General features: G+C 66.3%; 55 protein-coding genes, 1 tRNA gene and 1 riboswitch (2 of these 57 only partly in view). Of the genes, 40 read left to right on the top strand and 16 right to left on the bottom strand.

The genetic code is table 11. The annotated features are described in order from the left end of the window. Both F7O44_RS31780 and F7O44_RS11930 read right to left on the bottom strand, forming a co-directional pair. Positions 1–3: the 5' portion of a heme/hemin ABC transporter substrate-binding protein gene (locus F7O44_RS31780; protein WP_222851295.1), read on the bottom strand. 1,248 nt of this gene lie to the left of the window's left edge; 3 of the gene's 1,251 nt are visible here — the first part of the coding sequence; it begins with the start codon at positions 1–3; the stop codon falls past the left edge of the window. Between the two features lie 24 nt (positions 4–27). Then, the gene (locus F7O44_RS11930) at positions 28–696 is read right to left on the bottom strand and encodes a biliverdin-producing heme oxygenase (protein WP_162450439.1); all 669 of its coding nucleotides are present in this window, start codon (positions 694–696) and stop codon (positions 28–30) included. Between the two features lie 101 nt (positions 697–797). Between F7O44_RS11930 and F7O44_RS11935 the strand changes: the two genes are divergently transcribed. The 5 genes from F7O44_RS11935 (at position 798) to F7O44_RS11955 (ending at position 7,636) form a co-directional block, all read left to right on the top strand. Further along, positions 798–1,640 (top strand): hypothetical protein, encoded by an 843-nt coding sequence (locus F7O44_RS11935; protein ID WP_187361249.1) that lies wholly within the window; start codon positions 798–800, stop codon positions 1,638–1,640. 67 nt (positions 1,641–1,707) lie between these two features. Next, the gene (locus F7O44_RS11940; protein WP_162450440.1) at positions 1,708–4,926 is read left to right on the top strand and encodes an HtaA domain-containing protein; all 3,219 of its coding nucleotides are present in this window, start codon (positions 1,708–1,710) and stop codon (positions 4,924–4,926) included. 247 nt (positions 4,927–5,173) lie between these two features. Beyond that, on the top strand, positions 5,174–5,539 hold the full coding sequence (locus F7O44_RS11945; RefSeq protein WP_162450441.1) for a VOC family protein: 366 nt from the start codon (positions 5,174–5,176) through the stop codon (positions 5,537–5,539). Between the two features lie 62 nt (positions 5,540–5,601). Next, positions 5,602–6,171 carry a class I SAM-dependent methyltransferase gene (locus F7O44_RS11950; protein WP_162450554.1) on the top strand — a complete coding sequence of 190 codons (570 nt, stop codon included), beginning with the start codon at positions 5,602–5,604 and terminating at the stop codon, positions 6,169–6,171. Positions 6,172–6,211: 40 nt separating this feature from the next. Beyond that, entirely contained in the window at positions 6,212–7,636 is a 1,425-nt protein-coding gene (locus tag F7O44_RS11955; RefSeq protein WP_162450442.1) for an outer membrane protein assembly factor BamB family protein, read from the top strand. An 8-nt stretch (positions 7,637–7,644) separates the two neighbouring features. Here F7O44_RS11955 and F7O44_RS11960 read toward each other — a convergent pair whose 3' ends face one another. Then, complete coding sequence (locus F7O44_RS11960) at positions 7,645–8,373, bottom strand: SDR family NAD(P)-dependent oxidoreductase (RefSeq protein WP_162450443.1); 729 nt, start codon at positions 8,371–8,373, stop codon at positions 7,645–7,647. A 51-nt stretch (positions 8,374–8,424) separates the two neighbouring features. Between F7O44_RS11960 and F7O44_RS11965 the strand changes: the two genes are divergently transcribed. The 4 genes from F7O44_RS11965 (at position 8,425) to F7O44_RS11980 (ending at position 10,760) form a co-directional block, all read left to right on the top strand. Then, positions 8,425–8,958 carry a MarR family winged helix-turn-helix transcriptional regulator gene (locus tag F7O44_RS11965; RefSeq protein ID WP_162450444.1) on the top strand — a complete coding sequence of 178 codons (534 nt, stop codon included), beginning with the start codon at positions 8,425–8,427 and terminating at the stop codon, positions 8,956–8,958. A gap of 10 nt (positions 8,959–8,968) precedes the next feature. Next, entirely contained in the window at positions 8,969–9,628 is a 660-nt protein-coding gene (locus tag F7O44_RS11970) for a nucleoside/nucleotide kinase family protein (RefSeq protein WP_162450445.1), read from the top strand. Between the two features lie 40 nt (positions 9,629–9,668). Further along, complete coding sequence (locus tag F7O44_RS11975; protein WP_162450446.1) at positions 9,669–10,157, top strand: NUDIX domain-containing protein; 489 nt, start codon at positions 9,669–9,671, stop codon at positions 10,155–10,157. A 144-nt stretch (positions 10,158–10,301) separates the two neighbouring features. Beyond that, positions 10,302–10,760 (top strand): YbhB/YbcL family Raf kinase inhibitor-like protein, encoded by a 459-nt coding sequence (locus F7O44_RS11980; RefSeq protein WP_162450447.1) that lies wholly within the window; start codon positions 10,302–10,304, stop codon positions 10,758–10,760. A 59-nt stretch (positions 10,761–10,819) separates the two neighbouring features. On the opposite strand, the gene F7O44_RS11985 is transcribed toward F7O44_RS11980, so the two are convergent. Then, positions 10,820–11,635 carry an alpha/beta fold hydrolase gene (locus F7O44_RS11985; protein ID WP_174255898.1) on the bottom strand — a complete coding sequence of 272 codons (816 nt, stop codon included), beginning with the start codon at positions 11,633–11,635 and terminating at the stop codon, positions 10,820–10,822. 45 nt (positions 11,636–11,680) lie between these two features. On the opposite strand from F7O44_RS11985, the gene F7O44_RS11990 reads away from it, so the two are divergent. Beyond that, complete coding sequence (locus F7O44_RS11990) at positions 11,681–12,814, top strand: FAD-dependent oxidoreductase (RefSeq protein WP_162450449.1); 1,134 nt, start codon at positions 11,681–11,683, stop codon at positions 12,812–12,814. Between the two features lie 23 nt (positions 12,815–12,837). Here the strand turns inward: F7O44_RS11990 and F7O44_RS11995 are convergent, their stop codons facing one another. Continuing rightward, a complete protein-coding gene (locus tag F7O44_RS11995; protein WP_162450450.1) occupies positions 12,838–13,152 on the bottom strand; it encodes a DUF2470 domain-containing protein in 315 nt (104 codons plus the stop codon). A 17-nt stretch (positions 13,153–13,169) separates the two neighbouring features. Between F7O44_RS11995 and F7O44_RS12000 the strand changes: the two genes are divergently transcribed. Together F7O44_RS12000 and F7O44_RS12005 are read left to right on the top strand one after the other, a co-directional pair. Beyond that, positions 13,170–14,654, top strand: coding sequence for a DUF7059 domain-containing protein (locus F7O44_RS12000; protein WP_222851297.1), 1,485 nt, complete (start codon positions 13,170–13,172; stop codon positions 14,652–14,654). A 90-nt stretch (positions 14,655–14,744) separates the two neighbouring features. After that, a riboswitch (SAM riboswitch) is annotated at positions 14,745–14,859 on the top strand. A 37-nt stretch (positions 14,860–14,896) separates the two neighbouring features. Next, positions 14,897–16,246: an aminotransferase class V-fold PLP-dependent enzyme gene (locus F7O44_RS12005; protein WP_162450451.1), complete on the top strand. Its 1,350-nt coding sequence runs from the start codon at positions 14,897–14,899 to the stop codon at positions 16,244–16,246. Between the two features lie 21 nt (positions 16,247–16,267). Here F7O44_RS12005 and F7O44_RS12010 read toward each other — a convergent pair whose 3' ends face one another. Beyond that, on the bottom strand, positions 16,268–17,227 hold the full coding sequence (locus F7O44_RS12010; RefSeq protein ID WP_162450452.1) for a helix-turn-helix domain-containing protein: 960 nt from the start codon (positions 17,225–17,227) through the stop codon (positions 16,268–16,270). A 169-nt stretch (positions 17,228–17,396) separates the two neighbouring features. Between F7O44_RS12010 and F7O44_RS12015 the strand changes: the two genes are divergently transcribed. Further along, the gene (locus tag F7O44_RS12015) at positions 17,397–18,530 is read left to right on the top strand and encodes an MFS transporter (RefSeq protein ID WP_174255905.1); all 1,134 of its coding nucleotides are present in this window, start codon (positions 17,397–17,399) and stop codon (positions 18,528–18,530) included. Positions 18,531–18,540: 10 nt separating this feature from the next. On the opposite strand, the gene F7O44_RS12020 is transcribed toward F7O44_RS12015, so the two are convergent. Further along, complete coding sequence (locus F7O44_RS12020; protein ID WP_343073864.1) at positions 18,541–19,734, bottom strand: thiolase family protein; 1,194 nt, start codon at positions 19,732–19,734, stop codon at positions 18,541–18,543. 344 nt (positions 19,735–20,078) lie between these two features. Here F7O44_RS12020 and F7O44_RS12025 point away from each other — a divergent pair, with 344 nt between their 5' ends. Genes F7O44_RS12025 through F7O44_RS12035 form a run of 3 tightly spaced genes read left to right on the top strand, consistent with a single transcriptional unit; the run spans position 20,079 to position 22,318 of the window. Continuing rightward, on the top strand, positions 20,079–20,837 hold the full coding sequence (locus tag F7O44_RS12025) for a CAP domain-containing protein (RefSeq protein ID WP_162450453.1): 759 nt from the start codon (positions 20,079–20,081) through the stop codon (positions 20,835–20,837). 49 nt (positions 20,838–20,886) lie between these two features. Then, entirely contained in the window at positions 20,887–21,297 is a 411-nt protein-coding gene (locus F7O44_RS12030) for a MerR family transcriptional regulator (protein WP_162450454.1), read from the top strand. Between the two features lie 31 nt (positions 21,298–21,328). Further along, positions 21,329–22,318, top strand: coding sequence for an aldo/keto reductase (locus F7O44_RS12035; protein ID WP_174255912.1), 990 nt, complete (start codon positions 21,329–21,331; stop codon positions 22,316–22,318). Between the two features lie 105 nt (positions 22,319–22,423). Here F7O44_RS12035 and F7O44_RS12040 read toward each other — a convergent pair whose 3' ends face one another. Beyond that, positions 22,424–23,281 carry a YndJ family transporter gene (locus F7O44_RS12040; RefSeq protein WP_162450456.1) on the bottom strand — a complete coding sequence of 286 codons (858 nt, stop codon included), beginning with the start codon at positions 23,279–23,281 and terminating at the stop codon, positions 22,424–22,426. Between the two features lie 179 nt (positions 23,282–23,460). Here F7O44_RS12040 and F7O44_RS12045 point away from each other — a divergent pair, with 179 nt between their 5' ends. The 3 genes from F7O44_RS12045 to F7O44_RS12055 all read left to right on the top strand — a co-directional run bounded on the left by F7O44_RS12045 (position 23,461) and on the right by F7O44_RS12055 (position 27,840). Further along, positions 23,461–24,165 (top strand): YggS family pyridoxal phosphate-dependent enzyme, encoded by a 705-nt coding sequence (locus F7O44_RS12045; protein WP_162450457.1) that lies wholly within the window; start codon positions 23,461–23,463, stop codon positions 24,163–24,165. Positions 24,166–24,414: 249 nt separating this feature from the next. After that, entirely contained in the window at positions 24,415–27,030 is a 2,616-nt protein-coding gene (gene topA, locus F7O44_RS12050) for a type I DNA topoisomerase (protein WP_162450458.1), read from the top strand. A 141-nt stretch (positions 27,031–27,171) separates the two neighbouring features. Continuing rightward, a complete protein-coding gene (locus F7O44_RS12055) occupies positions 27,172–27,840 on the top strand; it encodes a VTT domain-containing protein (RefSeq protein ID WP_162450459.1) in 669 nt (222 codons plus the stop codon). Here the strand turns inward: F7O44_RS12055 and F7O44_RS12060 are convergent. Beyond that, complete coding sequence (locus F7O44_RS12060) at positions 27,816–28,139, bottom strand: BON domain-containing protein (RefSeq protein ID WP_187361250.1); 324 nt, start codon at positions 28,137–28,139, stop codon at positions 27,816–27,818. The genes F7O44_RS12055 and F7O44_RS12060 overlap by 25 nt on opposite strands. A gap of 66 nt (positions 28,140–28,205) precedes the next feature. After that, the gene (locus F7O44_RS12065; RefSeq protein ID WP_162450460.1) at positions 28,206–29,357 is read right to left on the bottom strand and encodes a serpin family protein; all 1,152 of its coding nucleotides are present in this window, start codon (positions 29,355–29,357) and stop codon (positions 28,206–28,208) included. A 178-nt stretch (positions 29,358–29,535) separates the two neighbouring features. Here F7O44_RS12065 and tmk point away from each other — a divergent pair, with 178 nt between their 5' ends. Together tmk and F7O44_RS12075 are read left to right on the top strand one after the other, a co-directional pair. Continuing rightward, positions 29,536–30,174: a dTMP kinase gene (gene tmk, locus F7O44_RS12070; RefSeq protein ID WP_222851298.1), complete on the top strand. Its 639-nt coding sequence runs from the start codon at positions 29,536–29,538 to the stop codon at positions 30,172–30,174. Continuing rightward, on the top strand, positions 30,171–31,328 hold the full coding sequence (locus F7O44_RS12075; protein WP_162450461.1) for a DNA polymerase III subunit delta': 1,158 nt from the start codon (positions 30,171–30,173) through the stop codon (positions 31,326–31,328). The genes tmk and F7O44_RS12075 overlap by 4 nt, the downstream gene beginning before the upstream one ends. A 191-nt stretch (positions 31,329–31,519) precedes the next feature. Here the strand turns inward: F7O44_RS12075 and F7O44_RS12080 are convergent, their stop codons facing one another. Then, on the bottom strand, positions 31,520–32,425 hold the full coding sequence (locus tag F7O44_RS12080; RefSeq protein ID WP_162450462.1) for an FkbM family methyltransferase: 906 nt from the start codon (positions 32,423–32,425) through the stop codon (positions 31,520–31,522). Between the two features lie 348 nt (positions 32,426–32,773). On the opposite strand from F7O44_RS12080, the gene F7O44_RS12085 reads away from it, so the two are divergent. The 4 genes from F7O44_RS12085 to F7O44_RS12100 all read left to right on the top strand — a co-directional run bounded on the left by F7O44_RS12085 (position 32,774) and on the right by F7O44_RS12100 (position 36,657). Then, entirely contained in the window at positions 32,774–33,676 is a 903-nt protein-coding gene (locus tag F7O44_RS12085; protein WP_174255913.1) for a PSP1 domain-containing protein, read from the top strand. Further along, on the top strand, positions 33,673–35,232 hold the full coding sequence (locus F7O44_RS12090; protein WP_162450464.1) for an alpha/beta fold hydrolase: 1,560 nt from the start codon (positions 33,673–33,675) through the stop codon (positions 35,230–35,232). Before F7O44_RS12085 ends, F7O44_RS12090 begins: the two co-directional genes overlap by 4 nt. A 30-nt stretch (positions 35,233–35,262) precedes the next feature. After that, positions 35,263–36,450 (top strand): L,D-transpeptidase, encoded by a 1,188-nt coding sequence (locus tag F7O44_RS12095; protein WP_162450465.1) that lies wholly within the window; start codon positions 35,263–35,265, stop codon positions 36,448–36,450. Positions 36,451–36,581: 131 nt separating this feature from the next. Continuing rightward, positions 36,582–36,657 (top strand) — tRNA-Thr (locus tag F7O44_RS12100). A gap of 98 nt (positions 36,658–36,755) precedes the next feature. Here F7O44_RS12100 and F7O44_RS12105 read toward each other — a convergent pair. Continuing rightward, on the bottom strand, positions 36,756–36,968 hold the full coding sequence (locus tag F7O44_RS12105) for a hypothetical protein (RefSeq protein WP_162450466.1): 213 nt from the start codon (positions 36,966–36,968) through the stop codon (positions 36,756–36,758). A 658-nt stretch (positions 36,969–37,626) separates the two neighbouring features. Between F7O44_RS12105 and F7O44_RS12110 the strand changes: the two genes are divergently transcribed. The 4 genes from F7O44_RS12110 to F7O44_RS12125 all read left to right on the top strand — a co-directional run bounded on the left by F7O44_RS12110 (position 37,627) and on the right by F7O44_RS12125 (position 40,075). Continuing rightward, a complete protein-coding gene (locus F7O44_RS12110) occupies positions 37,627–37,812 on the top strand; it encodes a hypothetical protein (RefSeq protein ID WP_162450467.1) in 186 nt (61 codons plus the stop codon). Positions 37,813–38,066: 254 nt separating this feature from the next. Further along, on the top strand, positions 38,067–38,744 hold the full coding sequence (locus F7O44_RS12115) for a hypothetical protein (RefSeq protein WP_162450468.1): 678 nt from the start codon (positions 38,067–38,069) through the stop codon (positions 38,742–38,744). Positions 38,745–38,948: 204 nt separating this feature from the next. Continuing rightward, positions 38,949–39,635, top strand: a complete 687-nt coding sequence (locus tag F7O44_RS31785; RefSeq protein ID WP_162450469.1) for a DUF433 domain-containing protein — start codon at positions 38,949–38,951, stop codon at positions 39,633–39,635. 11 nt (positions 39,636–39,646) lie between these two features. Beyond that, positions 39,647–40,075, top strand: coding sequence for a PIN-like domain-containing protein (locus F7O44_RS12125; RefSeq protein WP_162450470.1), 429 nt, complete (start codon positions 39,647–39,649; stop codon positions 40,073–40,075). 157 nt (positions 40,076–40,232) lie between these two features. Here the strand turns inward: F7O44_RS12125 and F7O44_RS12130 are convergent, their stop codons facing one another. Next, on the bottom strand, positions 40,233–40,397 hold the full coding sequence (locus tag F7O44_RS12130; RefSeq protein WP_162450471.1) for a hypothetical protein: 165 nt from the start codon (positions 40,395–40,397) through the stop codon (positions 40,233–40,235). Positions 40,398–40,534: 137 nt separating this feature from the next. Continuing rightward, complete coding sequence (locus F7O44_RS31100) at positions 40,535–40,663, bottom strand: hypothetical protein (protein ID WP_281353515.1); 129 nt, start codon at positions 40,661–40,663, stop codon at positions 40,535–40,537. Between the two features lie 662 nt (positions 40,664–41,325). On the opposite strand from F7O44_RS31100, the gene F7O44_RS12135 reads away from it, so the two are divergent. Beyond that, positions 41,326–42,132: an MBL fold metallo-hydrolase gene (locus tag F7O44_RS12135; RefSeq protein WP_162450472.1), complete on the top strand. Its 807-nt coding sequence runs from the start codon at positions 41,326–41,328 to the stop codon at positions 42,130–42,132. Here the strand turns inward: F7O44_RS12135 and F7O44_RS12140 are convergent, their stop codons facing one another. Beyond that, the gene (locus tag F7O44_RS12140; protein WP_162450473.1) at positions 42,133–45,315 is read right to left on the bottom strand and encodes a UvrD-helicase domain-containing protein; all 3,183 of its coding nucleotides are present in this window, start codon (positions 45,313–45,315) and stop codon (positions 42,133–42,135) included. A gap of 218 nt (positions 45,316–45,533) precedes the next feature. Between F7O44_RS12140 and F7O44_RS12145 the strand changes: the two genes are divergently transcribed. The 6 genes from F7O44_RS12145 (at position 45,534) to F7O44_RS12170 (ending at position 51,900) form a co-directional block, all read left to right on the top strand. Next, a complete protein-coding gene (locus tag F7O44_RS12145; protein ID WP_162450474.1) occupies positions 45,534–46,220 on the top strand; it encodes a FadR/GntR family transcriptional regulator in 687 nt (228 codons plus the stop codon). A 223-nt stretch (positions 46,221–46,443) separates the two neighbouring features. Continuing rightward, positions 46,444–48,564, top strand: a complete 2,121-nt coding sequence (locus F7O44_RS12150) for a Xaa-Pro dipeptidyl-peptidase (protein WP_222851299.1) — start codon at positions 46,444–46,446, stop codon at positions 48,562–48,564. Between the two features lie 204 nt (positions 48,565–48,768). Then, complete coding sequence (locus F7O44_RS12155) at positions 48,769–49,194, top strand: hypothetical protein (RefSeq protein ID WP_162450475.1); 426 nt, start codon at positions 48,769–48,771, stop codon at positions 49,192–49,194. 135 nt (positions 49,195–49,329) lie between these two features. Further along, a complete protein-coding gene (locus tag F7O44_RS12160; protein ID WP_162450476.1) occupies positions 49,330–50,025 on the top strand; it encodes a thiamine pyrophosphate-dependent enzyme in 696 nt (231 codons plus the stop codon). Positions 50,026–50,027: 2 nt separating this feature from the next. Next, positions 50,028–50,933, top strand: a complete 906-nt coding sequence (locus F7O44_RS12165) for a transketolase family protein (RefSeq protein WP_162450477.1) — start codon at positions 50,028–50,030, stop codon at positions 50,931–50,933. 76 nt (positions 50,934–51,009) lie between these two features. Then, positions 51,010–51,900, top strand: a complete 891-nt coding sequence (locus tag F7O44_RS12170) for a methyltransferase domain-containing protein (RefSeq protein WP_162450478.1) — start codon at positions 51,010–51,012, stop codon at positions 51,898–51,900. Positions 51,901–51,978: 78 nt separating this feature from the next. On the opposite strand, the gene F7O44_RS12175 is transcribed toward F7O44_RS12170, so the two are convergent. Beyond that, positions 51,979–52,827 carry an alpha/beta hydrolase family protein gene (locus F7O44_RS12175; RefSeq protein ID WP_162450479.1) on the bottom strand — a complete coding sequence of 283 codons (849 nt, stop codon included), beginning with the start codon at positions 52,825–52,827 and terminating at the stop codon, positions 51,979–51,981. A 60-nt stretch (positions 52,828–52,887) separates the two neighbouring features. Here F7O44_RS12175 and F7O44_RS12180 point away from each other — a divergent pair, with 60 nt between their 5' ends. From F7O44_RS12180 to pdxA, 4 genes are all read left to right on the top strand, one after another. Beyond that, positions 52,888–53,523, top strand: coding sequence for a TetR/AcrR family transcriptional regulator (locus F7O44_RS12180; protein ID WP_162450480.1), 636 nt, complete (start codon positions 52,888–52,890; stop codon positions 53,521–53,523). 211 nt (positions 53,524–53,734) lie between these two features. Beyond that, entirely contained in the window at positions 53,735–55,264 is a 1,530-nt protein-coding gene (locus F7O44_RS12185; protein ID WP_174255906.1) for a GntT/GntP/DsdX family permease, read from the top strand. Positions 55,265–55,278: 14 nt separating this feature from the next. Further along, positions 55,279–56,637 carry a four-carbon acid sugar kinase family protein gene (locus F7O44_RS12190; RefSeq protein ID WP_162450481.1) on the top strand — a complete coding sequence of 453 codons (1,359 nt, stop codon included), beginning with the start codon at positions 55,279–55,281 and terminating at the stop codon, positions 56,635–56,637. After that, positions 56,634–57,671 carry the 5' portion of a 4-hydroxythreonine-4-phosphate dehydrogenase PdxA gene (pdxA, locus tag F7O44_RS12195; protein ID WP_162450482.1) on the top strand. It continues 3 nt past the right edge of the window, so only the first 1,038 of its 1,041 coding nucleotides appear in the window; its start codon is at positions 56,634–56,636; the stop codon falls past the right edge of the window. The genes F7O44_RS12190 and pdxA overlap by 4 nt, the downstream gene beginning before the upstream one ends.

Genomic DNA, 57,671 nt, shown 5'->3' on the forward strand with positions numbered 1-57,671 from the left:
CACACTCGATGGCACCCTGACCGCCTCTCAGAGCCCGGTGCCGAGCTCGACGGCGCGGCTCAATTCGACGAACACGTCGGTGTTGAGCCGGTAGGCAGTCAACACCTCCTGAATGACGCGCTCCTGCTCGTCCGGGTCCAACGCGAGTGCGTCCAGCTTGTCCCGGTAGGCGTCCTTGAACAGCTTGGGACGCGGAATCCGGTCGAACCGATAGAAGCTGATCCCGGCGCCCTCGATGCCGTAGACGCGGCCGACCACCTGACCGATAGCCAGTCCACCGGAGAGATCGCCTAGGTAGCGGGTGTAATGATGCGCAACGAACCCAGCCGGCCATCCAGCCATGTCGCGGATGCGGGCGGCGTAGCGCCGAGTGGCCGGCAGCGGCGTGATTCGCTCACGCCATCCCGGCTCGAGCAGAGCGTCGAGATCCTCTCGCAGGTGCGGCACACGCACCAGGTCGTCTGTGACGAACGCCCCGGCACAAGGGTTGTTACGTAGCTCACGCCCCACCGCTTCGAGTGCCTCGTAGATGAAGAGGTGCTGGATAACCATCTGGGCGTATCCGCCGCGGTCGATCTCCCCGTTCATCAGCGCTTTCATGAAGCTGGCCCCTTCGGCCCGCTGGTGCACGCCCCTGCTGCGATCCCGCAGCAATTGGGCAAAGGACGGTCGTCGATCCGTGGTCGTCGCAGTCACAAGCACTCCTCAAGCCGACAAATTAAGGTTAGCCTACCCGAAACGAGGTAAGCCTTACCTAGTTGACCTATGGTCCAATTCGCATACATCAGAGGTGGAAGATGAAAACACCGCCCGCACGGCCCTCGCGGTCGCGTGCTCGGCACCGAGCACCACTCGTGGTCGCTCTCGGGCTTGCGCTAACGCTCGGAGTGACCTTTGCCGCTACGACGGCCGGGGCGGCTACGGGCACCGGCCCGGACGGCCAGGACGTCACCGTGTCCAAGACCAGCGGACTCGACCCCGAAGGCGAAACGATCACGGTGTCGGGTTCCGGATTCGATCTGAGCAAGGGCATCTACGTGGCGTTGTGCGTGGACAACGGTGCAGGGCAAGCACCGACGCCGTGTCTGGGCGGGGTAGACATGGAAGGCTCCAGCGGCTCATCGGCCTGGATCTCGTCGAACCCGCCTAGCTACGGGGAAGGACTTGCCGAGCCGTTCGACGAAGTCGGCGGCCAAGGCTCGTTCAGCGTCCAGTTGACAGTCGCGGCCAGTGACGAGTTCACCGATTGCCTCGACCCGTCCGTCGCGCCGAACGGCTGCGTCGTCGGCACCCGGGCCGATCACACTCGCACCGGAGATCGCAGTGCGGATGTACGCATCCCGGTGACGTTCGGCGGTTCCGGATCCGGTTCCGGATCCGGATCCGGCGAGGACGAGGCCGGGTCCGGTGGGCAGCCCGGAAACGGCACGGGGGCGCCAGCCACCCAGACCCCGACGCCGTCGGCCACCGGCGCCACGAACGGCGCCACACCAGGTGCGGAGGCCACGACGGCCGGGGCCGGCGACGACCTCGCCCGTACTGGAGCCGCGCCGGCCTTGGCTATCGGCGCTGCCGTCTTCGGTCTCATCGCGGGCACCGCACTCATGGCTGTTCGCCGGCGCACCGGCGCGCCGCTATGAGCAGGTGGTTTCAGACGTCAACCCATCTGGCAGAGGCCAATCGAGCACGCTTCACAAGGAGATATCCGTGACAAGACACGATTACCGGCGCCGGGCGTTCCGGCGACCGGCCGTGGCTGCCTTATCAGCGGCCCTCACCCTCGGCGGTCTCACCGCTGCCGGCGCACAAACAACTGCGATCCCGCTGAGCGCCGGGCATAGCGGCGCCGTGGCCAGGGGCGTTTCCGGCGGCGATCTCGAATGGGGGCTGCGCACGTCGTACCGCAACTACATCGCCGGTCCGATCGCCCACGGCGAGATCATCACCAGCGACTCGGCGGTATGGCTCGATGGTCCCGGCAACGCGCGTGGACCGTTCTCGTTCCCGAACGCGACCGGCTCGCTCGACACCGACACCGGGATCGGCCACCTCGCCTTCGACGGCCAGGTGTACACCGGCGGCCACGACTACGGCGACGGTCCGATCCTCGAACTGACCATCAGCAACATCCGCCTGGACGTCGACGACGACCACGGCACGCTCATCGTCGACGCCGAGTACCGGCCGTTCGTAGGCGCGAATCCCAACATCGAGCCCCCTGCCGTGGAAACCGCCGCCGATATGGCCTTCGGTCAGGTGGACCTCAGCGGCGCTGATCTCACGCCCGACGATGCCGGCGTCGTCACCGTGGCGGGTGCTCCCGTCACCGGTGTACGCGAGGCGATGGAAGCCATCGGCTGGGACCTCTTCTACTCCGGCGAGCTACCGGACATCCAGCTCGATCCACTGAGTTTCACCGTCACGGTGGAAGACGTCAGCGCCCCCGATCCGGACGACCCGGGCGACCCTGACGACCCAGGCGACCCTGACGATCCCAACGACCCGGAACCGCCTGTATGGGAGCCCGCTGTCGAGGTGTTCGCCGCCGACGGTGAGACACCACTGGCCGACACCGAGGTGACGCCGGGCGACGACGTGGTGGTCCGCGGTTCCGGCTTCGATCCCGACGCGAACGAGTCGACCCGCCCGCCGGTACCGACCGGCCTCCCCGCTGGGGTGTACGTGGTCTTCGGCAAGTTCGCCGACGTATGGCAGCCGTCGGAAGGCGTACCGTCCAGCTCCCGCCACGTGATCGACCAGCGCTGGGCCATGACACAGGGCACACTCGATGCCGTCCCGGATCGTTTCAAGGACTCCATCCTGGAGCAGCACGTCGCCCTGACACCCGAGGGCACCTTCGAAGCCACCTTGACTGTCGACGCGGCGGATGACATCGAAGGTGGCTACGGCGTCTACACCTACGCCGCCGGTGGGGCCGCGGCCAATCCGGAACACGAGATCGCCATCGCGGTCTCGGTCGGCACCGGCGAGGGCCCCACTGAGCCGGACCCGGATCCGGACCCGACCGTCAGCCTGTCCAAGACCGCCAACCTGGACCCGTACGCCGACCTCGTGACCGTGACCGGCGCCGGTTTCCTTCCCGGACCGCTGGCGGATGGATTGCAGGTGGGGGTCGGGCCGGTGACCGACGACGGCACGGTGCCGGACCTCGACCCCGTGACGACGCTCCTACCCGGAGACGACGAGATCAAAGCCGACGGCTCGTTCGAGGTGGATCTACGCACCGAGCAGGTGGAGCCTGGCGACACCCTCGCCGTGTACACAGCACCGGTCGACGCGTCGGCCCCGGAGAGTTACCGGACCAGCACCGAAATCTCGTTCGCCCCAGCACGTAAGCCCGAGCTGAGCGTCGAGCCGACCGACAACCTCGAGGTGGACGACGAGGTCCGGATCACCGGCAGCGGGTTCGCCCCCAACCGCAAGATCTCGATCGCGATAACGGCCAACACCGCCACTCATGAAACCTACGGGTGGCCGACGGGCTGGCTGGGCCACGGCGTGGTGCAGGCCGATGCTGACGGCAACCTCGAGCGCACACTCACCGTGACCGGAACCGTCACCGGTTCCGGGGAAGACTGCAGCGACCTCGACTGTTACGTCGCCAGCTTCAGCTCTGCTCAGGCCGGCGATGCGACGCCGGTGGACTATCGTGCTGACCGCAGTCAGGACGTCTTCGTGCCGATCAGCTTCGCCACCGGGGGCACCGCCCCGGACCCGGACCCGGATCCTCGGGATCCCGCCCTGACCATCTCGCCCGACACAGTGGAGCGCGGACAGTCCGTGACCTTCGCCGGGGCGGACCTGGCACCGGGTGAGACCGCGAGTGTCGTCGTCACCACCGAGGCAGACGCGGCGACGGACGCCACGCTCGACTGGGGTGTGCGGCAGTCGTTCCGCAACTACATCGAGGGCAACATCGCACACGGATCCATCGATGTACGCGCGCCCGCCAGCCGCAACGACGACGGCACATTCCGATTCACCGATGGCCACGGGACCGCGACGGCGGAGACCGCCGACCTGGTGTTCAGTGGCGAGGTGCGATTCGCCGGGCATGACTACGGCGACGGGCCACTGCTGCAGATGACCATCTCCGAACCGCGTGTGATCGCTGAGGGTGACGCCGGCGTTCTCGTCGCCGACGTGGCCAGCAAGAGCCTCGACAGCGGTGAGATCGTCGACTATCCGGCGGTCGAGTTCGCCGAGCTCGACTTCAGTGACGCACCGCTGACGATCACCGGCGATGTCGTCTCGGCCTCCGGCGTCACCGCAACACTGACCGAAGACGGTGTACCGGCATTCGCCGACTTCTACGAGGCCGGTACCGTGCTCGATCCGATCGGCTTCACCGCCACACTGGCTGGCGGCTCCGAGACCGAGGCCGGCAGCGGCATCGTCGATGAGAACGGCGCAGTCGATGTGAGCTGGACGGTCCCGGACAACTTCCCCGTCGGTACGGCCACCGCGACCATGACGGCCGGCGACGACCAGTTGAGCGGCCAGTTCACCGTCGAACCCGCAAGCGGCGGAGGCGACGAGAACGGTGACGACGAAGGCGGAGACGCCGACGGCACGGACGACGGAGACGCCGGCGGAACCGACAGTGGTGACACCGGCGGCGCCGATGAAGCCGGCACTGGCGACGCCGACGGAAGCGACACCGGTGACGCTGACGGCACGGATGACGGCAGTGCGGTGGGTGACGCTGACGGCACGGCACACGGCAGCGCAAGCGGCGACGGCCAGGAGTCCGGAACCGACGACGGCACGGATGCGAGCCTGCCGGACACGGGCTCCGCGACCGGGGTGTTCCTGTGGGCTGCAGGCCTGCTGTTGCTGGGCGGCGTCGGCATCGCCGCCGTGAGCCGCCGCCGCGGTTGGCAGAGCCCACCCATCTCCCGATGATCGTCAGTACGTTGCGGTCTTCCTCAGGGTCGTTATGTCACGATTAGTCCCCGCAGGAACGACCACAGAGCACTGACGATCACCAGGGTTTGCCGCTCAATCCTTTCGGTGATCGTTGGCGAGATTCGGTTGCTACCCGTGGCGATATGCCCCGATCGTCACCTCAAGGAACAGCCACAGATCGCCAACGATCATCGAAGGTTTGGGGGCTGGAGGGCGCGACGCTCGCCGGGCCGTAGGGTGGAGTATGCCCCGGATTGACTACGTGATCTGGTTCGTGCAGTCGCTCGAGCGGTCGGTGGCGTTCTATCGCGACCTGATCGGCCTCGACGTCCGGCTCGAAGGTGACGGGTACGTGGAGTTCACCATGGAGAACACCAAGTTCGCGCTGTTCGAGCGAGCAAAGTTGCCCGAACTGATCGGCCGGACGGGCGGCCAGGCTCCGTGTGGCGAGATCGCGTTCGTCGTCAACGATGTCGATTCCGAAGCCGTTCGGCTGCGAGCAGCCGGAGCAGACATCCTCACCGGCCCGACCGACCGGCCGTGGCGGCAACGCACGTTGCATGTTGCCGATCCGGACGGGAACGTCGTCGAGTTCGCGCAGAACCTGTGACCGCCTCGGCGGAGTGTGGCCCTGCCGGACGCCCGGAGCGGGCCGACGTCGTTCCTGATGCCCTGCGGCAACACCCGGACCGGGTCAGATGGAACACCCGCTACCAGCAGTCTCCACCCGATTTCGAACCACATCCACTCGTCGGCGCGGCCCTGGCCGCGGAGCTTCCCGACGGCCCCGTATTGGAGCTTGCCTGCGGGAGGTCGGGTAGCGCGCTGGCGCTGGCAGCCGAAGGCCGCCAGGTGGTCGCCGTCGACATCTCAGATCTCGCGCTCAGCCAGCTTGCCGGAGAGGCCCGGCGTCGCGGTCTGAACGACCGCATCAAGATCGTTCTGACCGACGTATCGTCATATCAGCCGGAGGCGAACACCTTCGCCCTGGTCATGGCTGCGTTCTTCTGGGATGCCACGGCGTTCCGGGCTGGGTGCGGGGCCGTGCAGCCTGGCGGACTGATCGGCTGGGAGGCGCTGGCCACCACACCCGGCCATGACGGCAGGGCCAGCCGCTCGCGAGTCCCGCACGGCGAGTTGAGCGCGAGGTTACCTGCCTGGTTCGAGGTACTCATCGAAGAACACCACACAACTGATCAACGTCAATCTACTATGGTCCTGGCCCGACGGTCGCGAATCTAGTGCCCAGCGACCACCCCAGTCCTCGATCTCGAATAGGCGGGTGCCAGTGCGCCGGCGCAAATGGTTCGTTCCCGCCGCAGCGGCTCTCCTCGTCGTTGGTGGCATCGCCGGTTTCGCCGGTTGGCAGGCGTCACAACACAGCTGCACCGACGCCATCCCTGATGCCGACCTCCCCGACGTCACGGTCATGACGACGCCAGACGAGCTCGACGAGGCCATAGACCGACAGATCACGGAGCAGTTCGGCCAGTCCCTGGACGACCAGTCGATCATCACCGACCGAATCACCGAGGCATACGATCCGGCGCCGCCGTTCGGGCAGCCCAGGTTGACGATGATCGATCACCCGCGGGACACGGATCTGGCGGGCAACGGCATCGTGCTCCAATCACACGGCCGGAATCTCGCTGTCACTGACAGCTCTACTGGCCAGACAACGTGGGCTCGCGATCAACGGGGCATCTCGTACGGCACGTTGTCTTTCGGCGACCGGCTGGCCATGGCGCAAGTACCGGAGAATCAAGCGCTCACCGTGGCAACTGTCGACGTCACCGACGGTGAAGTCCTCGCCTGCGCGCAGATTGGTGAAGCCGTGGAGAATCCCGGCTACCGGGTTCGCCAGGCGGCCGGCGCGGCAGTCGGCGATGACTCCGTCGCTCTGATTCAACGACAGCCTGGCGACCAATTCGGGCTGTTCATGGTGGACGTGCGGGAGGGGGAAATCCGCTGGCAGCGGACAGTAGAGCTGGACACCATGCCGGAGCTGGTTGACGGGGCTGGTGACGCGCTGGTCGCCAGTCAGGTGCCACCGGGCTCGACCGAGGCGTGGTCCTTCACTGTCGATCGCCGGGACAACTACCCGCCGGAGATGCTGCGCCTGCATGCCTTCTCTCTCGCCGACGGCACGCCGATCTGGGACTTCGGCCTCGACCACGACGCCGGAGAACAGCATTTCGTACACCAGGTCATCGGCACCACCAGCGAACGCGTTGTCGTCCGCGCGTCCCGGTTCGACGAGTCGAGCGAAACCATCGAGAACCATGTGATCGGGCTCGACGCGACGACTGGAGAACCTCGGTGGTCACATCAGCTGCCGCCCTCGCCTTTCGACTCCTACAGCGAGGGGAGGGTATTCGGCGACGTCGTGATCGTCGCCGAAACCGACGACGACCCAGACTCGCTGTACGGCTCGCTGGTCGGATACCACGCCAGCACCGGCGACCAGCTCTGGCAGACCGAGAATGTCACGTCGAGCCTGGAAAGAGGCGCGCTGCTGGACGACACGGCCGTCCTCCCCGGCCTCTCACGTCGTGGCATTCTCACGATCGACCTGCAGTCCGGCGACACCAGTACCGCGTTCGACGGCCTCGACGTGTCAGAGATCATTGTCGACGACACGACGCTCGGCGTCACGTTCTTCTTCCACGGCGATCCCACTCTAATTCTGTACGACCGGGCAGGCTGATTCGCACGTCAAAGTCCCGAGTATGCACCACCGTCGACGTGCACCACCTGCGACGTCACGTGCCGTGCGGCGGGTGAGGCCAGGAAGCCCACGACGGCCGCAACGTCCTCCGGCGTGCCGGCGCGCCCGGTGCGGGTAGCCGCGACGAGCCTGTCTCGACGCTCCTGACTCAGGCGGCCCCGGAAGAACTCGGTTTCGACGATCAAGCCGGGCGCGACCACGTTGGCGGTGATGCCCCGGGCGCCGAACTCCGCCGCGATGGTCACGTTCCAGGCTTCGATGGCGGCTTTGGCCGCGCCATAGGAACCCGCTCCGGTTCGCGCCGCGATCGAGCCGATGGTGATCACCCTGCCGTCGTCCTGGAGACGCTTCTCCAGCGCCGACGTGGCGAGCACCGCGGTCAGCACGTTGGCGTCGAAATTGTCCCGCCAGCCCTGCGCGATTTGAGCCAGCGGCGTGAGATCGTCGTGGGCGTCGAGCTGAGGGACGTTCGCGTTGCCCCCGGCGTTGTTCACCAGGACGTCGATCCGCTCGGGAAGCTGTTCGAGCGCGGACTCGATCTGCTGCGGTGCGGACAGGTCGCAGACGACGGCCGTCGCGCCGATCTCGTCGGCCGTCCGCTTCAGGACGTCTGCTCGCCGCCCGAGGATGGTGACGTCGTCGCCATGATCGGCGAACCAGGCCCCGACTGCGCGCCCAATGCCGGTGCCGCCTCCCGTCACGATGACGTGCCTCATCCAATCTCCTTTAGGCCTAAACTATTTTGATTTAGGCCTAAACTACCAGACATGAGTACGCTGCGCGACGACGTCGACGACATCCAGGACGCCTGGCAACGCGAACGGCCCGACATCCCCGCCGGGTCCATCGGGGTGATCACTCGGATCTGGCGGGTCGGAAAGCTCCTGGAGGAAGACCGTCGACGCACCATGAGGCGGCTGGGAATCGATGTCGCGACCCGTGACCTGCTCAGCACGCTCCGGCGCTCAGGGCCGCCATACGCGCTACCACCCAGGGAGCTCGCCCAACGATGCGCGGTGAGCCCTGGGGCGATCTCTCAACGAGTGAGCCGCGCGGAGGCCGACGAGTTGGTCCGGCGGCACAAAGACACGACGGATGGGCGGGGTGTGATCGTCGAGCTCACCGCCAAAGGCCACGATCTGATCGAACGATCCGTAGATGAGCTGCTACGCCACGAGGAAGACCTGCTGTCCGGCCTCAGCTCGTCCGAGCGCACCGCACTCAGCGACCTGTTACGCACCCTGCTCTCCGATCTCCGGCAGCGCTCAGCGGCTCCGTTGAGTCCTCCTCCGCACCACTAGGCTGCGCGGCATGGTCAGTTGCAGCAACCGACGCGAGGCTGTGCTTCAGTCGATCGCCGCCACCCTGGCTCGGCTCGTTCCCGACCCCTACCTGCTGGTTGCCGTGGACGGAGTCGACGGCGCCGGCAAGACCGTCTTCGCGGACGAGCTTGCGCCCTACCTGATAGCCCGCGGTCGGCCCGTCATCCGAGCAACCGTCGACCGATTCCACAACCCGAAGCACGTACGCTACCGCCGTGGCCGAGACTCGCCCGAGGGATTTTACCGAGACTCGTACAACTACCCGCAGCTCAAGGAGTACCTCCTCGACCCGCTCCGCCCAAGCGGGTCTGGCCTGATTCGCCGCGCGGCGTTCGACCATGAACACGACGCGCCGGTGGACGCGCCGCTCGAATCCATCGAACCCGGAGCGGTGCTAGTCCTCGACGGGATTTTCCTACACCGAAGGGAACTGCTTCGATACTGGGACTTCTCGATCTTCCTCGATGTCACCACGGAGGTGTCGGTGGACCGGTGCGCCGCCCGCGACGGCACGTCGCCCGATCCGGAGGCCGCCGCCAACCGCAGATACGTCGAAGGGCAACGGCTGTACCTGAAAGAATCCATGCCGAAGAAACACGCGTCGATAGTCGTTGAGAACTCGGCTCTCGACGCGCCCCGCATCATCTAGGCAATCGACGCAGACGGGCGCCTCTGGGAGGATCGTCGCCATGCCAGTCTCGCCATATATCCGCCGGCTGCGTGCGGCCATCGGCCAGGACCTGATCCTCCTGCCGGCCGTCGCCGTCCTGCCCCGCGACGAGCACGGCCGCATTCTGCTGGTCAGGCAGTCGGACACCAAGCAGTGGGCCACCATCGGAGGATCAATCGAGATCGACGAAGACCCCGCGACAACTGCCGTACGGGAAGCCCAAGAAGAGGCGGGTGTGGAGGTGGAGCTGACGCGGCTCGTCACCGCACTCGGCGGTCCCCAGTTCCGGCTGACCTATCCGAACGGCGACCGCACGTCGTACGTCAGCCTCGTCTACGAAGCGCGCGTCGTTAGCGGCGAGCCGGAACCGGATAACGACGAGACCATAGACGTCGGCTGGTTCGGCCTAGAGGAACTATCCGACATCGACCTGGGCGACTTCGCCCGCAGCATGTTCTCCGCCCTCGGCCTTCTCGACCCCGCCACCAGTTCTCCCCGCCCCACCTAAATGATCATGTTTGGCGGGTTTTCTCGCGCCTGCCCCTGCCTGCAGGACTGTTGACGCGCAAGGAAGCCTACCGAACATGATCATTTAGGTGGGCGTGAAAGGGCGGGGCGGGGTCACTAATGTGGTTGAGAGGAGGTTGTTCCAATGGCGCTGAACATCAAGGACCTGAAGATCACCAGCCCGGACATCGGCCCGGACGCACGCCTGGACGATCGGCACGCCAAGGACCGCGAGAACACGCCGCCCGTGCTGAGAATCAGCGGCGTGCCGGACGGCACTGCCGAGCTCGCGCTCGTCTGCCACGATCCGGACGCTCCCCTGCCATGGGGTTTCACCCACTGGACGCTGTATGGCATCCCGGCCGACACCAAAGAGCTCGGCAGCGACGCGGACATCCAGTTCCGGCCCGGACCCAACAACTTCGGAGCCGAAGGCTACGGCGGGCCCCGCCCGCCGGCCGGGCACGGCCCGCACCGCTATTACTTCTGGGTGTATGCCCTGAGCCGTTCCGTCGAGGGGGCGCCGTCCCTGCGTGAGTTCCTGGACGACTATGGCGACGCGATCATCGAGCAGAACCGAGTGGTGGGGATCTACGAGCGGTAGCCGCCCACTCTCATGATCATGAACACTACGTGACCATATTGGTCATTTAGTGTTCATGATCATCGGGAGGTGAGCCAGCGGTGCAGGCTGGTCGACAGCGCGACGGGCGCGTCGAGCTGAATGAGGTGTCCCGCGCCCTCGATCAACTCGAGCCGGGCACCGGGAATCAGCTCGGACAGCCGATGTGCCCGGTCCACCGGGATCCAGGTGTCCTCGGTCCCCCATGCGACCAGCACTGGCAGATCGACTGACGGATACAGCGGCTCGATCTCATCGGTATAGGCCTGATCAGCCTGCGCGATCTGCCGGTAGAACGCCGGCTGACCTGCGGTGCCGCGCCAGGGCTGGACCAGCATATCGAGCTCGGCCGCGCCGAGTCCACGGTGGCTGGCACCCTCGATATACGCCCGGAGAGCGCCGTCGTGAATCACCGGCGGCAACGCCGCGAACACCTCGGCATGGTCCCGGACCAGCCGGAAGAACTCCGAGCCCCACGGTGCCAGGGCGACGACGTCGACCAGCGCCAGCGACGAGTATCGCGCTCCGTGCAACAGGTGTGCCCGCAGTGAGACCGCACCGCCATAGTCGTGGGCCACCACGTGCGGCTCATCGAGGTTCCAGTGAACAAGCAGGTCGGCCAGCAACTCCCCCTGAATATCAAGCGAGACCCGATGCTCGGCATCCTTCGACGACTGCCCATACCCGGGCATGTCCCACAGATACACGCGGAATTCTCCGGCCAGCGCCTCGGCGAACGGCGCCCATAGCGCCGACGACCACGGCGTCCCATGACAGAAAACGACGGGCGGGCCGTCCCCGGCGCTTCCCCAGCGCACCCGCCGGCCGTTCCAGCTGAATTCCTCGCTCAGATCCACCCGCCGAGAATATGCGACGCCGCCGACACCCTTTAGGGTCGGCACATGCCCCCTGAACAGGCAGAGAACACCATTTATGACGTGGCGGTCGTCGGCGCCGGACTGATGGGGGCGTGTACAGCATGGGCGCTCGCGCGGCGCGGCCTGCGTGCAGTGGTCCTTGAACAGTTCCAGCCCGGGCATCCATCCGGCTCGTCACACGGCAGCTCGCGGATCTTCCGCCGGGTGTATCCGGATCCGTTCTATGTGGAGCTCACCGCACGAGCGTCGGACAGCTGGCAACGTCTGGAAGACGACACCGGCGTCACGCTCCGCACGTTCACCGGTGCCGTCGACCACGGGGCAGGCCGGGAGCCGCGGCGGCTTGCCTCCCTGCTCAGCGACCAATCAGTTCCGCATCAGTTGCTCAGCGCTGCCGAAGCTCAAGAACGCTGGCCGCACATGGCCTTCGACACCGACGTCCTTTACCACCCGGATGCGGGCGTCTTGGACGCGGACCTGGCCGTGCGATCCGCACTTGCCAGAGCCCGGGCGGACGGGGCCGACGTCTACCTGGACACCAGGGTCACCGAGGTCGCCCCGGGTCACTACGGCGTGCTGGTGCGGGCAGCCAACGCCACCGGCGAGATGTCCTTCAACGTCCGGCACGTGGTTCTGGCCGCCGGCGCATGGAACCAGCGCCTGATGCCGAACTTGTTGGGTCCGGCCGCTCCACGACTGAGCGTCACCCAGCAGCAAGTCGTGCATTTCCCACAGCGCGAACCCGTCGAAGACTGGCCGGTCATGGTTCACCAGGACGAGTTCTTCGTCTTCGGCATGCCCGCCGGCGCGGCGGCGCCTGGGGCGATCAAGCTCGGTGAGCACGACCGAGGAACAGCGACGACGGCAGAGAGCCGAGACGGATTCGTGGATCCGCGGTGCATCGACCGGCTCGTCAATTACGTGGAGCGGTTTCTCCCGTCGCTGGTTCCTGAACCTTTCCAGGCGTTGTCCTGTCTATACACCTCGACGCCGACGGAAGACTTCGTCATCGACGCCGACGGACCAATCATCGTGTGCTCGCCGTGTTCCGGTCACGGGGCCAAGTTCGCCGCGTACACGGGAGAACTGGTCGCCGAGATCGCGACGGGAACCGGCAACCCGCCGGAGCGGTTCACGCTGCGCCGCCATTCGCGCTGAGTTCCCGACCCCCCGGCGGAGCACTAGTGCTGGCCGGCCTGACGAGGCGGGATGTCCAGTGCTTTGGCCGACTCCTGGTACATCCGCACGAATTCTTGCCGGATCTCCGGGCGTTCGGTGAGTGGCCGGCTCCACGGCACCCGTACGGTCCGCTCCGCACCGTCCACCACAACCCGGAAGTCCACTCCGGTTCCGTCCAGGTGAACGACCGTCGCCTCCGATGCCTCCGGGACACCCCCGAGGGCACGCACGATCAGCAGGGAATCGTCGTCGTGTTCGTCGCTCATATGCTCAGCAACGGCCGTAATCACGTCCGGTGCAAAAGGGTTGTCGCTCATCACGCCAGAATAGCTACGTGACATATACCCAGCCGACGCTGACCGACGACGACACCGCCCGGCTACGCGATGCCCTGAGCGCCGCGGACTACCGCGTCGACCCAGTCCACGAACTGCTGGGCGACCGCGCCGCCGCCGCGCTACATCGCAATCACACGATTCCTGGGCGAATGGCGGTGACCGGCAGCACGCCGCTCGAGGTCATGACCAAACTCTGGAGACTTCAGGCACCGGTGCCACTCAGCGCCGCCCGCAACGCGCTGCCACTCGACGCGCTACTCGACGGAGGCATCGTCGCCGCCGACGGTGACGAGGTCCGCGCGCTGGTCGACATCCGCCCCTATGCCGACGACACCGGCGACTGGTGGGTCGCGGCCGACCTCACGCCTGAGCTCGACGGTCGCACATCGCCGATCTCCGCCGACCACGTGCTCGGTCTCAACGCGGCATCGAGCACGCTGGCTCGAGTTACCGTGCGGCGTCCAGTGGGCCGGTCGCTGGATCTCGGCACCGGATGCGGGGTGCAGTCACTGCATCTGAGCCGGCACAGCGACTCCGTCATCGCCACCGACGTCAATCCCCGGGCGCTGCGGATGGCGGCGCTGACCACCGGACTGAACGGCGTCAGCGCGGATCTTCGCCAGGGCAGCTTGTTCGAGCCGGTCGCGCAGGAACGTTTCGATCTGATCGCCACCAATCCGCCCTTCGTCGTGTCACCCGGAGGCCGGCACGTGTACCGCGACAGCGGCCTGGCCGGCGACGACGTGGTCAGGCAGGTTGTCGTCGACGGCGCGGCCCGGCTGGCCGAGGGCGGGATCCTGCAGTCTCTCGGAAACTGGATGCATGTGCGTGGCCAGGACTGGCGCGAGCGTGTCGGCACCTGGGTGGCCGGGACCGGCTGCGACGCCTGGGTGGTTCAGCGCGAGGTGCAAGATCCAGCGGAGTACGTCGAATTGTGGTTGCGCGACTCCGGCGAGACCGGCGAAGCCACGTACGCCGAGCGCTATCGCGAATGGCTGTCCTGGTTCGACGCGAACGATGTGGAAGGCATCGGGTTCGGCTGGATCAACCTACGTGCCTCCGGAGCCGAGGACGCGACCGTACGGATCGAAGATTGGCCGCATGCCGTGCAACAGCCTCTCGGCGCCGCCGTCGCCGATTGGTTCGGCCGGGCAGAACTCCTGCGAGCCGACGACCAGACGCTGCTGAGCAGCCACGTGGCGGTCGCCGACGACATCGTCCTGGAGCAAGTCGGTCAGCCTGGCGCCACTGACCCTGAGCACCTGGTGCTCAGGCAGCACGGGGGAATGATGCGCGCCATCCAGGTGGGCACCGCCGATGCCGGATTCGTGGGAGCGTGTGACGGGACGCTGCCCGTGGGTGCGATCATCGACGCGGTGGCGCAAGTACTAGAGGTGGACCCCGGGCTACTGCGGCAGGAACTAGTCCCACAGGCCCGGTCGCTCATCATGGACGGATTCCTGGTCCCCGCTGTTCGATGACCGGTCGGTCACCGACAATTCTCGCTATATGAGACGAAATCGCCCGCGTGATAGACAATCCGGCCGGTATGCCTTTACGTTCTAGATCAAGGTCATGAGTGCCAGCGTCAAGCCCCGGCTTGCTGGCCGGCAACCCTCCATACCGCGGTGGGGTGCCCCGGGTGAAGACCTGGCCGCCTCGATCCTGAGGCGTCAAGCGCGGGCCCGCGGCGCCGGGTCCTTGACCCGGAGGTGCTGTGACCATGACTCTCACCGAGGATCCAGCCTGTCCCGTACCGGCGACGCCGGAGCCTCTCTCGGCGACGACGCCCAGCTCACCGCTGCTGGAGGTGGTCGGCGGCGACCTGCAGGTGCCGCTGGTCAATGGCGAGGCACGACGCTACGTGAACCTGGACTACGCGGCCAGTGCCCCAAGCCTGCGGGCCGTCGCGGATCACGTGACGGAGATCCTGCCTTACTACGCGAGCATTCACCGCGGCGCCGGTTACGCCTCCCAGGTCTCGACCCGGCTCTACGAAGCGGCTCGTGGCACCGTCGCCCGGTTCGCGGGCGCCCGCGACGACGACGTGGTGATCTTCACCCGCAACACCACTGACTCGCTAGGCGTGCTGGCGGGCTGCCTGCCGGACAATGGCGACGTCGTCGTTCTGGACATCGAGCATCACGCCAACCTGCTGCCCTGGCCACCCGGGCGGACCCGGATCGTTCCCGCGGCCTCAACCCTGGCGACAACTCTTGATCGACTAAGTGCCGAGTTGGCCAGTAAGCCCGCCGCGCTGCTGGCGGTCACCGGAGCGTCGAACGTGACGGGCGAGCAACTGCCGCTCGGCCGGTTGGCTCACCTCGCCCACCGGCACGGTGCACGGATCTGTGTAGACGGTGCCCAACTCGCACCGCATCGCAGGATCGACATGATCGCCTCCGGCGTCGACTACCTCGCGTTCTCCGGGCACAAGATCTACGCCCCTTGGGGTGCAGGAGTGCTGATCGGCGCGCGCGACTGGCTGGATGCCGGTGATCCTTACCTGGCCGGCGGCGGGGCAGCGCGAGACGTGGGGTCGTCGAGCACCGTCTGGCATCAGGCACCGGCAAGGCATGAGGGCGGCTCGCCGAACGTCATCGGCGCAGTCGCCCTGGCCAAGGCATGTGCGGTGATCTCCGCATTGCCCGAAGGCGCGCTGGAGTCGCACGAGATGGTCCTGCGCACACGTTTGGTGGACGGGCTGGCCGGTCTACCCGGCGTTCAGGTGCATCGCATCTGGCCGGACAGCGCTTCAGCTATCGGAATCGCGTGCTTCACGGTGGCCGGACATCCGCCCGATTTGGTTGCGGCCTACCTGTCGGCCGAGCACGGCATCGGGTTGCGGCACGGCAAGTTCTGCGCTCACCCGCTGGTGGACCGGCTCGGGCACCCGTCGGGAGCGTTGCGGGCCAGCTTCGGGGCCGGCTCAGTCGGATCGGATGTCGAGCGGCTGCTGGCCGCTGTCGAGCAGCTTGTGCGCTACGGCCCTCAGTGGACGTACGGCGAAGTCGACGGTCGCTGCGCCCCCGTGCCCGATCCCCGTCCCAGTCCGGTGATCATGAACACGTAGCCCCGCGATGAGCATTCGCCATCACCGGGCGAAGGAGCGCCGGTAGGCCGAGGGCGAAGTACGCATGGCACGACCGAAATGATGCCGGTAGGTAACGGCGGTGTCGAAGCCCACTTTCGCGGCGATCTGCTCGACGGACATGTCAGTACTCTCCAGCAGCGGCAGACTGGCCTGGAGCCGCTGGGTGATCAGCCAGCGGATCGGACTGGTCCCGGTGGCTTTGGTGAAGTGCCGCAGATACGTACGCGGGGATACGTTCGCCTGCTTGGCGAGCGTCTCGACCGTGATCCGCTGCCCAAGGCGCTCAACGGCCCAGGCCATACTCGCCGCAATCCGTCCGCTGTATGGATCGTCACCCACCGGGGACTCGATGTACTGCGCTTGGCCGCCGTCGCGGTGAGGCGCGACGACGAGCCTCCTGGCCACAAGGTTGGCCACCGCGGCGCCGTGGTCTTGCCGGACCAGGTGGATGCCGAGGTCCAGCCCTGCAGCACTTCCCGCACTGGTGAAGATGTCGCCGTCCTCCACGTAAAGCGGCGTGGGATCGACCTCCACCCGCGGATAGCGGCGACGGAGGAGGTCTGCGTGGAGCCAGTGTGTGGTGGCCCGGCGACCGTCGAGCAGGCCGGCTGATGCCAGGGCAAACGCGCCCGTGCAGATGGAGACGATCCGCGCCCCCTTCGCGTGGGCCCGCCGCAATGCCGCCGCAAGCTCGGGCGTGGCCTCGGCGTGGACGTCCGACACACTCGGAATGACGAGAGTCTGGGCTGCCTCCAGCGTCGCCAGCGTATGCGGCGTCTGCAGTGTGGCACCACCCACCATACTCACCTGCCCCGCCCCTTCAGCGCAGATAGTGAGCCGGTACGACGGTGCGTCGGGCCATTTGACACCGAAGATCTCCGTGACGATGCCCAACTCGAACGCGGACATGCCCTCGTAGGCCAGCACCGCGACGTGGTGATCAGGGGATACTAGGACCATGGCGTAATCTTATCGAACAGTGGCGTTTACGCCACTTGTCGGCGACGATTGCGCCGCCGAACATGAGAAGGTGCCCCTCACACGCCTGCACTCGGATCCGTCTCAGCCATCGCGATTGCCCAGCTCAGATCAACGGCACTCAGCCCGGCGATTGGGGCTGGCCGGGCTGATGGCCGTAGGGGTGTCCTTCGGATTCGCGCGCTACGGCTACGGGCTGTTCCTGCCACAGTTGCGCGCTGAATTCGACCTCTCGGTCACGGCCGTCGGGCTCATCGGCGCGGCCACGTATGCAGGCTACCTACTCGCCCTGATCCTGGTCGGTGCGCTCGCTGCCCGGGTGGGATCGCGTGCGCTGATCACCACCGGCGGATTGTCAGCAGCCACGGGCATGACACTCGTGGCACTGGCCCCAGGACCGGCGCTTCTCGCCACCGGACTCGTTCTCGCCGGCACCAGCCCCGGCTGGATCTGGGCCCCGTACTCGGACGCCGCGGAGCGGATGCTGCCAGCCGGAATGCGCGAGCGGGTGCTGGCGCGAATTCCCAGCGGCACCGCGTTCGGTGTGGCGATCGCCGGGCCCCTCGCGTTGCTCACGCAGGGAACCACCTGGCGCTACGCCTGGCTGATCTTCGCCGCAGGGGGTTTGGCCGCAACCCTTTACAACGCGTGGATTCTGCCAGCCGGCACGTCGCCGAGATCACCTGGTACGCCAGCGGGACACCGCTTGACCTTCCGGTGGTTCGCCCGCCGCTCGGCCGCACCGCTTTACCTCACCGCTGCGGCATATGGCGTTGTCGGCTCCGTCTATTGGCTGTTCGCCGTCGAGTCGATCTCGTCGGCCGGTCAAAGCGGAGCACACACCGGCGCATTGTTCTGGACACTCATGGGAACAGCCGGCACCGCTGCCGTCGTCACCGGAGTCGTCTTCGACCGACTCGGCCTGCGCCGGTCCCACATCCTGATATTCACCTCCATGGCGATCGCGGTAGCTCTCTTGGGGCTGATGCCCGGCGCCGCGGTGCCGGTCGGACTCTCAGCATTGTTGTACGGCCCGTCGTTCATGGCCGGCTCCGCGCTGCTGGCGGTCTGGAGCTATTACGTCTTTCCCGATCGGCCCACCACCGGTTTCAGCGCCACCGTCTTCTGCCTCGGAATCGGCACCCTGGTCGGCCCAGCCACCGCCGGAGCCGCTGCCGATCAGTTCGGATTGAGCGCGACGTTCCTGATGACCGCCACTGTCGCCATCCTCACGAATCTGCTGCGCCCCCGATCGGATGATCGCGAACAGACAACCGCGCCATGACCGCACATGATCACGCAGTGGCCTCAAGCACCACAGCCAGCCCCTGGCCGACTCCTATGCAGAGCGCCGCCAGCCCCCAGCCGCCACCGCGCCGGTGAAGCTGCCATGCCAACGACGTCAAGATCCTCGAACCGGAGCTTCCCAGCGGGTGTCCGATGGCGATGGCGCCACCCTGCTGGTTGACGATCTCCGGGTCCAGTTCCGCCCACTCGGCCAGACATGCCAGCGACTGTGCCGCGTATGCCTCGTTGAGCTCGACGGCGTGGAGATCATCCCAGCCGATGCCGGCCCTCCGAAGAGCCGTGTGAGCTGCCTGAACAGGCGCGATGCCGAACAGATGCGGGTCTACCGCGTGGACTGCCCGGGCGGCGATCCTGGCCAGCGGCCGGGCGCCGGTTCTGCCGATGCTGGCCTCGTCGGCCAGAAGCACCGCGCTGGCGCCGTCGTTCAACGACGACGCGTTGCCGGCCGTGACCGTCCCGGCCTCCCGGAAGGCAGGTTTCAGCCGCGCCAGCGCCGCCTGGGAGGTGGTCGGCCGGATACCTTCGTCACGGTCGAGGTCGACGCCGTCGAGGCTGACCGTCTCGTCGTCGTAAAACCCCTCCTTCCAGGCCGACGCAGCACGGTGATGGCTCCGTAGCGCGAACTCGTCCTGAGCTTCGCGACTGATCCGATACCGGTCGGCGAGGACTTCGGCGCACTCGCCGAGCGAAATGGTCCAGTCGGTGGGCATCCGGGGGTTCACCATCCGCCAGCCCAGCGTGGTGGAGTGCAAGGTCTCGTGGCTCCGGGGATATGCGCGCTCCGGCTTGGGCAGGACCCAGGGCGCTCTGCTCATCGATTCGACTCCGCCGGCCACACAGAGCGACGCCTCGCCCAGCGCTATCGCACGCGATGCCTCGATCACCGCTTCGAGCCCCGAACCGCACAGTCTGTTGACAGTCACGCCCGGGACCGACGTCGGAAGGCCGGCCAGGAGCACAGCCATCCGCGCGACATTGCGGTTCTCCTCGCCCGCCCCGTTGGCGTTGCCGAGGAAGACGTCGTCGATCTCGGCCGGATCCAGCTGCGGGCTCCGGCGCACCACCGCACCCACCACTGCTGCCGCCAGATCGTCCGGGCGGACCTCGGCCAACGCCCCGCCGTACTTGCCGATGGGGGTGCGCACCGCATCGAGGACGAACACGTCATTGACCCGCGTCACAGCGACTCCTCGCTCGTGTCATCGAACGGCAGCAGGCTTGACCGGCCACCGCACCTTCTCGCCAGAAGTGTACGTGATGCGGATTGATGTTCGACCTGCGAACATTCTCGACTCTGAGCCATGCTCGAACCCGCGACTTCAATACCGCTAGGTCGTGTTCGGGGCCAGGAACTGCCCGCAGGGCGACCTGGCGGTATCGAAGTGCGAGACATAGAGACCTGGGCCCACTTCGATCAATCCCTGGCCGGTCGGTGCGTGCTCTGGTGATCTGGTCCCGGGATTCGTAGAGTAAGCGCGAGCAAGGTGTCTGACGCCGGACACGAACCCACCGGAGGGCCTCGCGCGTGGATATCCGGTCATCACGGCTGCCGTTGGTTTTCCTCACCGCTGCCGGCTTGGGCCTGGCCGCATGCGCTGTGGAGCCTGCCTACGGCGACCTGGCCAGGCCGGCCACCACTGAGCATGCCCAGCCGTTGCCGTGGGACACCGCCCTGCCTGCGACCGGCGAGGCCGACGGCACCGAAGGACCCTCCGGCGACGCCACCGCCACAGACTCGCCGTCACCCACGTCCTCACCGTCACCGACCTCTTCGCCGACGACCACGCCCACCGACGAGCCAGAACCCACGCCCAGCCGGACGCCGTCGGACACCCCCTCCCCCACTGAGGACACCGAACCACCGGATCCGGACGAGAGCGATCCGCCCTCCGAACCCGACGGCTCGGCCGAGACCGAAGCCAGGGTCGTCGAGCTGACCAACGCCGAACGGCGGGATCACGGCTGTGAACCACTGCGCACAGACGAACGGCTAGGCACCGCCGCCAGAGCGCACAGCACCGATATGGCTCGACGGAACTACCTCGACCACGTCAACCCCGAAGGAGAAGGGCCCGGTGAACGTGCCGCCGCGGCGGGCTACTCCCGGTGGGGTGGTGAAAACGTCGCCATGGGCTACCCGACGGCCGACGCCGCCGTCGCGGCATGGATGAACAGCGACGGCCACCGCGCCAATATCCTCAATTGCGACTTCCGGGCCATCGGCGTCGGGGCGGCCGAAGGCTCACAGGGTATGTACTGGACCCAGAAGTTCGGTTACGAATGACCTCAGCGCGCTTGACTTCGAGTGCGCTCTAACCCATAGCGTCAACGGCGTGACAGCGATTCAGCCCGGCCAGATCACGACGAGCCCGCACCTAGGCGTCTCGGAAGCGGCGGACCACACCGGCGTCAGCGCACACACCCTGAGGTACTACGAACGGATCGGGCTTCTTCGTGTCCGGCGTGACGCCTCCGGCCACCGGCTATACGGCAGCCATGACATTCAGCGCGTCATGTTCATCACCCGCCTGCGCCAGACCGATATGCCGATCCGCGAGATTCAGCGCTACTTCGCCTTGGCCGACGCCGGACCGGCCACCGAGCCAGAACGGCTCGAACTGCTGACCCGGCATCGCGAAGCGGTGCGCGCCAAGCTTCAGACCCTCGGCTCGGCCCTTGAAGCCATCGAACTCAAGATCGACATCTACGGCGGGGCAGGATGCCCGCCGGCCTCGACCAGCTAGGAGAACGTATATGACCGCCCCCACCCGCCCGCTGGCCCCTCGTCAGCTGGGCAGCTCCGGATTGACCGTCTCCGGCCTCGGGCTCGGCTGTATGGGCATGAGCGAGTTCTACGGCTCACGCGACGACGACGAGTCGGTCGCCACCATCCATCGGGCTTTAGACCTAGGCGTCAACTTTCTCGACACCGCCGACATCTACGGTCCACACACCAATGAACAACTGGTGGGCCGCGCGATCGCCGGCCGGCGAGACGAGGTCGTCCTGGCCACCAAGTTCGGGATCCTGCGCGATCCCGACGACCCCGTCTCCCGCGGCATGAACGGCACCCCGGAATACGTCCGGGCCGCATGCGAATCGTCACTCCAGCGGCTGGGCATCGACCACATCGACCTCTACTACCAACATCGAGCCGACCCGGACGTACCCATCGAGGAGACCGTCGGCGCCATGGCCGAACTGGTCCAGGCCGGCAAGGTGCGCTACCTGGGACTCTCCGAAGCGGCCGCGGACACGATCCGCCGGGCTCACGCCGTCCACCCGATCGCAGCACTGCAGTCGGAGTGGTCCCTGTGGAGCCGCGACATCGAGGGCGAGGTTATTCGTGCCTGCCGCGAGCTCGGCGTTGGCATCGTGCCGTACAGCCCGCTGGGCCGGGGTTTCCTGACCGGCGCCATCACCTCGCCCGATGACTTCGACAGCGACGACGTCCGGCACCGGTTCCCCCGCTTCCAGGGCGAGTCGTTCGGCAAGAACCTCGAGCTGGTGGACAAGGTCCGCGCGATCGCCGATCGCCAAGGGAACACCCCTGGGCAGGTAGCGCTGGCCTGGGTGCTTGCGCAAGGGGAAGACGTCGTGCCCATACCAGGCACCAAGCGGCGGCGTTACCTAGAGGAGAACGTCGCCGCCGTCGACGTGAAGCTCGACGAATCCGAGCTGCGGGAACTTGAGGCGGTTGTGCCGCAAGGAGAGCGCTACGGCGACATGACCTTCGTCGCCGGCACCACCCCCATGCCTCGCTGACCTACACCCGGCCTCACCTAGATGATCATGTTTGGTGGGTTTTCTCGTGGATCAACAGGACTGCAGGCATGGTCAAGCACGAGGAAACCCACCAAACATGATCATCTAGTTTGGCGCCGGGGCGGGACGGGCGGCGGCGCTGAGCTCGCGGCGCAGTCGGTGCCACGCCAGCAGCCCGCAGCCCGCGAATCCCACCGCGTTGACCACACCATGTGTGGCGGCCATCCACGTCAGAGACAGATAGGGAATGTCTTCCCACACGTGCCCAGCCGCCCAGCTCAGCGCCAGCACCATCGTGCCGGCGAGCACGATCGCGCTCGTGGCGAACAGGAACCTGGTGAGACGGTTCGACGACGACGGCCGTACCCGGCGCCACACGATCCACCCCAACATCCACATGCCCGCTGTGAGGACCGCCGCGCCCAGCATCTCGACCTCGTCGGACGTGAAATACCCGATGAACACGATCGCCGTGCCGGCCGGGACGGTCAGCGCCACGATCTCCGACATCAGCGACCGCACGGTGCTGGCGACCAATCCCGCAACCAACGCCGCGGCGAAGCCCGCGAAATGGAAGTGCGCCACTGTGAGCGCCAGGATCGGCATGCCGAATCCGAACAGCTCGTACCCGGCGCGCGCGGCCACCAAGCTGCTGCCCGCGATCAACGGCGTGACCATCGCCGTCAGCACCGCGATCTCCACGGGTTGCAGGGAGCGCCGGCGGATCAGCCGCATCAGCGCAAGGATTGCCAGCCACAGCGTCACCAGGCCATACACGCCCGCGGCCACAGCCGCGGCGCCACCACGGTCCATGATCAACGACGACGCACCCACCACGCCGGCGAGCGGCCACGCCTGGGTGATGTGGGACAGGCGGCGTTGGTCGTCATCCAATAGGCGCAGGCCCAGCGGGACAACAAACACCATCCCGAACGTCACAACCAAGCCCACCAACACCGTCACGAGATGAGCGTACTGTGCCTCTCGCCGCGTGACCGACGCTCCCGCCAGGCACCAGCCGCATCCCGGCCTCGCCGACGATCCGGCGCCTCCCGCTCGGCTGATGCTGCCGTGAACCCGAGTGTTCGGCACGCACTATGGTCGACACGTGCGGCCACGAAGGGTCGCGCTGGAGGGGAGACATGCTGACCGACGCCCAGATACATGCCAACGTCTCAGCTCTGCGAGAACGCATCGACGCGGCCTGCCGGGAGGCTGGCCGTGATGCCGCTGACGTCGATCTGTTGCTGGCGACCAAGCAGGTTCCCGCCGACCGGATCAGGGTGGCGATCGACGCGGGTGCGCGGCTGATCGGCGAGAACAAGGTGCAGGAGCTCGCCGACAAAGACGCGCAACTGGCCGGCACGGAGTGTGAACGGCATTTCATCGGCCATCTGCAGAGCAACAAGGTCAACCATGTTCTCCGATACGTCACCTGCATCCAGTCGGTCGACTCGATCGGCCTTGCTGATCGCCTGCAACGGCGTCTGGACGCTCTCGATCAGAATGTCGACGTGCTGGTCCAGGTCAACACATCCGGTGAGGCAAGCAAGTACGGCGTCCCTCCGGAAGAAGCGTCGGCACTGGTCAAGGAGATAGCCAAACGTGACCGGCTCCGCGTGCGCGGACTGATGACCATCGGGCTCCCGGCCGCCACGCCCGATCTCATCCGCCCGAGTTATCAGTCGCTTCGCGTGGTTCGTGACCGGATCCGAGACGAGACCGGAGGCAGTGTCAGCGCCGGCGTGCTGTCGATGGGTATGAGCCGCGATCTGGACATCGCGATCGCGGAGGGATCCACCATGGTCCGGGTCGGCACAGCGGTGTTCGGAGCCCGGTCCTACTGACCCGGAAAAGACTCACGGGCCGAAGAGGCCGTACTATCTCCAAGGGAGTAGGGCGGTGTTGATCACGAACAGGACCACGCGGATCCGGTCCGTCACCAGGGTGGGAAGAGCCAGAAATCGGCGTGGCCCAGGTGTTCGGAGAGCCCTACCTGGGAACTTGTTGGGGAACAACGTCGTATACCGTGCGTTGTCGCAAGAGGAGTTCAGCACACCAGCACCGGAACTCTGAGGAGCAGTCGAGGGGATTTGATGGCACAGAGCACCAACGGGGCGGGACGCCGCCTCGTGGTCGTGGAGTCGCCGGCGAAGGCCAAGACCATCGCCGGCTACCTTGGTGACGGCTACATCGTGGAATCCTCACTCGGACACATCCGCGATCTGCCGTCGAAGAAGACCGATGTTCCAGAGACCAAACGCGATCGCTACGGCGACCCCGTGGGCGTCGACGTTCAGGGCGACTTCGAGCCGCTCTACATCGTCCCCGCCGGGCGCGCCAGGGAACAGGTCAAGAAACTCAAGTCGCTGTTGAAGGGCGCCGACGAACTCCTCCTCGCCACGGATGAGGACCGCGAGGGTGAGGCCATCGCCTGGCACCTTCGCGAGGAGCTCAAGCCCAAGGTGCCGGTGCGCCGCATGGTCTTCCACGAGATCACCCGCGATGCCATCCGCAACGCGGTCGACAGCCCCCGCGAGATCGACGAGGACCTGGTGGATGCCCAGGAGACCCGCCGGATCGTGGACCGGCTCTACGGCTACCAGATCTCGCCGGTGCTGTGGCGCAAGGTTACCCAGGGCCTGTCCGCGGGCCGTGTCCAAAGCGTGGCGACGAGGCTCGTCGTGGACCGCGAACGAGAGCGGATGGCGTTCACCTCGGCGTCGTACTGGGACCTCACCGCCACTCTCGACACCGGCACGTCGGACGACCCCAGCGCGTTCGAGGCCAAACTCCTGACCGTCGACGGCGCGCGTGTCGCCTCCGGCCGGGATTTCGATGCACACGGCCAGGTCAAAGGGCGCGGTAAGGTCGTCGTTCTCGACGAAGCCCGCGCCAGGGCGCTGGCCGGCGCCCTGGGCGAGGTCGGCTATCAGGTCAAGTCGGTCGAGGCCAAGCCGTACACCCGGCGCCCATACGCCCCGTTCCGTACCACGACGCTGCAGCAAGAGGCCTCCCGCAAGCTCGGATACGGCGCGGCGCGAACCATGCAGATCGCTCAGCGGCTGTACGAGAACGGCTTCATCACCTATATGCGGACCGACTCCACAACTCTGTCGGACTCCGCCGTTTCCGCGGCCCGGTCCCAAGTTCGCGAGCTCTACGGCCCCGCTTACGTGCCGGACGCGCCCCGGGTCTACGCCAGCAAGGTGAAGAACGCCCAGGAAGCACACGAGGCCATCCGGCCCGCCGGAGACTCCTTCCGTACCCCTGCCGAGACCGGGCTACGCGACGAGGAGTACCGACTCTACGAGCTCATCTGGATGCGCACGGTCGCCTCGCAGATGAAAGACGCCAAGGGTGAGACCCTGACCGTCCGGGTCGGCGCCACGGCCAGCAGCGGGGAGGACGTCGAGTTCGGCGCATCCGGTCGGACCATCACCTTCCACGGATTCCTCAAGGCGTATGTCGAGGGCTCCGACGATCCAGAGGCAGAGCTGGACGACCGCGAAAAGCGGCTGCCGCACCTCACGGAGGGCCAGGGGCTGACCGCAGCCGGCATCGAGCCGGCCGGGCACACCACCAAGCCACCCGCCCGGTACACCGAAGCCACGCTGGTCAAGGAGCTCGAAGACCGCGAGATCGGCCGCCCGTCCACTTATGCTTCGATCATCCGCACGGTCCTCGACCGGGGCTACGTCTTCAAGCGCGGCAATGCGTTGGTGCCGGCCTGGCTGGCGTTCGCGGTCGTACGCCTGCTGGAAGAACACTTCACCCGGCTGATCGACTACACGTTCACGGCGAAGATGGAAGATGTCCTGGACGAGATCGCTGCCGGCCGGGCGGATCGGGCGGCGGAGCTGGCGCAGTTCTGGCACGGCGACGAGAACATCGCCGGGCTGAAGAATCTCGCGGACAACCTGGGCGAAATCGACGCACGTGGCATCTCCTCGTTCCCGGTGGGCGACGGCATCACCGTCCGGGTCGGCCGGTACGGGCCATACATCGAGGACGAAGAAGGCAATCGCGGCAGCGTCCCCGAAGACCTGCCGCCAGACGAGCTCACCGTCACCAAAGCCCAGGAGCTGCTCAAAGCCGGCAACGGTGATCGCGAGCTGGGCGTCAACCCGGACACCGGCCGAACCGTCGTCGCCAAGTCCGGCCGGTACGGGCCGTACGTCACCGAGATCTTGCCCGACGACGCACCCAAGGGCGCCAAACCGCCCACCGCTTCGCTGTTCAAGACGATGGACATCGAGTCGATAACGCTCGATGAAGCGCTCAGGCTGTTGACTCTGCCACGGACCGTTGGCAAGGATCCGGAAGGCAAAGAGATCATCGCCGCGAACGGCCGGTACGGACCCTACGTGAAGAAGGGCACTGACTCGCGCTCGCTTCCCGACGAGGAGTCCCTGTTCACTGTCACGGTCGAGGAAGCCGAGAAACTCTTCGCCCAGCCGAAGGGGCGCCGCGGCGCCAGAGCCGCCACGCCGCCACTGAAGGAACTCGGCAACGAGCCGGCCACCGGCAAGCCGTTGGTGGTCAAGGACGGACGGTTCGGTCCGTACATCACCGACGGCGAGGTCAACGTCACCGTGCCACGGGGAACGTCGGTGGAGCAGCTGAGCATCGAGCGGGCCGCTGAACTCATCGCCGAGAAACGTGCCAAGGGTCCGGCTCCGAAGAAGCGCACCCGTAAGTCGAGCGCCTGACGGGCTTTGCCCACCACGTTTCACCCGGTGAGCAGCCTCGTCGATGCTGTGACTCGTACGCCAGGGATCCCCCCGACGTTTCCCTGAACTTCCCCGTCTCGGGGTTGTTCAGGCACACATCGGCCGGGCAGCCTCGAGACCGTGGATCCCGCTTCCCTGGTCGCCATCCCGCTGGCGGCATACCTGGCCATGACCGTTCTCGTCGCGTTCGACTCCATCATGCCCGCCGTCCCGTCCGAGGTGTTCGTGGTGTCGTCGGGCGCGTTCGCCGCAGCCGGTGAACTCCACCTCGCTTGGGCCGTGGCGGCCGCGGCAGTGGGCGCCGTGGCCGGAGACCACGTGGTGTTCGGGCTCGGCCGGCACAAACTTCCGGGCGCACTGGACCGGTTCCGGCTCGGCCGACGCGCCCGGATGAGCGTCGAGCGTGTCTACGACCGGTTCGGGTCCGCCAGCGCGGCAACGATTGTCGCGGGGCGTTTTCTGCCTCTAGGACGCACCGCCAGCGCCGCCAGCGCTGGGCTGGCTGGACTCGCTCCACGGCGCTTCCTCATCTGGAGTGTGGTGGGAAGCCTCGCGTGGGCGAGCTGGCTCGTCGGCCTCGGCTATCTGACCGGATCGGTCACCGAGGCGCCGCTGTGGATGCAATCGCTGATCGGTATCGGGGTGGCGCTTGTCGTCGGCGTGTGGGCCGGCGCGATCAGGGCGATCATCCGCACCCGCCGGCGGCTGATCGATTTCGCGGATCGCAACCGGCCCGCCGCGGCGCCGGCAGCAGCGCGAGCACCTCAGTCGGTGGTGACGTTGCGCTGAAGCGGACGGAGCTGATTGCTGACATCCACCACACCAGGCGTGTCCCAGGCGTCGTCACCCGCGGCCCGTTTGACCAGCCACGACGAGACCTGGCCACCGAGAACCACCACACCTTGTTTCACGTCCACCTTGATGTCGTCGTGTTTGGTGTAGGTGTTCGTCTTCAGCCGATCGACAACGGCCGACTTGATGTCGCCGTCGCTCAGACCAGCCTCGCCCTCAGACTGCGGCTCATCCAGCCACTCGTAGTAATACCGCGCGTCGGGGTAGGTCCACGGAGGAATGATCGGAATCATCATGCCCCAGGCATACCCGCTGTCCGGCGCCTCATGCGTACCGGGGACAGTCCGTTGGACCGGCCCGGTTCAGCGCGCCGCGGGTTCCGCCTCGTCGACCCAGCCGGCAAACAACACGAGCCCGGAACCGCGGTGAACGGCGAGGAACCCGAACGGACGGTCGTAGGTCATTTGGAGCCCACGCGCGTTGTGGACCGGCATCGAGACCACCCGCAGGCCGACTGCTGAGACGGCCGCTGCCTCGAAACCCGTCGCGCTGAATATCGCCACGGCGGACTGCACCGCTTGATCGACCCGCATGGGAACCGGCGAGATCCGGGAGAAATGACCTCGATCGGATCGACTCACCGTTTCCAGGCCGAAGATGCGCGCGTTCTCCAATAGATCGTGCTCCGAGCGCACGGTGAACCGGACGGTGGTGACGGCGACGCTCGGCCGCTGGGCCGCGACGACGCTGAGGCCCGGCGCGGCCGAGACGTCGGCGTGGAGCAAGTCACTTCCGGACTGGACCCGGTGATCACCGGCTAGTACGGCCATCGCGGCAGGCAGCACTGCCGACGGGGGTTGCTCTTCTGGACCGAGGACGAGGTGTACGTCGATTCCGTTGTCGCCCTCGATCCGGGTCAACGTGAGCACCCCAGCCGGGGTCAGCGCCGCCCGCAGGTCGTCGAGCCCGCGAGTGGTCCGCTGCAGCCCGGCGAGACGTTTCCCGGCCCACGGCCCGAGCGCGGGTGTCACGGTCTCATCGCTGAACTTCCGCGTCCACGACGTTCTCAGCGCGACGGCCGTGGCGAGTGTCAGCATCAGGTCGGCGTGGGTCTCGACGGGGAAATGTTCGATCAGGCCGTGGGTGCGCTCGCGTGCCCATACATCGAGCTTCGGCTGGTCTATGCGCGGGTCACCAGATATCTCGCCCACCGTGCCCGGTGGGAGTTCGTTGACCCAGTCGGGGTTCACCTGGGCTGCGCTTTGCGCCCATAGGCCCAGTGCAGCGTCGACGCCCTCAATACCATCGATGCTCTTCATCGCGTCCCGGGCCGACTCCATACATTGATCCGATGGCAGCCTCACCGCCTCCGCGAGCTCTTCGCGGCCCGGCTCGTCGGCCGATGCGGCCAGCACCGCAAGCAGCGGCCACAACCCAGCCCCGGATAGGACACCGGGCCCTTCGAGTCGCGCGGCCCACGACGCGGTCAACGCGTTCACCGTCCTCGTATGCATACACCGACCCTAACCTCATCCGCCCGCCCCTAGATGATCATGTTTGGTGGGTCTTCTCTTGGGTCACCATGCCTGCAGGCCTATCGACGCGCGAGAAAACCCACCAAACATGATCATCTAGCTGGGCGAAGAGGTGAGCCGGTCAACAGCTGGCGGCGTGGGTGACTACGCTGGCGGCGTGACGCATAAGGACGACGCCCGCCAGGACGGGCTGTTCATCGCCTTCGAAGGCGGCGACGGCGTGGGCAAGTCGACTCAAGTCGAACTGCTCGCCGAGCACCTGCGCGGCCAGGGACGCGACGTCGTCGTCACCCGCGAGCCCGGTGACTCTCGCATCGGACCACAGGTCCGAAGCATCGTCCTCGACGGAGGTGAACTCGACGAACGCGCCGAAGCCCTGCTGTTCGCCGCCGACCGTGCCGACCATGTGGCCGCCCTGATCAAGCCGGCTTTACAGCGTGGTGCCGTGGTGATCACCGATCGCTACACCGACTCGTCAGTCGCATACCAAGGCGCTGGGCGCGCTCTCGGCACCGCTGAAGTCGCTGCGTTGTCGGACTTCGCCACCCAAGGGCTTCGACCCCACCTCACCGTGCTCCTCGACCTCGACGCTGCCGAGCGTCGTCGAAGGATGCTGGCTCTCGGGCAATTCGACCGGATCGAACGTGAACCCGACCAGCTTCATGAAAACGTCCGGCGGGCGTTCCTCGAACTTGCCGCTTCAGCGCCTGAGCGCTATCTGGTCGTAGACGCCACGCGCCCCCCGGAAGACATCGCCACCGACGTGGCCGCCGCAGTGGACAAGGTGATGACGTGAGCGTCTGGGACAACGTCGTCGGACAAACGATCGTGCCGGCACTACAGCGCACCGTGGCCGACGCCGCCGGGGTGGCCGCTGGTCGGTCCGGTGGTTCCATGACCCACGCCTGGCTCTTCACCGGCCCTCCCGGATCGGGCCGCTCGGTGGTCGCCAAGGCGTTCGCCGCCGCGCTGCAATGTCCCGACGACGGCTGCGGCCGCTGCGCAGAGTGCACAGAGGTCCGGGCCGGCACCCATCCTGATGTCGCCATGCTGACCACCGAGGGCTTGAACATCAAGATCAGCCAGGTTCGCGATCTCGTCCCCCGGGCCGCGCTGAAGCCTGCCCGCGGGCGCTGGCAGATCGTCGTCGTGGAAGACGCCGACCGGCTCGGGGAGGACGCCGCAGACGCACTGCTGCTGTCCGTCGAAGAACCCCCCGAGCGCACCGTCTGGATGCTGTGCGCCCCTACGGCCGAAGACATCGTCCCCACCATCCGGTCACGATGCCGGGTCGTCCACCTTCGAACGCCACCCTACGAAGACGTCGCTGCCTACTTGAACAGAGCGGAAGGCGTAGATCCACAGATCGCCTCGTTCGCCGCCCGGGCCGCTCAAGGTCATATCGGCCGAGCCCGCGCGCTCGCTACCGACGCCGATGCCCGCGCGCGCCGCGAAGAGGTGCTGCGCCTGCCGTTCGCGCTCAACGATCTCCGCCAGTGCCTCGACGCCGCCGCCAACATCGTCGAGGCCGCCAAGGTCGATGCCGAACGGCACTGCGACGCGCTCGACGCCCGTGAGGTGGAAGAACTGAAGAAGGCCTTGGGTGCGGGCACCATCGGCCGCAAACCGCGCAACATGGACGGTGCGGTGAAAGAGCTCGAGCGCGAGCAGAAGCTCCGCCGCACCCGCGTACAACGCGACTCCATCGACCGCGCGCTGGTGGACGTCCTGGCCCTGTATCGCGACGTTCTGATGATGCAGCTCGGTGTCAGCGCTGAACTCATCAACGACGAGATCCGTCCCTCACTCGACCGGCTGGCCCGCGGCGGCACCCCCGAAGCCACGCTCCGGCGCATGGAGGCCATCGTCGCCGCCCGCGAAGCGCTCCTGGCCAACGCCGCACCGTTGCTGACGCTGGAGTCCATGGCGTTGACGCTGCGGGAGGGGTGAAGGGAGCGGTGTGGGGGTTGTGATGATGCCATCCCCGCCCGCGGCTCGTTCCTCGCCGATGCCCGACCGAACCCTGGATGGCGTCATCACAACCCCCACACCGCGGTCCCCACACGCCCGTCGCAGCTAGCTGAGCATGGGGGAACCCCCACCACGCACGGCCGACGATCACCGCGGCGGGCGGGCAAACGTCACTCGTTGACGGAGACGCCGACGGCGCGCAGCTCATCCGCCGTCTTGGTGGTGAAGAGCCAGTCACGGAACGGCTCTTGCGCGATGAGGTCCTCATGCTCGGTCAACGCCTGCTCACCGAAACGGAAGAAGCGATACCCGTGCGGCCGCAGAGCTGCTTCGACTCCTGCCGTGTTGGCCCGGCCGGGCAAGACTTCGCAGACTATGTCCGGCCGGTTCGCGGCGAGGAACACCTGGGCGTGCTGGAGCACGACGTCCTCGGTCCCCTCCACGTCGATCTTCATCGCCGTCTTGGCACCACGAGCTGACTCCGGAAAGGCCTCGAAGATCGAATCCAATGACCGGATCGGAACGTGTACGCCTTTTTCGAAGTAGAACTCGGTCGAATAGAAATCAGGTAATGCCGAACCACCGGTGCCGGTCTCCAAACACGCGGAGTCACCATCTTTACCAACGCCCTCGGTATGAATGGTGATTCTGGTCAGAAGATCGTTGGCAACGACGTTGTCCAGCGCCGCCTTGGCGACTTCTGGTAGCACCTCGAAGGCATGGACATCGGCGTCCTCCGATGCCCGGGCAGCCAGTAACGAGAAGATGCCGGTATATGCGCCAAGATCCAGGACGAGTTTCGAATCGCGCGCAACGGTCGCGAACACGTCCAGCGCCAGCTGGTCTTCGGACCTCGGCCGGACACCCCGGCCCCAGTAGAGCTCTTTGGCGATAATGCACCGGTCAGGCCGATTCATCACGAAGCTCACCCCGGCCATCCGGGCTTCCACCGACTTCACGTGAGCCGGCGCGGGCAGGCGTTCCCGGCGGATCCGGCCCCCGGCCAGCGTTGCCGCCACACGAACCAGGTAGTGCGGTACCCGCCACGAGAGGATCCTCTTGACGAGCGCCTTCATGCCATGCCAGCTATGCCGGCGACCTATCTCGCTCTTGTGATAATCAGTCACATCATCAGCCATGCCGTCACTCACAACCATCCGTCTCGACAGGCTAGGGGGTACATCATCTTGCTACGCCTGAGCCTCCGCGAGGGTTCCCGCTATATAGAACCCGCCTGAGAACAACCTGTGCACATGCATGGATCAATGGGTACCCGAGTTACCCAGCAAGTCAAACAACACACTGGTTACAGCCGGACTCGGCCGGTGCGCTGCGGCTGAGCCACACACATTCGACATGGCGGCGTCAGGTTCGGCACCGAGCGTGTTCCACAGCACAACACGCCGTATGGTGGCTGTGTGGGCATGGTGATGGCAGTGGCCTTCACCCGGTACGGGAAGCTCTACTACCTCGATCCGGGTGAACACTCTCCTCGTGTGGGAGACAAGGTCCTCGTACCGACCGATGACGGTCCCGAGGTCGCGGAGTGCGTGTGGGCGCCGCAATGGGTCAGCGAAGACGTCGATGGGCTACCCGTCTGCGCGGGCACCGCCACCGAGGAAGACCTCGAGCGCGACGAGCGTAATCGCCGCCGTCGCGGCGAGGCACGCGTCGTCGCGCGCCGGCTCATCCGGGACCACGGGCTACCGATGAAGATCGTCGGAGTCGACTTCGTCGATACCCGTGAGGACGTCGACCAACTCATCACCATCTACTTCAGTGCGCCCCAGCGGGTCGATTTCCGCGAACTGGTGCGCGATCTGGCGCGCACGCTCCGGGCGCGGATCGACCTCCGCCAGCTCGGGCCGCGCGACGAAGCCCGCGTCCAGGGCGGCGTCGGCCCATGTGGGCGCGAGACGTGTTGCTCGACGTTCCTGAAGGATTTCGAACCGGTCAGTATCCGGATGGCCAAAGATCAGGACCTGCCCCTGAATCCGCTCAAGATCTCCGGCGCTTGCGGACGCCTGATGTGCTGTCTGAAGTACGAACACCCGCTGTATCAGGACTTCAAGGCCAACGTTCCGTCGCTCGGATGCGGCGTAGAGACCGATGAGGCCGAGGGTACTGTCGTCGGGTACAACGTTCCTTCCGAGACCGTCTATGTCCGGGACCGCGAAACCGGACGCCGGGTGGCCTGCCCGAAAGCCAGTGTCTGCGGATCTCGCCAGGCGTACGAAGGCGCGGTCGCCGACGGCATGCGACCCACCCCGGACGTCCCGAATGGCGACGACCACCAGACCACCACCGATTCTCAGGAGCAGCCGTGAACCGCCGGATTTCCATCACGCTGGCTCTCGGCGCCGCGATCGCTGTAGCCGCATGTTCGAACGGCGGCCCGCCGGATGCGCCACCACAGCAAGAGATGCCGCCGGAGTCGACGCCCGCTCCGGACGCGACGGAGGGCGTCGACGAAGAACTCGCTACGTTCTACACGCAGACCCTCGAGTGGGACGATTGCGGCGACCAGTACCAATGCAGCACCCTGTCTGTCCCGCTCGATTACGCCGATCCCGACGGCGATCAGATCGAGATCGCGATGCTTCGAGTGCCGGCCACCGGCGAAGACCCGGCAGGTTCGCTCATCGTCAACCCAGGCGGGCCGGGCGCTTCCGGCATCGAGTATGCGCGTAACGCCCGAAACGAGAACGTGGTCGCCTCTGATCGCCTCCGGGAACGGTACGACGTCGTCGGATTCGATCCGCGGGGCGTCGGTTCTTCCACCCCCATCGATTGCCTGGACGACGAAGACCTCGACGTGTTCGTCAGCGAGCAGGCCAGTGCCGAGGATGACGAAGCGTTGGCTGAGCTGGAAGAGACCATCGAAGAGTTCACCGCGGCGTGTGAGGCACGCTCCGGCGACCTGCTGGCCCACATCGACACCGCCAATGTCGCCCGCGACATGGACGTGATGCGGGCCGCGCTCGGTGACGAGAAGCTGCACTATCTCGGCAAGTCCTACGGGACGTTCATCGGTGCCGTTTACGCTGATCTGTTCCCCGAGCGGGCCGGTCGTCTCGTTCTCGACGGTGCTGTCGACCCCGCACTGGAAGCAGAAGAGGTCGCCCTGGGCCAGGCCGAGGGGTTCGAGCGCTCGCTGGACGCCTTCCTGGAATGGTGCCTCGATCAAGATTGCGCCATCGGCGACTCAGAGGACGAGGCGCGCGAAGCGCTGGACCAGCTCATGGCCGACGCCGAGACCGAGCCCGTGCCGACCAACGACCCCCAGCGCCCGCTCACCGCAGCGCTAGCCTTCTACGGGATCATCCTGCCCCTCTACCTCCCGGCCGAAGAGGGTTATCCAGTGCTGGAGAGGGCTCTCGACAACGCCATCAACGACGAAAACGGTTCAGACCTGCTACAGCTCGCCGATTTCTATCTGGCACGCAACCCGGACGGGGTGTACGACGGCAACCAGAACGAGGCCATCATCGCAGTGAACTGCCTTGACCGGCCGAGTACCACGACGCCGGAAGAAGCGCGAGCTACCGCGCAGGAGTTCGAGGATCTCTCGCCCACGTTCGGGCGGTTCATGGCCTGGGCCGGGCTGACCTGCGTGGATTGGCCCGCGGAGTCCGACTTCGATCCGGCTCAGCTCTCGGCGACCGGGGCCGACCCGATCCTCGTGATCGGTACCACCGGCGACCCTGCCACCCCGTACCGCTGGGCGGAGTCGCTGTCCGAGCAGCTCGAGTCGGGGGTGCTGCTGACGTATGAGGCCTTCGTGCACACCGCGTACCTGTCCGGCAACAGCTGCATCGACTCGGCCGTCGATGCTTACCTCCTCGACGGCACTGTGCCCGACGAGGGACGTGTCTGTTCGTAAGTCGGAACATGCCCGCTCATAATGGGCGGCATGCGCCGTTCGATCATCGCGATGCTCGGTCTGGGCGTCGCCCTCGCCCTGGCGGCGTGCGCAGGCGACGAGAGCGAGGTACGCCACGCCCGGGCGCTCACGCAGCTCGCTGGCACCGGCGCCGACGTCTCGTACGCGGAACCCCTGACGCTGCGGATGCGCGCCGGCCAGATCGAGTCGGCTGAGGTCGTCTCCGCCGATGGCGAGGCGTTGCCCGGTGACATCGACGACGACGGCCGCACCTGGACCAGCACCACTCGCCCGGAACCCGGCACCAACTACGACGTCATGGTGACCGCCTCGGACTCGTTCGGCGAGTCCCACGTGTTCGACGACGAACTCACCGTGGCGGAGGTGCCGGACGGTGACCGGCTGACCCTGACCATGCAGCCCGGCAACGAGTCGGTTGTCGGGGTAGGGGCGCCGATCGTGGTGCGCTTCACACAGCCGGTCACCGAACGAGAGGCCGTCGAGCGCGAGATGCATGTCTCGTCCGATCCACAGGTGGTCGGGAGCTGGCATTGGGTGAGCGATACGGAAGCCCGCTTTCGGCCGCAGGAGTACTGGCCGGCCGGCACCCGAGTAGCTCTGGATCTGGAGCTCAACGGCGTTCAGGCCGGTGAAGAGCTGTGGGGCGGGCGTTCCTACCACCTAGAGTTCGAGGTGGGCTCCGAGCACATCGCCGAGATCGATGCCAATGACTACACCATGACGGTCAACGTCGACGGCGAGACCGAGCACACGTGGAACACGAGTCTCGGCGCACCCGAGTTCGCCACCCGCAATGGGACGTACGTCGTCCTCGAGAAGTTCGAGGAACGCAACATGACGTCGTGCAACGCGAACATCACATGCGATCCGAGCGATCCCCACTACTACGACGTCGATGCGGATTGGGCGGTGCGGCTCTCGTACAGCGGCACCTTCGTGCATTCGGCGCCCTGGTCGGAGGAGTCACAGGGCGAGGACAACGTCTCGCACGGCTGCATCAACCTCAACGACGCCAACGGCGAGACCTACTTCAACATGGTTCGCTACGGCGACATCGTGACCGTGGAGAACTCCACCCGCGAAGCGGACGACCTGGTCGAACGAGGCGATCCTGGCATGGTCGACTGGAACCAGTCCTGGGACGAGTACGTTGCCGGGTCCGCAGTAGGCGAGGCGATCACCACGGGCGAGTTCTGACGACTGCGGCATCGCGCAACGCACCACGCGATGCGGCCCCGGACGCCGCCCGCTCCAGCCAGAACACCCGATTCGGCGTTGGGTGCCCGTACGTCCTATACTCGTGGACCGTGCCGGTCTTACCGGCACAAGCCGCCTTAGCTCAGTCGGCAGAGCGATTCACTCGTAATGAATAGGTCGTCGGTTCGATTCCGACAGGCGGCTCCAACTCGCCCGCAGGTCACAGACTTGCGGGCGTTTGCTTTCCCGCTCAGCCGGACGCCCGAGATGGCACATTGCTGGCACATGCGTTCCCGACTGCACCATCACGACGCCACCGTGCCCGTCTCCAGATACCTGTCCACGTCCTTCGGCACGCGAGCCTTCACCTCAGACATCACCGACGTGTACACGTCGGATGTGAACGCTGTCGACGACGCCAGAGCGCGACTGCGGGCCCGCGAGTACGGAGGCATCCTCGACGAGGTAGCCAAGACGCGGATCCAGACGACAACACCGGAAGTTTCGGTGCGTCGCACGCGGAAGGGATCCTGGACCGGATCGCCCGTAACCGGACCACCACCATCACCGTCAACACCAGACGCAGCGGCGGCGGGAGCCACACCGAGCCGTACATGGTGCACACGGGCGGGAAGATCACACCTTCCGGGGTGAAACGGTCACGACGGCGGCAAAGTCGCCAGCAACTTCGGGCGCTCGCTCCTGACGAGGTGCCCGCGATCCTGCAACCGAAGAACGGGTGATGTCCCGGTCGCAGAATGCCGCGTTCGAGCGGCTACTCAGCAGTGTCGGACGAGCCGCCCGGCCGCCGTAGCCGCGTCCACACAGGGCGCCGGCCACTCACCGCCGATGGCACCTACTATGGAGCCGCAAGCGATCGCCGAAGCCCTCAACGGCACCACCCTGAAGCTCGACTTCGGAGACCGCACCGTTCTCTCGCCGAGATAGTGCCGACGGGCAACGGGACCGCAGCCGAACCGGTGCGAGAAGCTGACAAACGAAAGCGTCGAGCGTGTGTTCCTGCCCCGCGCTCTGGAGCCCTATGGAGGCAACCCGTTCCGGGGTCGCCGCAGGCGCCCCAGGGCACGTGGCTGACATTGTCGGTGCCGCGCCGTAGCGTGCCTACCTGAGAGGGGGCACACTGGGTGCTCTCACAGTTAAGGGCAGGTGTGAACGATGGCTGGACAGAGCCAGGCCAACGCGCGTGAGGCGGTCTACGCGGCGATCGTCGACGTTACGAAGAGCGCCGAGCAGTACGAGGGCCCGATGAAGTCTCAGATGATTCGTGACGCTGCCCACGCGTACCGGGCTATAGCCGGCGGCCCCCAACCCGGAACCTCAGTCGTCGACACATCGAAGTGACGCCCATCGTGTGACGAACAACAATGCACCTCGGACCGCCAACGTCCGAGGTGCGCTCCGCTGTGCCCATCTCCGGAAAGATGCCGGTACGGACACTTCTCTCCGTCTATCTCCGGTCGAAGGGCCAATTCCTTCGGGGTGATGACCGATGGCGATGCTGCGATCGGCGACGATGTAGTGGATGTGGATGATCACGCCGTTGATGCCGTCGTGTCGGTGCCGGCCGGTACCGTCCCATCATGAGCGTGTGGACTGTGCTTCGGGACTGGTGGGATACCGATGACTCGGCGTTGCCGCCGGTCAAGCTCAACCTCGACGATCTCGAAGACATCGTAAGGTCGATCGAGGCGGACCTCGAGTGCCACGCGCGCATGTCGGTGTCCGGCTGGGGCCCCGTCTCCAGCGCCGCCGAGATCGCGTCGCTGCACGAGGCGGACATCGAATGGGTAAGCATCCAAGAAGATGTGAAGCTGAGCGGCTTCGATGGTGACCCGAGAATCTCTCTGCATCTGGGCCGCCAAAGCGTCCATGCTGAGGGCACGGGCGAAGCCACCCGGGCGGCACTGGGGCGTGTTCGGAGCCTTTCACGGCGCCGCGTTAACGCTCGAGGGGTACTGAGTCTTGCCGCCTTGTTCTATTGGATTGCGGTCATTGCGCTGCCCGTGTGGTTTGTGGTGGATGTTGGCCCGGACTGGCGGCTGATACCGGTGCTCGCAGGTGGCATTGCGGGCGCGGTTTGGCTCGGTGAGAAGGCCAAGCGGTGGTTGCAGAGGCGTGGGATGTTCCGCAATGCCGGCGTCAAGATTGTGCTGTTGACTCGGCAGCAGGAGCGCGATCGGCGGTACCTGTCCAGGCGAGATTCCCTCGTGTACTTCGGCGGAATCGTCACGGGCATCATCGGCGCGTTGGTGACGGCCTGGTTGGTCAGATAGGCGTGTCCCACTGGGGAAACATGGCGGCGTAGCCGATTCACACCCTCGACCGGCTTGCCGCCGCGTCGCCCACCCATCAAAGTGCCATCCGCCGTGGGACATAGACTCGCCAGTCAGCACACTTGGACCGGAGTCCATGAGTGGAAGAGACTGGAAAACACCACCATCTGCTGCGATGCTGTCAGATGAGAGGAGGCTGGACCTGTGGGCGACGCGGTAGTGCTTGATCGGCCGGTGATGGCTGCCCGTGAGGCCGCCCGGCAACTGCGTATGCCACCATCGACGCTGGTTCATTGGCTCGAAGGGGGCGAGCGGGGTGGTCGAAGGTACGAGCCTGTCCTTCGCGAAGAGCCCACTGGGTCGGCCACGATTACATGGGGCGAGATGGTTGAGGCGCGCTACGTGCGTGCCTATCGTGACGTCAAGGTCTCAATGCAGCGGCTGCGTCCGTTCATCGCCGCCTTACGTGAAGAGTTCGGTGTGCCTTACCCGCTCGCACATTTCCGCCCCTACATAGACACGAACCGGCGGTTGATCATCGAGCTGCAAAAAGACAGTCACCTGCCTGAAGAGCTGTGGCTCGTCTACGAGCCACGATCGAAGCAATACATGATCAATGCCTACCTCCGGCGCGACTTCCTTGACCAGGTCGAGTTCGAACAGTCAGGCATACAAGCCGCCTTCCGAATGAGGCCAGCTGGCGCAGCAAGCCCCGTCGTGATGGATCCGAGGATTGCATCAGCAGCCGCGACAATCGAAGGCATCCGCACCGAGATCCTCGCTGAGCAGGCCCAGGCCGACGCGACGATCGACGAGATCGCCGACGACTTCGGGCTCACCGACCAGCAGGTTAAGGCCGCCCTCGCCTACGAGTTCTCCCCGGCTGCGTAACCCATCCAGGCATGCAACAAGCCCGGTGGTACTTCGATGCCGACACCATCGGTGTCGGAAAAGCGCTCAAAGACATCCGTCGTGATGTCACCTGGCCCGGCGACGATGGCGAACGGAAACGCGCTCGCGACCGACAGACACCTTGCCCCGTACGGCAGACCGATACACCCGACGAGCGCTGGATTCCCACCGTCACCCAGTGGGGCCTGACGATCATCACGCGCGACAAGAAGATCCAGGCACGCACCGCGGAGATCACCGCCGTCCGGGACGCTGGCGCTCGCATGTTCGCCATCACCAGCGAGGGCAACCTGAACCGCTGGGAATTGCTCGAAGTCGTTGTGAGCCAGTGGCGATCGATGGAGAATGTGGTCACCACCCGAACCGGCCCGTACATCTTCGCGTTGACACGGACCGGGATGCGGGAGATCAACATTTAGCAGTCCTCATGGGAGCAAGCAGGCGACGACTCACGACTGGCACTTCGCGCATCCACAGCCTGTAGTAACTCACAAAACCATGATCAGTTTCTAGGCAGCACAACGCCCCCGGACCCTTCGTGGTCCGGGGGCGCTTGCCCATTCCTTGGTCTTCTGCTCAGAGCCCGAACTCTCGCGCGCCGCGCACCACCTCACGCAATGCACCCAAGCTCACCCGCATCGCTTCGATGCCATCATCGACGCCGGCCAGAGCCGTCTCGACACGTTCCACACGTCGCTGCAGAGACTCCACATCGGCCAGGACCGCAGCGAGCAGCTGCACAACGTCTGTCCCCGGGGCCCTCATGACGTCACCGCAGTGTTCATCCGGCGAATCAACGTCCGCCGCTGCTCAGGACCCATCTCCGCCGCGAGTGCCTGCATCAGCTCGTCTCGCACCGCACGGGCGCGCATGTGATGTCACTGCGCCCTCGCCTCGTGATAGTCCACCTCAGCCCGCAGCGTGGCCACCTCGTTGCCTCCCGGTACCCGCTGGGGGCGCCTCGCCGAAATGTCGACCGTGGACACGTCAGCCGTCACCGCGCTCACCCGCCTCAGCATGGTCGATGGGCGGCAGAAGCTGGCGCGCCGGCGTGGGCATCCACTCCTTGTTAGTGGGTTTCCGAGGCCCCGGACGGCGCCGCTATCGCCGCGCCCGGGGCCGTCCAATGTCCGGGATGAGGCCGACCGTTCCCCGTGGCGGACCGCGTGCCTGTGATGGCACATCGATGGCACATACGACCCTGAACCAGGATGATCCAGGTTCCGCGCCCTTACACGGCGGGGCGTCGTTTATCTGCATGAATGCGCCTACATTGGTTCCGCTTTCCCTACCTTTAACGGCGCCCAGGCCACTCGTAATGAATAGGTCGTCGGTTCGATTCCGACAGGCGGCTCCACCTCTTTTCGTGCCCTTCCGCGGGCACCTCTACTCATGACGCCGGACAAGCGAAGAGCCGGATCCGCGTTCACAGATGCGCCGTCCTCCGCCGTACCGGGGCGCGGCCTCGGCGACAGCTGATCGGCATGACACCGCGAGCGTTGGCGGGCCCTTACGCCGTATCGGCTCGCTCTCGCAGCCTTCCGGCCGCCTCGATGGGTTGACGGCACACGCGTCGGGCGGCAGTCTTTGTCCTTGCTACCCTAAAACGATTTAGGATAGCGCTTCACCTGAGCACCCGCCCCAGCACCTCCGAGATCGGATGAACCACATGACACATGAGCTCTGTGTGATCGGCTGCAGCGCCTGCGCCCCGACAACCCTCGGCCCCGCGTCCGGATACCTCGTCCGAGTCGAGCAGACGACGCTCCTCGTCGATTGCGGCCCAGGTGTGATCGGACGGCTGGCCAGCTCCGGGGATCTGGCGGACGTCGATGCTGTCCTGGTCACCCATGAGCATCTCGATCATTGCGGAGATCTGATGACCCTCGCCTTCCGGCGGGCCTTTCCGCAGCGTCTCGAACCGATCCCGTTGTACGGGCCGGCGGCGCTGGCCCGCGTCATCGAGGGTTTCGATCAGGTCTTCGGCATCCCTACCCTGCCGGAGTTGCGCACGCCATTGAATGACCAGCTCCCCTTCACCCCGATCGACCTCGGCGCAGGCCTGTCGATCGGTGACATCCGGGTTGAGACCCTAGGCGCGGCACACCCCGTCCCCACTCTGTCGCTTCGTTTCCCCGACCTCGATCTCGTGTACACCTCCGATACGGGCCTGACAGAGGAGCTGGTGGAGTTCACCGCGGGTACGTCAACACTGCTCGCCGAGGCGACATACGTGAACGAGGAAGGACGTGACTTCACCGCCCACGGGCACATGGGCGGCGCCGAGGCGGGCGAGCTCGCGGCACGGGCCGGGGTCGAGCTGCTGGTCCTGACCCACTTGTCGGATCCCGACGACGAACAACCGACGTGTGACGCCGCCCGGAGCCGGTTCACCGGCTCCATCGAGTTCGCGCGCCCAGGCATGCGGCTGGGTCGAGCCGGCTCACGGGCGCGGGTGATGGCCCGGGAAGACTGATCACATCAGGGTCAGCTGCTGAGCGCGCTGCCGGCGATTCGCGGTTTCGGCGTCGATGCGCTCGACGATCGAGCTGTTCAATGCCCGCAGGAACGGGGACGGGCCGTTCTCCCGCAGCTGGCCACGCCAGATGCGCTGAGCGGCGTGGGAGAGATAGAGCAGCCGTTGCGCCCGGGTCATGCCGACGAAGAAGAGCCTGCGTTCCTCCGCCAGCTGTTCGTCGTCGGGTTCCTCACCCGGCCAGCGCAGCGGCAGCAATCCGTTCTCGCACCCCACCATGAAGACCACCGGGAACTCCAGTCCCTTGGCAGCGTGCAGGGTGAGCAGCGAGATTCGGTCCGCCCGAGGATCTAGAGCGTCCACCTCGGCGCCGAGCAGCAGTTCTCTCCGGAATCGTTCGAGGTCATCGCCGCATTCCACGGCGAGCGGGGTCAGTAGGTCAACCGCCACGTACAACTCCGACGTCCGCTCGGTCCGGTTCAGGCGGGAAACCCGCTGCGACGTCACTTCCGCGACACTCTGCAGCGCCGTGTAGACGTCAGGTGCCGTTCTCGCCTCAGTGGCGTAGGTCAGCTCGTCGAGTAGTGTCCGCACGCCCGGCCGCTCGACCAGGCGGTCGTGGGAATGCCGCTGGAACGGATACCCGGCTCTGGTCAGGGCGTCCATGACGGCGCCGGCTTGCCCGGACGTGCGGTAGAGAACGGCGATGTCACCGAAGCCGATCTGGTCCTCGCCGTCGTCGTCGACCCGGCCGCTGTCGCGCGAATGCAACGACGTGCCACCCAGTAGCTGATCGATCGTGCGGGAGACGAACGCGGCCTCCGTACGATCGCTGGCGGCAGGGTAGACCCCGATCCTGGCCGGGTCGGCGTGGCCACCAGCCGCGCTGAGCACCCGATCCGGAACCAGAGTCGACGGGCGCACCACCTGCATCGCACCGCTCAGGATGTGCGGGCCGGACCGGTAGTTTCGAGTGAGGTGCACAACTTCCGCCGAAGGAAAATCCTGCTCGAAGCGGAGGAAGAAGCCGACGTCGGCGCCACGAAAACGGTAGATGGCCTGGTCCGGATCGCCGATAGCGGTCACGTTGCCGCCGGCCGGTGCGAGCATCCTCAGCAACCGGTACTGCAACGCGTCGACATCCTGGTACTCGTCGACACAGATCCATGAGTAACGCGCCCGGAATTCCGCGCTGAGGGCGGGATCGGATTCGAGCAGATCAACCGGGAGGGCCACCAGATCGTCGAAGTCGACCAAGTTCAGTTCCCGCAGCTTGGTCAGGTAGGCATCGAGAGCCTTGGTGACCTCTGGATCGACCGGCTGTGGGCTGCGCCGGACCCGCGAGAGTTCCGACACCATGCCCCTCGCCGCCGCCGCATCGCCGAGCACGTCGGCAAGCACAGCCAGGCGGCGTTCGTCGTCGGCTATGCCGAAACTCGCGGTCAGGCCCACCCGGGCGTGCTCGGCGCGCAGCACACTCAGGCCGAAGGCATGAAACGTCGTCACGGTAACGTCGTCAGCGCGTTCCCCGATGAGCCGCCCTAGACGCTCGGACATCTCAGCCGCGGCTTTGCGGGTGAAAGTGATGGCCAGGCACTGTTCAGGTGGTACCTGATGGTCGTTGACCATGTAGGCGATCCGGTGCGTCAGCGTGCGGGTCTTCCCCGTCCCCGGACCCGCGATGATCAGCAATGGGCCGCTACGGACCGCCGCCGCGGCGCGCTGATCCGGATCGAGCCCGGCCAGCAACGCCGGCGTGGTGTCGCTGATCTCCTGCGTGTCCCGCTCGGCGCCCACCTCGGCGCCGGGCTCGGACAGGACCTCGAGCGTGGGCTGAGCCGGTGTCCCGGCCGGCGCACTCCGGCGCGGACGGTTCGGTTCGGCTCGGATCGGGGCGTCGTCGAACAGGGCAGGCGCCTGCCAATTGCGCACAGTGCGAAGCTCGGCCGGATCGAAGAGACGGATGGTTCCATACTCACCGTCGTAGCCCGCCTCGCGGATCACCTCACCCTGCCGAAGCCTCCGGACGGCCTCCGCTAGCTGGGGCGACGCGGTCTCGAGGTCATCGAGCGCAACGTCGGCGAGGATGGCGAGTTCGGGCCCGTGCACGGCAGTCAGCCCGGCGATCTCACGACGGACTTTCTTGCTCTTGGACCCGACACCCAGCAGCTCACCCATGATCTCGGGCAACGGGATCAAGCTCCGGAAACCGGCCGCGCCGTCCGGCCGGACACCAGCGGGACGATCCGCAAGTTCCTCGACCCGGCTGAGCACGCCGACGGTGAGTGCTTTGCCACATTCAGGGCACAGTCCCCCGAGGCGCCGCGTCTCGGCCGGAGACAACCGGACCTGACATTTCCGGTGTCCGTCGTGGTGGTACTTGCCCTCTTCGGGGAAGAACTCGACGGAGCCGGCGTAGCCCTCACCTGTCTCGAGGGCGGCGCGTACCGAGTAGTAGTCCATCTCGGTGTCGAACACACTGGCTTCCCTGCCGAGGATGGGCGGCGAGTGTGCATCGGAGTTGCTGACCAATGTGTAACGGTCCAGTGCGGACACCCGCCAGATCATCTCCGGGTCGGCCGACAGGCCGGTCTCCAGCGCGAAGATGTGATCAGCCAGGTCCAGGTAGCAGTCTTCGACGGCATCGAATCCGGCCTTGGACCCCAGCACCGAGAACCACGGCGTCCAGATGTGGGCCGGGACCAGGTAGGCGTCCGGGCTGGATTCGAGCGCGATCTCCAGCAGATCCCGGGAGTCGAGTCCGAGAATCGGCCGCCCGTCGGATCCGATGTTGCCGATGGCCGCGAGCCGGCGGTTGAACTCCGCCGCGGAGTCGAAGTCCGGCAAGTACACGAGATGGTGAACCTTGCGAGTGCGCTCGGCACGTTTGTAGATGGTCGAGATCTCCGCCGACAGCATGAACCGGACATCGGTCACGCAACTGGGCGGCAGATCGCGGTCGATCTCCCGCTCGAGCTCCGGACGGAGGCGGAAGACCCCGGGCTCCGCGACCACCAGGTTCTCCTGGAGATGAGCGAACCACGCGGGGTGAGTGACATCGCCGGTGCCGACCAAGCCGATGCCTTTCCGCTTGGCCCACCAGGTCAGATGTTCGAGGTCACAATCCTTGCTACAAGCCCTGGAGTACTTTGAATGGATGTGCAGGTCGGCGTAGAAGCGCACCCCAGAAATCATGCCACGCGTGTTCTCCGGGTGAGGAGACGGATGGTCCCGGCCCCTCGTCGGAGCTGATCGAGCGCCTTGTGAAGCGCTCCCGGCCGGGGTCAAACGGTAGTATGATCCGCCTATCGAAAGATAGCATCATTCCCACGAAGGAGACTCCCACGGCGCGCCCAACACCGGTGGAGCCACGAGGCGTCGGACACCAGTGGAACGTCGGGATGCTCCACGCGGATGTCCTCGATACCATCGGCCCGCAGATCGTCGATGGAACATGGCCGGAAGGTCATGTGCTCACGCTGGACTGGATCCAGGAATCGTTCGGTGTCTCCCGCACCGTCGCGCGCGAGACCATGCGTGTGCTCGAATGGACCGGGCTGGTCACGTCCAGCCGCCGGGTCGGCATCACGGTGCTGGCGCAGACGTCGTGGAACGTCTTCGATCCACGAGTCATCTGGTGGCGACTCTCCGGTCAGGGTCGAGATCAGCAGCTGCGTTCGCTGACCGAGCTGCGGGTGGCGATCGAACCCGTGGCCGCCAGCGCCGCGGCCCGCCATGCTTCCACTGCCGAACGCGAACGGGCCGTCGCGCTCGCCATGGCTATGCGTGAGCAGGGCGATGCCGGCCATCTCGAAGAATTCCTCGAGCTGGACGTCGAATTCCACACTCTCCTGCTTCGGGCGAGCGGTAATGAGATGTTCAACGCCCTCGGTGACGTGGTCGCCGCGGTCCTGCGCGGCCGGACCCAACTGGGGCTGATGCCCCAGTACCCTGACCCCGCATCGACGAAGCTGCACGAGGACGTCGCCCGCTCGGTGGCGCAGGGCGACGGAGCGGCAGCCGAGAGCGCTATGCGCGACATCCTCGCCGAAGTCCACGCCGCGATGATCGAAGTGTGGGGAAGTTGAGCTGCCCGTTCAGCCCGGCGCATACCTACCGCCTTGCCACGACTCGCTCCACGCGTCGAAATGTCGGGTTGGCACCGATAACCACTCAACAGCTGTCTGATGACACGGAATTCACCCATCGATAGCGTTCATTCACACTGGATGCCGTTCGCCGAGGCGCCGCGCAGCCGGACGAGCGTCGCCAGTCGGAGATGTCACTCGTCCACTCGAGAAGGGTTCCTCCATGGCGGCTCCTGCAAGACGTGCCCGCAACGGCCGGCTGGTGACCGGCATGGCGGCCGGCGCTCTGCTCCTGCCTTTCTTCGCCGGATCCGGCTCGGCGACGCCGCAGCCCGGGACCGGCCCGATCTTCGAGGACGGCCAGGCACAAATCGTTCCCGAGTTCTCCGACTCCAGTGCCTGGATCCGGCAGCAGCTCTGGGTGGAGACGGAGTTCGACAGTGACGGCGACGGCCGGCCTGACCGTGTTCATGTCGACGTCACCCGTCCCCACCAGACCGAAACCGAGGATCTGCGGGTGCCCGTCATCTACGAGACGAGCCCCTACTACGCCGGAACCGCCGCGGTCGATTCGCAGCTGTCCTGGTTCTGGGACGTCCACCACGAGATCGGCAAGGAACCGCCGGAGCGCCAGCCAGCGCCCCAGATCCCGCACCGGCCGGACCGTACCTCGGTATCCAACAGCCACGTGAACGAGTGGGTCCGCCGTGGCTTCGCGGTGGTCCATTCCGAATCGCCGGGCACCGGGTTGTCCCAGGGCTGTCCCACCATCGGCGGCGCTAACGAGTCCCGGGCGCCGAAGGCCGTCGTCGACTGGCTCAATGGGCGGGCTACGGCGTACACCTCGGTCGACGGCGACGAAGAAGTCGACGCCTACTGGTCCACCGGCAAGGTCGGCATGACCGGCACGTCGTACAACGGGACGCTGCCCATCGCGGCTGCCACAACAGGCGTCGAAGGCCTGGAAGCCATCGTCCCGGTCGCCGCCATATCGGAGTGGTACGACTACTTCCGGTCCAACGGCACGGTGAAGCACCCCGGAGGCGGCGCCTCCCCGGAAGGCACGTGGCGTGGTGAGGACGCCGACGTCTTGTACGACTTCGTCAACAGTGGCTATCCGGAGACCCGCGACTACTGCGACGAGACGGTGCGCGACGGCACCATGCTGGCCGAGATGGACCGCGCCGACGGCGACTACAACGAGTTCTGGGCGGCGCGCAGCTATCTCGCCGACGCCGGGAACATCCAGGCCGCGACGCTCTTCGCGCATGGTTTCAACGACTGGAACGTCATGCCGCAGCAGGCCGTCCAGCTGTATGAAGCACTCCGGGAGCAGGGCACGCCGGTTCAGGCGTACTTCCACCAGGGCGGGCACGGCGGCGCGCCGCCACTCGAGATGATGAACCGCTGGTTCACGCGCTACCTCTGGGATCACGAGAACGACGTCGAGAACGACCCCCGGGTCCGGATCGCGCACGGCTCGGACCGGTTCGACACCACGGCGTTCGACGACTACCCCAACCCGGACACGGCCAATGTGACGTTCCTGCCGCAAGCTGGCGGGGCCGAGGTAGGCGGATTCACCTCCCTGACTCTGCCCGAGGCCACGACCGAGACACTCGAGGACGACTACACCCATCTGGCCGGCGATCTCGCCCAAGCAGAGTCGTCCGACCACCGCCTGCTCTACGCGACGCCAGTGCTGAGCGAGGATCTGCACCTGTCCGGTACGCCGTCGATCACGGTGCGGCTTGCCTCGAGCAAGCCGGCCGCGAATTTGTCGGTCATGCTGGTCCGTCTACCCTGGACCGGTAGCCCACTGAGTGCGGCGAGCGTCGTCACCCGAGGGTGGGCCGACCCGCGCAACCACCGCTCGCTCACCGACAGCGAGGCACTGATTCCAGGCGAGTTCTACGACGTCACATTCGACGTGCAATCCACCGACAAGATCATCGCCAAAGGTCAGCAACTAGGCCTGATGATCTTCTCCAGCGATCACCAACACACGCTCCGCCCGGAGCCCGGTACCGAGCTGACCGTCGACCTGGCTGGCACCTCCATCGACCTGCCGGTGGTGGGTGGCCCGCTGGCCGTGGGCATCTGCGCCGACGAAGACACCCGGGAGACCGTCGTGATTCGCGGCGAAGACTCCGGCGTCCCGAATCACACCCTGGCCGGGACCTGCACCATCAACCATCACATCCTCGATGAGGCCGAGTGGGAGAACCACGGCGACTTCGTCAGGCATGTAGGTCGGGTGGCTGACCAGCTACGTGCGGCTGGCGTCATCACCCCACGTGAGCGCGGACAGTTGGTCCGTGCCGCCGCCCGCTCGGCGCGGTAAGCCGCTCGTTCACAAGGGGAACGGCATCCGGGCCGCTCGGTTCTCGAGCGGCCCGGATGTCACATTCCGCCTCCACACCAGCCTCGTATCGCGGCACTTCAATACCGTCAGTCACCCAAGGAATAGGGGTAAACCGATTCACGACCACCTGGCGGTATTGAAGCCGTTGACGAGTGGGCAAGAATCCCTCGCTAGAGTGCGAGGATGAGCGGTGATGCGAGCTGGCGCGACCAGCGGCGCGAAGCACTGGCGTCTCAGGCGGCAGCGCTCGAGCGGCGGCAGGCCGCTGAGACGGCGCAAGCTCGGGCACTCATCAGCGATTTCGTGCAACAGATGAACGGGCTCGGCATACCGCCGCACCCCCTACGTGCCCGCGTCCCGGACACCAAAGCCTCATATCGCACCAACGTCACCGGCTGGTATCTGCGCCGGAATCGGTCCCTCGCGGTGAGCGCCGCCGGCGCCTTCTACATCCTCGATGTGCCGGCGAGCGTCACGGCGCGAATACTGGGAGTCCGCCTCGAGCCCACCGACCCACCGCTGGTGGTCGGACGGGGCGCACGCGACGGCGAGTCGGTCCCACTCGAGAAGCTGCTGCGGCTCCGGCTCGAGGCCGCCCATCAGTGGTGATCGTGAGCGGATTAGTGCTGCGAAACCACGACACCGAAGCGCCCATGATCACCAATTGGCAGCACTAATCCGCTCACGATCACCACTGGGGTTGAGCCTTGACCTCAAGTTAAGTTGAGGTTACATCATGACTTCATGACGGCCACAACCACCACCAGGTACACCTACGCCGACCTGCCGGCGTTGATGGCACGTATGACCGGCGACGAGAAGCACCAGCCCAGCGCGACGTCGACGCTGGACGTGCTCTGGACCTTGTACAGCCGGGTCCTCCACGTAGATCCGCGGAACCCAGAAGACCCCGCACGAGATCGTTTCCTCCTGTCGAAGGGTCACGGACCGATGGCGTACTACGCCGTCCTGGCAGCGCACGGATTCTTCCCCGCCGACTGGCTCGACACGTTCACCGGGTACGGATCCAAGCTGGGCCTGCATCCCGATCGGGCCCTCATTCCCGGCGTCGAGATCTCGAGCGGCTCTCTCGGACACGGCCTGCCGATGGCCGTTGGCCTCGCAATGGGACTCCGGACACGGCGAAACCCTGCCCGCACGGTGGTCATGACGGGTGATGCCGAGTTCGATGAAGGCAGCAACCATGAGGCCCTTGTCATCGCCGGCGCACACGAACTCGACCTACTCACCGCCGTGGTGATCGACAACCAGTCGTCGACGCACGGATGGCCGGGCGGGATCGCCCGCCGCTTCTCGGTCGAGGGCTGGGCCACCGAGACCGTCGACGGCAGGGACCACGACGAAATCGCCCGTGCACTGACCGGCGACCATCCACAACGCCCCCTGGCCGTCGTCGCCGTCATCGAGCCGAAAGGGTGACCATGCGTAGTCGCTTCGCCGCCGTCACCTCGCGCCTGATGGACGATCACGAGAACATCGCTGTTGTGCTGGCGGACATCTCGATCTCCCACTTCGCCGCGGCCGCGCGCCGCCATCCACACCGGGTGGTCAACGTCGGAATCCGCGAGCAGGCGATGATCGGCGCTGCGGCCGGGATGGCGCTCGCCGGCCTGCGGCCCATCGCCCACACCTACACGCCGTTCCTCATTGAACGCCCCTTCGAGCAGGTGAAGCTCGACCTCGGCCATCAGGAGCTCGGCGCCATCCTGGTCAGCGTCGGCGCCTCGTACGACGAGACCGGTTACGGGTACACCCACCATGCCCCAGGCGACGTCGCCCTGCTGGACACCCTGCCCGGCTGGACCGTGCACATCCCGGGGCATCCGGACGAGGTTGAGTCGTTCCTGCGCATAGCTGCCCTGAACAACAACCGGGTGTATATCCGCCTCTCCGCCCACACCAACGACAAGCCACATGCGCGCCCGGACGGCCAGTTCACCTTGCTGCGCAGCGGATCTGGCGCGACCGTGGTCGCGGTCGGGCCCATGCTGGAGCGAGTCCTGGCCGCGACGGCGGACTTGGATGTCACCGTCCTGTACGCCCCGACTGTTCGCCCGTTCGACGCGGCTACGCTGAGATACGTTCTGGCCGAGCCAGCCGTAGTGCTCGTCGAGCCGTATCTCCGTGGCACCTCAGCGTCCAAGGTGAGTGAGGCGCTGTCCGATCTACCACATCGGCTGCTGGCGCTTGGCACTCCTGAGCACACGGCCCGCCTCTACGGTTCGCCGTCCGACCACGACATCGAATACGGCCTTGATGTCGCGGGGCTCCGCGCGCGAATCAGCAGCTTCGCCGCACGCAGTGATGCCCCCAGCGCGGTACGGTAGGCCCCGAGCGATGCCATGTGCCAACCTTTTGGTGAGCATCGAATGGCGCTAGCCCGATTCGCCTGGGAGGGATCACGTGGCGGCCACGCACCTCGACCGCTGGGCGCAGTGGCTCCTGCACGACCGCCACGGTGGCGACGAGTCCTCGTTGCGCAAGCAACTCGAGTGGCTCGCACCGGTGCGAGACAAGATCTTGACCGAGGCGTCAGTCGGCCTGGACGACATCGTCCTCGACGTCGGCTGCGGTGAGGGTTTAGTCGGATTCGGTGCGCTGCCCCTGGTCGGCGACAGTGGGCGGGTGGTGTTTACCGAAGTCTCGGAGAAGCTGCTGGAGAGCTGCCGCAACATCGCCTCGGAAATCGGCGTCACACCCCGTTGCAGGTTCGTCCGCACGCCAGCCGAGACGCTCGCCGGAATCGAATCAGGTTCTGTCGACGTCGTCACCACCCGCTCGGTTTTGATCTATGTAGCAGACAAAGCAGCGGCTTTCGACTCCTTCCGGCGAGTATTACGCCCAGGTGGACGGATCTCGCTCTTCGAGCCGATCAACCGCCGTTATCTGGCGCTGAACAAGGACACGCTGTTCGGCTACGACATCCGGCCCGTGGCGGAGGCGGCCGCCAAGGTCCGCGCCGTCTTCGAGAGCGCAGCGCCCCCGGACGGGTCCATGCTCGGATTCGACGAGAGCGACCTGCTCGACTTCGTGGAACGCGCCGGCTTCGAGGACATCACCGTGCGCCTCGAACTCTCGAGTAGCAGCAACACGCCGTACGCCGGCATGCCCTGGAGCAAGCTCCTTGCCACCAGCCCGAACCCCACCGCACCGACGTACGGCAAAGCCATCGCGGAAGCCCTCACAGACGACGAGGCCGCCGCCTTCGAGGCGCATCTGCGTCCACTTGTCGAGGAATCGGCCCCGGGACGGATCCGGCACTCGGTCGCCTACGTCTCAGCCCGCCGCCCCTAGCTGACCACACGCCGCCCGCGTGGATGCCCAGCCGCACCGCGGCACCGACCACGTTGCGCAGAGACGCCGGCGGGGCAACTACGCACCGATCAGGTGCCGGCGCAACCATTCGACAGCGTGCCGGTCGACCTCCCTGGCGTGCGGGGTCTGCTCGGCAGGCTCCATGCCTGGCTCTTCCGCGAGCGCGTGGCCCATACCTGCGATGGTGACGAGATCGGTACGCCCGGGTACGTCACCATGACCGTCGAGCGCTTCGCGCAGCGCACTGGCCGGTTTGGCGAAAGCGTCGGCGTCGTCGTCCTCGCCGACGACGAGAAGCACCGCCGGCTGATGCGGCCGCACAACGTCCCCGGCCCGGGCCACGAAATCCAGCCGCTCAGCAACCTCCGACGACTCAGGCGACCACGGGTAGGTGATGCCGAACTGCCGCGCCATCGCCTCCACCGCCGGCCGAAGTTGCACCAACGGGCTGACCAGAACCGCAGCGTCGATCTTGGCGCTGCTCTCGGCGAGAACCACGAGCGCCACGGCGGCTCCGAGTGACCCGCCGAGCACGCCGAGCGGACCGTCGCTCAGACCCAGCCGATCGCGGAGTTCGGCCATCACCGGCGAGAACTCCTGGGCCGCTTGGTCCACGATCGGCCCTTGAAGGTTGAGCACGGCGTCCTCGAACCCAAGCCGCATGATCTCCTCGAACCCGCCGTCCGGCAGCCGCGAGCCGCTCATGGGCAACCCCAGGTAGATGCGCCACGCGTCGAGACCCTCCAACGGCATTGCCGCCGCAAACGCGGCCTCGGTCCGTGGTGCGTCCATCATGTGCCACGCCACGATGACCGGTGCCGAGCTCCGCTCGGCCGTGGCGGGCGGGAAGGCCACGAATGGGACGCCGGCAGCATGACCGGTGATGTGGTGTGCGGTGTTGGGCATTGGTTCTCCTTCTATATTGGACAGTGTCCAATATAGTTGAACGTTGTACAATTCGCAACCATGAGCACACCGCGGACTCGTGGCCAGCGCGCCGGACTGACTCGCCAGGACGTCCTGACCACAGCGCAGCAACTGATCTCGGAAAGCGGCCTCGATGGGTTGACCATGCGTAGCCTCGCCCGCAGGCTCGACGTCGCCCCCAACGCGCTCTACAGCTACGTGCCGAACAAGACCGCGCTGATCGACGGCTTACTCGATGAGGCCCTTGCCACAGTAGACGCTCCACCCCCAGAGGCGGGCACACCGGCCGACGGGCTGTCAGCGATCATGACCTCGACGTACGAAGTTCTCCTCGCCCACGTTGACCTGGTACCGCTGTACTTGGCCCGACAAGGTGCTCGCGGCCCCAATGCGCGCCGCCTCGGCGACATCATGCTCAGCCTTCTGAGTGCCGCTGGAATCACCGACGCGGCCGCTCACGAGGCCGTGCGCGTACTGATCGTCTACACGATCGGGTTCGCCGCGCTGGCCACCCCGCCTTCCCTCGCCGTGACCAGCGCCGATACCGAAGTCGCGGGACCCCACTCAGAAACAACACCGGCCGGACTACCCCTGAGCGCCGACGAGCTCTCCGCCAACTTCGCCACCGGCCTTCGCTGGCTCCTGGACGGCATCCTCGCCCCCACCTCCCGGTGATCGACAGTGGGTTGTGGCTGTTCTCGGCAGCACAAAATGGGGCAGAAGGTACCAGGGAACAGCCACAACCCACTGTCGATCACCGGGAGGTGGGTGGCGCCCCAGTTGCTCGAAAAGTTCAAGAATGCCTTCCCACATGCTTGATCTGAGCAACTTCTATCGGGCACTATGACGCAACCCGCATCTACCGGTAGCGCTCAGGAGGATCGACGTGGATCTCCAACTGCTGGCGGCGCTTGTCCTCGGGATCGCAACGATCGTCGTGCTCGTGTTGTGGACCCGGCTGGACGCGTTCGTCGCCCTGCTCATCGCCGCGCTCGTGGTCGGTTTCGTCGCCGGCTCACCTGCCACCGACACCCTTGGCTCCATCACCACCGGTTTCGGCAACACCATGGGATCGATCGGCATCGTCATCGGTCTCGGTGTCGCGGTCGGCAAGATACTCGAAGTCTCCGGTGCCGCGGACGCGCTGGCCAGGGCGTTCGTCAAAGCACTCGGCAAGGGCCGAGAACCCTGGGCGATGGCCGGGACCGGCGGTCTCGTGTCCATCCCCGTCTTCTGCGACTCCGGCTACGTGATCATGAACCCGCTCGCCCGCTCCATCGCCCGCAGGAAAGGTGCCGGATACGTCACCCTGGCCCTCGCGCTCGGTTGCGGGATGACACTCACCCACCATCTCGTACCGCCGACGCCCGGTCCGCTGGCTGTCGCCGGGATCATCGGCGCGGACCTCGGTGGCCTCATCCTCGCCGGCCTCGTCTTCACCCTCCTGCTGATGCCGATCGTCGTGATGTACGCCCGCTGGATCGGCCCGCAGCTGGAAGACCAGGTTGTACCTGAGGTCCGCAAAGCGGTCTACAGCTCCGTCACCGTCACCGCCTCCGGAACGTCGGCTACGACGCCCTCGGGCGGTGCCGCGGCCGACGCCGGCACCACGGCAGACAGTGCGGATGCTTCGGCGGCTCGCCCGGGCAGTCCGGCGGCTGTCCACGACGACGAGCCCGTCCACGCACTCGGCGAGGCGCCGCCGGGAGGCAAGCCGCATCGGATGTCGGCGGGCCTGGCGTCACTTCCGCTACTCGTTCCGCTGTTGCTGATCGTCGCCAATACGGTCACCACCGCGATCGACCGGAACAGGCAGGGCGTACTGGCCGGTGACGACGAGTACGAACCGTCCGGCATCGCCGACGTGATGGCGTTCATCGGCAGCCCGGTCGTGGCGCTGATCATCGGCATCCTGCTGGCCGTGTACGTTCTGCTGCCGAAGTGGACCACCCGCACGCAGGTGACCGGATGGCTGGCACAGGCCGCGTCGGCCGCGGGTCTGATCCTGCTCATCACCGGCGCCGGCGGTGCGCTCGGGCAGGTGCTCCGGGATTCCGGTGTCGGCGATGAACTGGCCGAAGCCATCGCGTCGTGGAACCTCCCCGGCGTCCTCGTGCCGTTCCTGATCGCGTCGCTGGTCCGGATCGCCCAGGGCTCTGGAACCGTAGCGATGATCACCGCTGCCTCGGTCTCGGCGCCACTGGTCGTGGGGTTGGGCATCTCCCCCGTCGTCGCCGCATTGGCATGTTGCGCGGGGTCGATGGTCTTCAGCTATTTCAACGACTCCTACTTCTGGGTGGTCACCCGCTTCACCGGGCTCGACGGCATGGCGGCGATCAAGGGCTGGTCAGGCATCACCACAGCCGTGTGGCTCGGATCGCTGCCTCTCCTGCTGATCGCGAGTGCCGTTCTGTGACCGAGAATGACCCTGTGACAGGCAACGCGGTACTTGTCATCGCCGACGACCTCACCGGAGCGAACGCCACCGCCGCCGGGTTCGCGCGGGACGGCCTGCGGGCGGTGACGGTGGGTGCTGACCAGGGGGCTGGCGTCGTGGCCGAGTTCGCCTCGCGTTTCGATGTGGTGGTGGTCAGCACCGATGCCCGCCATGCCAATCCTGCCGACGCCGCTGCGCGGGTCACCGAGACGGTCCGCGCGGGCTGGCCGGTCAAGCTGGTCAGCAACCGGATCGACTCGACGTTGCGCGGCAATGTCGGCGCGACGACCGAGGCGACACTGAAAGCAGTCGCCGCCGAGTCCGGACGGCGCGCCGTCGCCCTGTGTATGCCGGCTCATCCGCAGGCGCACCGGCAGACCGTCGAAGGCGCTCAGCTTCTCGACGGTGTCCGGCTGGAAGACACCGAGCTCGCCCGCGACCCACGATCGCCTGTACACCAGTCCGGCATCGCGGAAGTGCTTCGTCATCAAGCTGATCTACGGGTGACGCATCTACCCCTGTCCTTGGTGACCGGGCCGGCCGACGCCATGCGCCAGGCCGTGCGCGAGCAACTTGCCGGTGGAGCCGACGTGATCGTCGCCGATGCCCTCACCACCGACCATCTCGACCGTGTCGCACGCGCAGCTGCCACGGCCGGAGACGCGGACACGGTGTGGGTCAGCGTTGACTCAGGGCCTGGATCGGTGGCTCTGGCCAGTGCGCTCGGCATCACGAGACACGCTGAAGGCGCTCCGGTGCTCGCCGTATCCGGCTCGGCCACCAGGCTGACCCGGGAACAGCTCGCCAAGCTGTGCGATGAGCTTCCGGTCAGCGTGGTCCGGACAGTGCCTGGGCCAGAGGGTCCAGATGTGGTGCCCGATGTAGATGCGACCGCGGCAGCCTTGGACGTCGCGCTGTCCACGGCCGGTCCGGACGACGTCGTACTTCTTGCGACCGTTCTCGACGAGGCCGACGTCGTCGATCTCGATCCCGGCGCCGCTGAACGTATACCCGCGGCGCTGGCCCGGGTGGTGCGGCGCTCGCTCGAACGTCACACAGTGGACGGCGTCTTCTCAACCGGCGGTGACATCACGGCCGCGCTGTTCGCAGAGCTGGCAGCTCACGGTCTCGACGTCCAGGAGGAACTCGTTCCGCTCGCCGTTGCTGGCACCTTCGTCGGCGGTCCATGGGCCGGACTACCAGTTGTCACCAAGGGAGGTCTGGTCGGCGACGCCGACACCACGGTGGCCTGCGTCCAGCACTTGCGGCGGGCCGCCGAGGCAAGCCGCAGACACGTGCGCACCGCGCAGTCACGCGTGTCCATCACCACCCCGATCAGGAGGACCACATGAGCCGACCCGTACTCGCCGTGACGCTGGGCGACCCCGTCGGAATCGGGCCGGAGATCACCGCCCGCACACTCGCCGAGGTCGCTGGTCAGGACGGGCACCACGGGGTAGCCGTCGGCGACGCCGAGGCGCTACGCAGAGGTGTGCGCGCATCCGGGCTGGACGTCGACGTGCGCCAAGTGAGCGACTTCACGATCGCGCCCGCCGGGCCCGGCACCATCGACGTCCTCGACATCGATGTCCTCGGTTCCGACGTTCCGGACTGGGGTGTGGTCGACGGACGCGCGGGCCGGGCCGCCGTCGTCGCTATCGAGGTCGCTACCCGGGCCGCCATGGCCGGAGAGGTGGCCGGCATCGTCACGGGCCCCATTCACAAGGAAGCCATCTGGGCAGCCGGCTCGAAGCATCTCGGGCACACGGAGATGCTCGGTGAGCTCACCGGAGTGACCCGACAGAACACGATGTTCGTCGTTCGGAATACCGCCGTCGACGGACATCACCTGAGAATCTTCTTCACCACCCGGCACGTCTCCCTGCGCAAGGCGCTCGACCAGATCACCAAGGACACCGTGACACACGCCATCAAGGAGGCCGCGACAGCCTTACATGTCTTCGGCGTGGACGAACCACGCCTGGCGGTGGCCGCCCTCAACCCACACGGCGGCGAGAACGGCGCATTCGGCGACGAAGAGATCGTGCACATCGCGCCAGCATGTGACCGCGCCCGAGCGGAGGGCTTGGCGGTGTCCGGCCCGGTCCCGGCTGATTCGGTGTTCCATCAAGGTCTGGCCGGCCGGTTCGACGGCGTGCTCTCCCATTTCCATGATCAAGGACACATCGCGGCAAAAACCTATGATTTCGACGGCACCATCTCGGTCACCGTCGGTTTGCCCATCTTGCGCACCTCGGTCGATCATGGCACTGCCTTCGACATCGCCGGGACCGGTCAGGCCGATCACCACACCATGCTCTCGGCCTACCTGGCTGCGGTCGACTACAGCCCGTACGTTCCGAGGATCCGTTCGACGTACGGCGGC

Source organism: Phytoactinopolyspora mesophila (genome assembly GCF_010122465.1).
GTDB lineage: Bacteria > Actinomycetota > Actinomycetes > Jiangellales > Jiangellaceae > Phytoactinopolyspora > Phytoactinopolyspora mesophila.

Bases quoted from the DNA above. Each gene is read 5' to 3' on its own strand.
- F7O44_RS11935 (WP_187361249.1), top strand. From the start codon at position 798: ATGAAAACACCGCCCGCACGGCCCTCGCGGTCGCGTGCTCGGCACCGA.
- F7O44_RS11945 (WP_162450441.1), top strand. From the start codon at position 5,174: ATGCCCCGGATTGACTACGTGATCTGGTTCGTGCAGTCGCTCGAGCGG.
- F7O44_RS11960 (WP_162450443.1), bottom strand. From the start codon at position 8,373: ATGAGGCACGTCATCGTGACGGGAGGCGGCACCGGCATTGGGCGCGCA.
- F7O44_RS11965 (WP_162450444.1), top strand. From the start codon at position 8,425: ATGAGTACGCTGCGCGACGACGTCGACGACATCCAGGACGCCTGGCAA.
- F7O44_RS11970 (WP_162450445.1), top strand. From the start codon at position 8,969: ATGGTCAGTTGCAGCAACCGACGCGAGGCTGTGCTTCAGTCGATCGCC.
- F7O44_RS11975 (WP_162450446.1), top strand. From the start codon at position 9,669: ATGCCAGTCTCGCCATATATCCGCCGGCTGCGTGCGGCCATCGGCCAG.
- F7O44_RS11980 (WP_162450447.1), top strand. From the start codon at position 10,302: ATGGCGCTGAACATCAAGGACCTGAAGATCACCAGCCCGGACATCGGC.
- F7O44_RS11990 (WP_162450449.1), top strand. From the start codon at position 11,681: ATGCCCCCTGAACAGGCAGAGAACACCATTTATGACGTGGCGGTCGTC.
- F7O44_RS11995 (WP_162450450.1), bottom strand. From the start codon at position 13,152: ATGAGCGACAACCCTTTTGCACCGGACGTGATTACGGCCGTTGCTGAG.
- F7O44_RS12005 (WP_162450451.1), top strand. From the start codon at position 14,897: ATGACTCTCACCGAGGATCCAGCCTGTCCCGTACCGGCGACGCCGGAG.
- F7O44_RS12010 (WP_162450452.1), bottom strand. From the start codon at position 17,227: ATGGTCCTAGTATCCCCTGATCACCACGTCGCGGTGCTGGCCTACGAG.
- F7O44_RS12015 (WP_174255905.1), top strand. From the start codon at position 17,397: ATGGCCGTAGGGGTGTCCTTCGGATTCGCGCGCTACGGCTACGGGCTG.
- F7O44_RS12045 (WP_162450457.1), top strand. From the start codon at position 23,461: ATGCTGACCGACGCCCAGATACATGCCAACGTCTCAGCTCTGCGAGAA.
- topA (WP_162450458.1), top strand. From the start codon at position 24,415: ATGGCACAGAGCACCAACGGGGCGGGACGCCGCCTCGTGGTCGTGGAG.
- F7O44_RS12060 (WP_187361250.1), bottom strand. From the start codon at position 28,139: ATGATGATTCCGATCATTCCTCCGTGGACCTACCCCGACGCGCGGTAT.
- F7O44_RS12065 (WP_162450460.1), bottom strand. From the start codon at position 29,357: ATGCATACGAGGACGGTGAACGCGTTGACCGCGTCGTGGGCCGCGCGA.
- F7O44_RS12080 (WP_162450462.1), bottom strand. From the start codon at position 32,425: ATGAAGGCGCTCGTCAAGAGGATCCTCTCGTGGCGGGTACCGCACTAC.
- F7O44_RS12085 (WP_174255913.1), top strand. From the start codon at position 32,774: ATGGTGATGGCAGTGGCCTTCACCCGGTACGGGAAGCTCTACTACCTC.
- F7O44_RS12095 (WP_162450465.1), top strand. From the start codon at position 35,263: ATGCGCCGTTCGATCATCGCGATGCTCGGTCTGGGCGTCGCCCTCGCC.
- F7O44_RS12110 (WP_162450467.1), top strand. From the start codon at position 37,627: ATGGCTGGACAGAGCCAGGCCAACGCGCGTGAGGCGGTCTACGCGGCG.
- F7O44_RS12125 (WP_162450470.1), top strand. From the start codon at position 39,647: ATGCAACAAGCCCGGTGGTACTTCGATGCCGACACCATCGGTGTCGGA.
- F7O44_RS12135 (WP_162450472.1), top strand. From the start codon at position 41,326: ATGACACATGAGCTCTGTGTGATCGGCTGCAGCGCCTGCGCCCCGACA.
- F7O44_RS12145 (WP_162450474.1), top strand. From the start codon at position 45,534: ATGCTCCACGCGGATGTCCTCGATACCATCGGCCCGCAGATCGTCGAT.
- F7O44_RS12150 (WP_222851299.1), top strand. From the start codon at position 46,444: ATGGCGGCTCCTGCAAGACGTGCCCGCAACGGCCGGCTGGTGACCGGC.
- F7O44_RS12155 (WP_162450475.1), top strand. From the start codon at position 48,769: ATGAGCGGTGATGCGAGCTGGCGCGACCAGCGGCGCGAAGCACTGGCG.
- F7O44_RS12160 (WP_162450476.1), top strand. From the start codon at position 49,330: ATGACGGCCACAACCACCACCAGGTACACCTACGCCGACCTGCCGGCG.
- F7O44_RS12165 (WP_162450477.1), top strand. From the start codon at position 50,028: ATGCGTAGTCGCTTCGCCGCCGTCACCTCGCGCCTGATGGACGATCAC.
- F7O44_RS12175 (WP_162450479.1), bottom strand. From the start codon at position 52,827: ATGCCCAACACCGCACACCACATCACCGGTCATGCTGCCGGCGTCCCA.
- F7O44_RS12180 (WP_162450480.1), top strand. From the start codon at position 52,888: ATGAGCACACCGCGGACTCGTGGCCAGCGCGCCGGACTGACTCGCCAG.